We start from the raw sequence: 56502 nt of genomic DNA, 5'->3' as shown, positions 1-56502 counted from the left end.
CGGAGCCGCCGACGACCGCCACCCGCTGCGGGCGGCAGAGCGCGCCGAGGGCCTGCAGCCCGCTCGGAGCCGCGGGGCGCGCCCCTCCTTCAGCCACGACGGCGGGAGTCGAGGAAGGCCCGGACCGCCTCGCGGTGGTCGTCGGTCGTGTAGCAGATCGCCTGCGCCGAGGCGCCGAGCGCGTAGACCTCGTCGAGCTCAAGCTCGAAGGAGCGGTTGAGGATCGACTTGGTGAGGGCGAGCGCCGTGGGCGACGCCGCGGTCATCTCCTCGGCGAGGGTGCGGGCCGCCTCCAGCAGCGCCGCGGGCTCGACGAGGCGGTCGGCGATGCCGATCTCCATTGCCTCCTCGGCCGCCACGGTGCGCCCGCTGAAGAGGAGCTCCTTCGCCTTGGCGAGACCGACGCGACGGGGCAGGTAGTACATGCCGCCGCCGTCGGGGACGAGGCCCCGCTTCGCGTAGCTCATCGCGAACGTGGCCTCGCTCGAGGCGACGACGAAGTCGCAACAGAGCGCGAGGTCACAGCCGAGGCCGACTGCGGGGCCGTTCACCGCGGCCACGGTCACCTTGTCGAGCGAGTGCAGCAGCGTGACCGCCGCGCTCACGGTGTGCATCCGGCGCCAGCCGGCGAAGGCGACCGAGCCCTGCGGCCGTTCGAGGCGCTGCTGCATCGCCTTCAGGTCGCCGCCGGCGCAGAAGGCCCGCCCCGACCCGGTGAGCACCACCGCCGTGACCCCCTCCTCCTCGGCGATGCCGGCGAGCGCGCCGACGAGTGCCTCGCGCAGCCCGTCGCTCAACGCGTTCAGCGCCTCGGGGCGGTCGAGGAGGACGACGGCGACGCCCCCGCCCCGCTCGACGCGGACGAGGGGGCGCGGATCGGTCCCAGCTGGGGTGGTCATCGTCGTCCTCCTCCGGCGCCGGTCAGGTCGCCCGGAGGAGCGTACGCGCCACCCCCTTTCACCTGCTCGGGGAGAAGCCGCCGGGAGGCTGGGGCAGGGGAGCCTCGGGCGAGGGCACCTCTGCTGCTCCTCGTCGGGGCTCGCGCAGTCAACTCCGGCCGGGAGGCGCCGGGGGAGTTACGCCCGGCGCTCGTTCACCACGAGGACCGGGCAGTGGGCGGCCTCGATCACCATCCGCAGGCGTCGCGCGCGCGTCGCGCGTCGCCGACCGAGGACGATGAGATCGGCTCGTTCCTCGAGTGCGACGCGGCACAGGGTCTCGCCGAGCTCTCCGGTGTCGACGCGCACGCGCACCTTGTCGTCGAGGTGGCGGCTGCGGAGCGCCTCGTCGATGTCGCTGCGGGCGTCGGCCTCGACGCGCTCGGCCGAGGCGAGGACGTCCTCGGGGCCGGCGTCGGTGTCGAGGGTGAGGCGGGCGGTGGCGACCGCCTCGCTGTCGCTCGCGGGTGAGGCGACGAGCGCCGGGTTCGTCACGCAGAGGAGGATCACCCGATGGCCCTCGCCGAGGAGGCTGATCGCCGACTCCGCCGCGAAGACGGCGAGGTCGGTGCTCGAGGCGCCGACGACGAGCCGGCTCATCGGTCGTTCCCGGCGTGTCCGGTGGCGCCGGATGCACTCATTGGCAGCCCCCCTCCGCTCTCCTCCATGCCCCCTCGGGCTGGTGGGCAAGCTAATGGCTCGGACCGCTACCTGTCGCTGTAAGACGCGTACCTCGTCGGAGAAACGAGCGCCGGCGTCACGCTCGCTGGTGCGCCGTCGCGGCTCGCGAGGCGCGGGGTCGGCGGATCGAGCGGGGCCCGTCAGTAGTGTGCCGTCGATGGGAGTATCCCGGCTGGCCTCCCGGAGCCGCCGGCTGCTCACCGAGCGCCGCACCGACGTCTGCTGCCTCGCCGTGCTCGTCCTCGTCGCCCTCGCATTCTTCGCGCCGGCGTTGCGCGACGGCACCGTCTTCGGGGGCTTCGATCTCGACAGCGGCCTCACCTCGCTCACCGCCGGCCTCTACGGAGCGCCGCACAGCCTCGCCAACGGCGACGCCGTGAGCCAGATGGTGAGCTGGAACGCCCTCGACTGGCGGCTCGTGCACGCCGGGCACTTCCCGCTGTGGAACGACTACTCGGTGCTCGGGATGCCCGAGTTCCTCAACTTCGAGTCCTCCGTGCTCAGCCTCCCCGACGTGCTCAGCTACCTCGCGCCGCTGCGCGCCGCCTTCCTCGTGGTCGTCGTGAGCAAGGTGCTGATCGCCGGCACCGGCACCTACCTCGCGGCGCGGGTCCTCGGCCTGCGGCCCCTCGCCGCGCTCTTCGGCGGCCTGTCGCTCATGCTCGCCGGCGCCTTCGTGAACTGGGTCACCTGGCCGCTCACCGACGTCTTCTGCTGGGCGGGCTACCTGCTCGCGCTGCTCGTCCTCGCGGCGCGCTCCGAGAAGTGGCGGTACGTGGTGCTGCTGGCGGTCGTCGTCGCCTTCTCGGTCTACGGCGGCTTCCCCGAGGCCAACGTGATGCTCGCGATGGCCTTCGCGGCGCTCGCTGCCGGGGCGCTCGTGGCCGGGCGGCTCGCGGGGCGGCGGCTCTCGTGGAGGAGGCTCGTCCGTCCCCTCTGCGGCGGCGTCGCCGGTGCGGCGCTCTCCGCGCCGCTCTGGCTCCCGGGGCTGCAGGTGCTCGCCCTCTCGCATCGTGCCAACGACGGGAACTACGTCGGCCTGCCGACGAGCGCGATGGCGCTCCTGTTCTCCCAGGGCTACGCGGGCCTGCCGACCGGGCCATCGCTGCTCTCGGCCTACAAGTTCTGGCCATACTACGAGAGCGTCGCCTACGTCGGGGTGGTGGCGGCCGTGCTCGCGCTCGTCGCCGTGCTCGGGGCCTGGCGCCGGCCGCTCGTCGCCGGCCTCGCCCTCGCGCTCCTCCTCAGCTTCGTCGCCACCTACGAGCCCCGCCCGCTGCAGCTCTTCTTCGGCCTCGTCGACCGCATCCCCGAGCTGCGGGCGGTGCGCTTCGAGCGGATGCGGACGATGTCCGCCTTCCTCGTCGCGCTCCTCGGCGCCGTCGGCCTCGACGAGCTGCGGGGCGCCGAGCGCAGCCGCGTGCTGCGCCGCGCCGCCTGGCTCGGGGCGCTCGCGGTGAGCGGGGTGGTCGCCTATCTGCTCGTCGACTCGCTCGGGGTCCGCCTCCTCGAGATCAGCCGGCGGCAGCGCCTCGACAGCCTCGTGTGGCCCGTCGCCCTCGCGCTCGGCGCCCTCGTCGTCGTCCCCTTCCTCGCCTCGGGGAGGGGCGGGTTCCTGCTGCGGCGAGGAGCCGCCGCGCTCCTCGTCGCCGGCGAGGGGACCTTCCTGTTCACCGCCGGGGTCGGGATCCCCACCTACGGCCACACCTTCTACGGCGCGACGGCGGCGACCGCGCGCCTCGAGGCGATCGTCGGCGACAGCCTCGTCGGCCTCGACAACGGCAACACCGCGCTGCAGTCGATCGCGGGGAGGCGCTACGGCGTGCGCAGCTTCGGGGTCCCGAGCGCGAGCGGCCAACCCGAGCCGCGGGCGGGTCTGTACCCGAACGTCAACCTCGGCTACGGCATCCACCTCTTCGGTGTCCACGACCCGCTCACCCCCGCCGCCTACTACCGCACCTGGCCGGTCGCGGCCGCGGCCCCGGTGCAAAAGGGCGTCGGCCTCTTCGTCCCGGCGATCACCTCGGCGGCCCTCGCCCGCCGCTACGGCATCGGCTACGTGTTGAGTCCCACCTGGCTCGCGCCGCCGGTCGGGACGCGCACCGTCGGGATCCTCGCCGGGGACGAGCGCCTCTCCGCGGTGCCCGGGGCGGCGCGCTTCTCGTTCCCTTCGGGCGGCGGGAGGGTCTCGGGCGTCGTCGACGGCGGCGACGGCTCGTTCAGCCTCACGACGACGACGCGGCGTGCTGCCTCGCTCGTGATGGCGGTGACGGCGCTCCCGGGATGGCACCTCACCGTCGACGGCCACCCCGCCGCGCTCGCCCCCGTGCGCGGCCTCGCGGGGGTCGAGCAGTCGGCACGGATCCCGGCGGGGGTGCACCGACTGGTGCTCAGCTACCTCCCCCGCCGCCTCGTCCTCGGCCTCGGCCTCGCCCTCGCGGCCCTGCTCGCCCTCGTCGCGGGAGGGGGAGCGACGCTCGGCGCCGCCCGCCGCCGGCGCGCCCGTGACCGAGCGGCTGGCTGAGGTAAAGCGCAGCGGCGCGCCGCTGCCTACCTTTTCCCCCATGGTCGACCCTCGCCCCGCACGACGCACCCTCGCCGTCGACCTCGTGGCGGTGATCCTCGCCGTCTCCGAGGCGACCCCGCGGATCCTCGTCGTCGGCGCCGACGAGGCGGAGGGGCCGGCAATCGAGGGGCTGCCGGCGGGGCTGCTCGACCCCGATGCTGACCGCACCCTCGACCGCGGGATGCGCCGCTGGGTCCGCGAGCGGACGGGCATCGAGCTCGGCTACCTCGAGCAGCTCTACACCTTCGGTGACCGCGACCGCGTTGCCGGCGAGGGGGAGCGGGCGTTGTCGATCGTCTACCTGGCGCTCGTCTCCGAGCAGCCGGTCTCGGGCCCCGGCGCGCCGCGCTGGCGCTCCTGCTACGAGTACCTCCCCTGGGAGGACTGGCGGGATGGGCGCCCCCCGGTCATCGACGAGGCGATCACCCCCGCGCTCGAGCGCTGGGCGGCGGCGGGTGCTCCGGCCGAGGGCGCCGAGCGCCGCGCCCGCGCCGCGCTGAACTTCGCCCTCGGCGGCGGCGCCTTCGACGCCAACCGTCCGCTCGAGCGCTACGAGCTCCTCTACGAGGCGGGCCTCCTCCCGGAGGGGGACGCCGGGGAGGGCCTCGGGCGCCCAATGCGCCTCGACCACCGCCGCATCGCGGCGACCGCCCTCGAGCGGGTGCGCGGCAAGCTCTCCTACCGCCCGCTCGTCTTCGAGCTCCTCCCCCCGAGCTTCACCCTGCTGCAGCTGCAGCGGGCCGTCGAGGCGCTCGTCGGGGTGCGCCTCCACAAGTCGAACTTCCGCCGCCTCGTCGAGCAGGCGCGCCTCGTCGAGTCGACCGGGCAGCGGGCGCGCGGCCTCGGCGGCCGCCCCGCCGCCCTCTACCGCTTCCGCCGCGAGGTGCTCCAGGAGCGGCCCGCGCCGGGCGTCACCCGCACGACGCGCCGCCGCCCGCCCCCCGAGGGGTGAGCGGCGGGGAGGCGATCGGCGAGGGGCTGATCGCCGAGTGGCTGGCGGCGCGGCTGTGGGTCGACAGCCCCGGCGGCCCCCTCGAGCTCGAGCAGGGGGGCGTCGCCAGCCCCGAGCGCTTCCCCGAAGGGGTCGCGCAGGTCCACTTCGTCACCGCCTGGAACCCCGGTGCGCTCCCGCTCGCGGCCGAGGAGAACGCGCGCCGCCACGCCCTGCTCGTGCGCGAGCTCGACGCCGCGGGCACCGAGCACTGGGCGGCGGCGGGCTACGCCCCCGACCTCAGCTGGGTAGAGCACGGCCTCGCCCTCCCCGACCTCGCGGCCGCCGACGCCTGCGCGCTCGGGCTGCGCCACGGGCAGCTCGCCCTCTACGCCTGGCGTCGCGACCACCTGCAGGTGGTGGGCTGTCGGAGCGGGGCGGTCCTCGCCAGCAGCCGCTGGTCGGCGCGGGGGCGCCCGGCGCCGCCGGGCTGAGCGGTAGGGCGGCCCGAGGCTGTCTATACTCAGGATGAGTACATAAATACTCACCCTGAGTATTGGTTGGGAGCGGCAGTGCACGGCAACGGCGCCACCTCGAGCTACGAGCGCTTTGCCGAGGAGGTGCACCGCCTCGCCGGCGAGCGGCGGGCGGTCGTCCTCGCCCACAACTACGAGCTCCCCTGGATCCAGGACGTCGCCGATCACGTCGGCGACTCCCTCGCCCTCAGCCGCATCGCCGCCCGAAGCGACGCCGAGGTGATCGTCTTCTGCGGCGTCCACTTCATGGCCGAGACCGCGAAGATCCTCTCGCCCGACAAGACCGTGCTCCTCCCCGTCCTCGAGGCCGGCTGCTCGCTCGCCGAGACCGTCACCGCCGAGGACGTGCGCGCCTACCGCGCCGAGCACCCCGGAGCCTTCGTCGTCTCCTACGTGAACACGAGCGCCGCGGTGAAGGCCGAGTCCGACCTGTGCTGCACCTCAGCCAACGCCGTCGAGGTCGTCGCCTCCCTCCCCGAGGACGCGGAGATCCTCTTCCTGCCCGACTTCTTCCTCGGCGAGCACGTCGCCCGCGAGAGCGGCCGCCACCTCGACCTGTGGATGGGGGAGTGCCACGTGCACGCCGCGATCGAGCCCCGCTCCCTCGTCGAGAAGGTGAAGGCCAACCCCAAGGCCACGCTCTTCATCCACCCCGAGTGCGGTTGCACCTCGACCGCGCTGCACCTGCTCGACCGCGGCGAGCTCCCCGCCGAGCGCACGCGGGTGCTCTCCACGGGGGCGATGGTCGAGGCGGCGCGCGAGCTCGGCGGGGGGAGCGCCCTCGTCGCCACGGAGACGGGCATCCTCCACCAGCTCGAGCGGGCGAACCCGGAGGGGCACTTCACGGCGGTGAACCCGGGGGCGGTCTGCCGGTACATGAAGATGACGACCCCCGAGCGGCTGCTGCAGGCGCTCACCGACCTCGTCCACCCGATCGAGGTGGAGGAGGGGATCCGCCGTCGCGCCGAGCGCGCGGTGCAGGCGATGATCGCCATCGGCAGCCCCTCGGCGGCGGGCGAGTGACCACCCTCGAGGGCGCCGGGAGGCTGCCCCGCCTCCTCCTGCCGGCGCTCGCTGCCACCGCCGCGCGACGCGCGGTCGACGTCCTCGTCGTCGGGGCCGGGATCGCCGGCCTCACCGTCGCCCTCTCCCTCCCGCCGGCGCTCGAGGTCGAGGTCGCGCTGAAGGGCCGCGGCCCCGGCGCGGGGTGGGGCGGGGGCGCGGCGGACGGCTCCACGGGCGCCGCGCAGGGGGGCATCGCGGCCGCCCTCGCTACAGACGACGCCCCCGCGCTGCACGCGGCGGACACCCTCGCCGCCGGTGCGGGCCTCTGCGACCCGGCGGCCGTCGCGCTCCTCGTCGCCGAGGCCCCCGCTGCGGTCGCCTTCCTCGAGGCGAACGGCCTGCGCCTCGACGCCGGCGCCGTCGGTCCCGACCTCACCCGCGAGGGTGGCCACTCTCGCCGCAGGGTGGTGCACGCCGGCGGCGACGCCACCGGGCGCGAGGTGATGCGCGCCCTGTGGGGCGCGGCGCGGGCGCGCCGGCTGCGCCTCGTCGAGGAGGCCTTCCTGGTCGACCTGCTCTGCGACGGGGAGGGTCGGGTGCGAGGGGCGCTCCTCCTCGAGCGGGGGCGCCCGGTGGTCGTCGGTGCGGGGGCGGTCGTGCTCGCGACCGGCGGCTTCGGCCAGCTCTACGCCGAGACGACGAGCCCCGCGGTCCTCACCGGCGACGGCCTCGCCGCCGCCCTGCGCGCCGGCGCGGAGGTCGCCGATCTCGAGTTCGTGCAGTTCCACCCGACCGCGATCCAGCTCGCGAGCGACCCCCGCCCGCTCGCGAGCGAGGCGCTCAGGGGCGAGGGTGCGGTGATCCGGGACGGCGCGGGGCGCCCGGTGATGGCCGGGGTGCCGCGTGCCGACCTCGCGCCACGCGACGTCGTCAGCCGGACGATGGCCCTCGAGATGGCGCGCACGGGCGCGGCGAGCCTCTTCCTCGACGCCACCGCGATCGGGGAGCAGCTCACGGCGCGCTTCCCGAGCTTCGTCGCCGCCAGCCACCGCGCCGGCGTCGACCCGCGGCGCGCCTGGGTCCCGGTGGCGCCGGCGCTGCACTACGTGATGGGCGGCGTGGTGAGCGACAACGCCGGGCGGAGCTCGCTCCCCGGCCTCTACGCCGTCGGCGAGGTGGCGATGAGCGGGGTGCACGGGGCGAACCGGCTGGCCTCGAACTCCCTCGTCGAGGGGGTGGTCTTCGGCCGTCGCGCCGCCGCGGCGCTCGCTGATGAGCTCGCGCCCGGCGAGCAGCGGCCCCCGGCCGACCCTCGCCAGGACGACGACGGGCTCGCCGCGGTGCGCGTCGCCCGCCCCCTTCTGCGCCGGGAGGCGAGCCGCGGCGCCGGCGTGCTGCGCTCTGCGGCCGGCCTCACCGCGCTCCTCGAGCGCCTCGCCGAGGCGGCGCGGCCGCTGCCCGCGACCGCCGGCCCCGCCGACCTCGAGGAGGCGAACCTCACCCTCATCGCCCAGCTGCTCGGTGCGGCGGCGCTCCGCCGGGGGGAGTCCCGCGGCGCCCACTTCCGCGTCGAGCACCCCTTCACCGGGGTGCCGGCGCTGCGCCAGGTGCTCCGCCGGCAGCCCGACGGCGCGCTCGCGGTGCTCGATCGCCCGCCCGAGAGGGCCCCCGCCGTCGCCGTGGGGCGGGGGCTCAGCTGAGCGCGGTGCGCGGCGTCGAGGTGAGGCGGCCCCCCTCGGCGAGCTCGGCGACCGCGGGGACGGGGTCCTCGTCGGCGAAGAGCCGCGGGTCGGCGAAGTCGGCCCGCGCCGGCGCCGTGGCGTCGTTCACCCAGTAGGACGCCTCGAGGGCGATGCCGCTCGGGTCGGTGAAGTAGATCGAGCGGATGAAGCCGTGGTCGACGAGCTCGGTCACCTCGCACTCGGCGGCGCGCAGCCGCGCCGCGAGGGCGACGAGCGCCTCCTCGTCGGGGAGGTCGAGCGAGAGGTGGTCGAACTGGATGGCGCGCGCGTCGGGGACGCCCGCCGGCTTCGCGAAGGCGGCCACCGGAGCCGTCGCGTACTCGAAGAAGGCGACCGTCGAGCCCTCGCCGATCTCGAAGAAGTAGTGGCGGAACTGCGGCGTCCCGACCGTCGCGACGAGCGGGCAGCCGAGCACCCCGGCCCAGAAGCGCACCGTGGCGTCCATGTCGGGGGTGACGAGGGCGAGGTGGTTGACGCCGCGAAAGCCGGTGCGGGTGGCGTCGCCGAGGGCGGGCTCGGGGCGGTCGGCGACCTCGGTCACCGTGCCATCGTCGCGCACCGAGCGCCCCGAGCGGCGCGCGAGCGCACCGGAAATCGTTAGCTAGCCTCAACAGATTGTGCAGACCGACGGCGCCCGGGGCGAGCCCGCGGCCCCGCTCGACTCCACCTACCGGAGCCTCTTCTCGGTCGCGGGGCTGCCCACGCTCATCCTCGCGACCCTCGCGAGCCGCATCGCGACGCAGATGTCGTCGGTGCTCATCGTTCTCTACGTGCTCGAGACGCGGCACTCCTCACAGCTCTCGGGGCTCGTCATCCTCTGCAGCCAGTTCCCCGGCATCCTCGTCAGCCCGATCGCCGGCGCGCTCTTGGACCGCGGGCGCAAGATCCCGCTGATGATCGTCGACTACGTGGTCGGCGCCGCCGCCGTCTCGGCGATCGCCGCCCTCGCCCTCGCGCACGCCCTCCCGGACCTCGCGCTGCTGCTCATCGTCTCGGTCGCCTCGCTCACCCAGCCGCTCAGCAGGGTCGGCGGGCGGGCGCTCTTCCCGGTGATGGTGCCGCGCCACCTCTGGGACCGCTCGAACGCCGTCGACTCGGGCTGCTTCGTCGTGGCGACAGTGCTCGGCCCCGCGGTGGCCGGGGTGGCGGTCGCGGTGATCGGGGCGCGCGCCGCGCTCGTGCTCCCCGCCGTGCTGCTCTTCGTCGGGGCGCTCGGCCTCGCCCGCGTCCCCGCGCCGCCCTTCCACCCGCTCCCCCACGAGCAGGGCCTGCTCGCCGATGCCGGGGCGGCGATCCGCTACGTCTTCTCGAACCGCGTGCTGCGGATGCTGGCGGGGACGATGACCGTGTTCAACTTTGCCGGCGGCTCGCTCACCGTCGCCATCCCCGTCGTCGTGCTGCGGGTGCTGCACGGCGGCTCGAAGGCCGTCGGCGTGATGTTCGCGGTGATGGGGGCGGCCGGCTTCCTCGCCGGCCTCGTCACCGGGCGGGTCGGGACCGAGGGGCGGGAGAAGTCGATGCTCGCCGGCAGCTGCATGGCGACCGCCGCCGCCCTCGTCGTGCTCGCGCTCGGCTTCCACCACGTCGCCGTGGTCGTGCTCTGCATCGCCGTCGTCGGCGTTTCGAACGGCCCGCTCACGGTGGCGATGTTCTCGCTCCGCCAGCGGGCGACCGAGCCGCAGTGGTTCGGCCGTGCCTTCGCGGTGTCGATGAACCTCAACTTCGCGGGCAACCCGATCGGCTCGGCGATCGCCGGGCTGCTCCTCGCGCACTCGATCCTCGTCGCCTTCCTCGCCGCCGCGGCCTGCGCCCTCGTCGGCGGGATCTGGCCGGCGGTGCTGCCGGTCGGCCACTACACGCCGCTCGTCGTGACCGACGGGCGCTCAGCCGGGGTCGGCCTCCTCGGCGAGTAGGCCGTAGACGCGGCGGCGCGCCTCGGAGAGGATCTCGGCGACGCGCTGCTGCTGCTCGGCGCTGCCGGCGTGCAGCACCTGGCCGACCGCGGCGGCGAGCTGCACGGCCGCCTCGCGGAGCTGGTGGGCGCCCGGCTCGACCCGCTCGAGGACCTCGTCCCAGGGGGCGGTCGCGGGGCGGTGCTCCTCCAGGTGGGCGCGCCCGGCGTCGGTGAGGGAGAAGGCGCGCTTGCCCTCGCGCTCGACGCCGGCGATCAGCCCCTCGTCCTCGAGGAGCTGCAACGTCGGGTAGACCGAGCCGGCGCTCGGCCGCCAGATGCCCTGGGTGCGGCCGTCGAGCTCCTGGATGATCTCGTAGCCGTGCATCGGCCGCTCGGCGAGCAGGGCGAGGATCGCGGCGCGCACGTTGCCGCGCCGCGCCCGTCCGCCGCCGCCGGGGCCACGCTTCGCGAAGGGGCCGCCGAAGGGGGGCCCGAAGGGGGGGCCGAAGCCCGCGAAGCCCCCGTGACGGTGGCCGTGGTGTCGTTTCATCGTCTCGACCTCCTGGTCGCAGACGACTATAGCGATATATCGAGAGGTGTCGGGAGCACCCTCAGCCGACCGCCGCGGCGGCGAGCGCGCGCTCGGCCCCCACCGCGCGTGGCAGGCCGTCGACGAGGGTGAGGCTCCGCCCCCTGAGCGCCGGCACCCGCTCGCCGGGAAGGAGGAGGCCGGTGAGGTTGAGGGGGTCGGCGGCGGAGAGCTCGATCACGCTCCCCTCGAGAGGCCGGCGGGCGGTGGCGCGTAGCGCGGCGAGCGCCTCGGGGAGCGCGAACTGCTCGCCGACCGGGCCGGCGACGAAGCGGCCGCCGCGGCACAGCCCGCGCGCCTCGAGGCGGCGGAGCGCGAAGAGCACCTCGCGCCAGGGCAGGGCGAAGCTCTCGCGGCGGACGAGGTCGCGGAAGACCACCCCCCAGCGCTCGAGGAGCTGGCAGGCGACCGCCTCGGCGAGGCTCTCGGTGTCGGGGGCCTCGCCGTCGCGCTCCCCCTCGAGGAGCGACCAGCGGCCGCCGGCGAGCGCCGGAGGGAGGGCGCTGCGGCCGGGGCGGCGCAGCGCCCGGCGGGGGGCGTGCTCGCTGCGCGTCGCCGTCCGGTAGCGGCCGGCGAGGAGGTGGCGGACCGCGGAGAAGCCATCCGCCGTGACGAGGCCGCGCGCGACGGCGTCCCACAGCGCGTCGGCGACCTCGAGGGGGAGGCGGCCGGTCGCCTCGCAGAGGTCGGAGAAGAAGAGCGCGCCGCGGCGCCCGAGCGCCTCGGTGACCTCGGCCGAGGCGCCCGCGACGGGGGGCTGCGGAGCGCCGCCGGCGCGCGCCGCGGCGAGCAGCCAGTGCAGGTCATCGCGGCGGACGAGGGCGACGGGGGTGGCGCGCGAGGGGGTCGCGCTGGCGCGCCGCGGCGCGTCGTCCTCGTTGCGCAGAGAGAGGCGCCCCCACGCCACCGCGCCGCTCGCGCAGAGCTCGTCGAGGAGCTGTGGGCGGTAGTGCTCGACGCGCGCCGCGAGCACCGGCTCCTCCCAGGCGCCGACCGCGACCTCCATCCCCTGCAGCTGGTCGATGACGAGGGCGAGGCCCTCGATGCCGCGGCGGTGCGAGCCGGGGGCGACGTGCTGCCAGGTGAGGAGGAAGCGCATCAGGTCCTGCACGCTCACCGCCGGGTGGCGGGTGCGCTCGCGGTCGCGCTGGCGGGAGTGGATCCGCTGGATGACGCGGCGCGCGCCGTAGCGCCCGCCGAGGACCCGCAGCACCCCGCCGCTCGCTTCCAGGGTCGCGAGGGGCACGGCGAGGGCGGCCTCCGCGAGGCCGGTCGCCGCCGCCAGCTCGTCGACGCGCCGCGGCGGCGCGAGCTCGAGCGCGCCGGCCACGAGCGCCACGAGCGCCTCCTCCCGCCCGACAGGGGCGGCTCCTTCGAGGCGCAGGTCGGGGGTGAACGCGGCCTCAGGGAAGGCCGCCTCGAGGAGCTCGCGGCGTTCGGTCGCGCACCAGCGGGGAGACGCCCCCTCCCCGGTGGTCACCGTCATCGCCCTTCCGGCCGTGGCGAGCGCCCCGTGCAGCTCGAGCCAGCCGTCCTCGGGGAGGACGAGGGCACAGGCCATCAACAGGTCGTGCAGCTCGTCGGGGTCGCGGGGGTCGGGCGCGATCTCGGCGGCCACCTCGTCCACGATCGCCGGGTCGAGCGAGGAGAGGTCGTGCGCCTCGAGGGGGATCCCCCGCCGCAGCGCGACGGCGCGGGTGCGCCGCTCCTCGAGCGGCGCGTCGTCGAGGAAGGTGTAGGGGCGGCCATTCACGATCTCGTGCGAGAGAACCGAGGCCTCGGTCGTGTCGACGCAGTGGAGGGCGACCTCGCCGCTGCGCAGGCGGGTGACGAGGGTGGTGAGCGCGGCGAGGTCCATGGCCTCGGTGCAGCAGTCGTCGAGGGTCTGGCGGACGAGCGGGTGGTCGGGGATCTCGATCGGGCCGGTGGCGTTCTCCTGGCAGGCGGCGAGGGCGGGGAAGACCGCCGCCATGAGGTCGTCGGCCTCCATCCGCTGGATCGCCGGGGGGAGGTGGCGGGCTCCCCGGAAGCGCGGCGAGACGAGCGAGCGGGAGAGGTTCCAACGCCAGCGCGAGGTGAAGATCGGCGTCGGCAGCACCGCCTGGATGAGCACCTCCCGCACGGTCTCGGGGGAGAGGTAGCGGCCGACCTCCTCGAGGGGGAAGGAGTGCTGGGGGCCGAGCGAGAGCACGACGGCGTCGTCGTTCGCCGCCGCCTGCAGTTCGAAGTCGAAGCTGCGGCAGAAGCGCTTGCGCAAGGCGAGGCCGAGGCCGCGGTTGACCCGCCCGCCGTAGGGGCTGTGCAGGACGAGCTGCATGCCGCCGGTGTCGTCGAAGAAGCGCTCGAGGACGAGCTCGCCCTTGGTGGGGAGGGTGCCGAGCTCGGTGAGGCCGCAGGCGAGGTAGGCGACGACCTCCTCGGCGGGGCGCCGCCCGCACTGCGCCCAGCCCTCGAGGGCGGCGACCGCCGCCGGCGGGCCGCCGAGGGCGATCTCGGCCATCACGAGCGAGCGCAGCCGGGAGATCGCGTCGGCCAGTTCCTCGGTGCGCGAGGGGGCCTCGCCGAGCCAGAAGGGGAGCGTCGGCGCGGCGCCGTCGGCGTCCATCACCCGCACCGTCCCCTGCTCGACGCGCAGCACCCTCCACGAGGTGCTCCCGAGGAGGAAGACGTCCCCCGCCATCGCCTCGATGGCGAAGTCCTCGTGCACCGTCCCGACGAGGGAGCTCTCGGGCTCGAGGACGACGCGGTAGTCGGCGAGCTCGGGGATCGCCCCTCCCGAGGTGGCGGCCACGAGGCGGGCGCCGCGCCGCCCGCGCAGCACCTTGTTCACCCGGTCGTGCTGGACGTGGGCCCCCCGCCGCCCCCGCCCCGTCACCACGCCCTCGGTGACGAGCTCGACGACCGCGGCGAGGTCCCCGTCGGAGAGCGCGGCGTAGGGGGCGGCCGAGCGCACGAGCGTCGCGACCTCCGCCTCGGTGATCCCCTCGCTCCCCGCGGCGGCGCACTCGGCGACGATCTGCTGGGCGAGGATGTCGAGCGGCGCGACCGGCGGGTGTACCGCGTCGAGGTCGCCGCTGTGCACGGCGCCGAAGAGGGCGACGCACTCGACCAGCTCGTCGCGGGTGAAGGGGAAGATCCGTCCCTTCGGCGTGCCGTCCCGGCGGTGGTCGGCGCGCCCGACGCGCTGCAGGAAGGTGGCGATCGCGCGCGGCGATCCGAGCTGGCAGACGAGGTCGACCGGGCCGACGTCGATGCCGAGCTCGAGCGAGGCGGTGGCGACCACGGCGCGCAGCTCGCCGTCGCGCAGGCGGCGCTCGACCGAGAGGCGGCGCTCCATCGAGAGGCTCCCGTGGTGGGCGCTCACGGCCTCCTCGCCTAGGCGCTCGGCCAGCAGGTGGGCGACGCGCTCGGCCATCCGGCGGGTGTTCACGAAGACGAGGGTCGTGCGGTGCGCCTCGATCAGCTCGCCGAGCAGGGCCACGGTCTCGTCGAGCTGGTCCGTGCTCATCACCGCCGCGAGCTCGTCGGGGGGGAGGCGGATCTCGATGTCGAGGGCGCGACGGTGGCCGACGTCGACGATCGCGCAGCGGGGCGTCCCGTCCGCCTCGCTGCGGCCCTCGCCCGCGCCGACGAGCAGGCGGGCGACGGTCGCGATCGGCCGCTGCGTCGCGGAGAGGCCGATGCGCGTCGGCCGCCTCCCCCCCGCGGCGGCGACGATGCGGTCGACCCGTTCGAGGGTGAGCGCGAGGTGGGCGCCCCGCTTGTCGCGGGCGATGGCGTGGATCTCGTCGACGATCACCGTGTCGACGGTGCCGAGCAGCTCGCGCCCGCGCGCCGCGGTGGCGAGCAGGTAGAGCGACTCGGGGGTCGTGACGACGATGTCCGGCCGGTCGCGCAACATCGCCTGGCGCTGCGCGCTCGGGGTGTCGCCGTTGCGCACGGCGACGCGCACGTCGGGGGCGGCGAGCCCGAGCTCGGCGGCGATCTCCGCGATCTCGGCGAGGGGGGCGACGAGGTTCTGCTGGACATCGACGGTGAGCGCCCGCAGCGGCGAGACGTAGAGGACCGAGGTGCGCCGCTCGCCCCCCTCGAGGGAGTGGCGGAGGCAGGCGTCGATCGCCACCAGGAAGGCGGCGAGGGTCTTCCCCGAGCCGGTGGGGGCGGCGATCAGGGTGTCCGAGCCGGCGGCGATCGACGGCCAGCCGAGCGCCTGGGCCTCGGTGGGGCCCGCCGGGAAGCGGCGCGCGAACCACTCGCCGAGTGCGGGGTGGAAGCCGTCGAGGGGGCCGTCGCTCACCGCGCGCAGTCTAGGCATCGGCGCGCTCGCTGCGAACAGGTGTTCGGCCAGGTCGACTCAGCGCGAGGGTCGGCTGCGGCGCAGCGGGAGCGGGCTCGTCCACCATCGTCCCGAGAAGCGCCAGCTCGCGGCCGCGCTCGCCGGAGCTGCGGTCGGCAGCAGCGCCGCGAGCGCCGCCTCGATGGCGGCGAGCGCCTCGGCGTCGGCGGCGAGCGGCTCGGGGGGGCGCTCGCTCACAGCGGGATGTTGCCGTGCTTGCGGCGGGGGAGCTCCTCGCGCTTGCTGGAGAGGAGGGCGAGGCTCCTCGCGAGGACGGCGCGCGTCGACGCGGGGTCGATGACGTCGTCGACGTAGCCCCGCTCGGCGGCGACGTAGGGGTTCATGTTGCGCGCCGCGTACTCGGCGATCAGCTCGCCCTCGCGGGCGGTGCGGTCGGTCGCCTCGGCGAGCTCGCGGCGGTTGACGATCCGCACCGCGGCCTCGGGGCCCATCACGGCGAGCTCTGCCGAGGGCCACGCGTAGGAGAGGTCGGTGCCGATCGACTTCGAGTCCATGACGAGGTAGGCGCCGCCGTAGGCCTTGCGCACGATCACCTGGATGCGTGGCACGGTCGCCTCGCAGTAGGCGTAGAGGAGCTGCGCGCCGTGGCGGATGATCCCCCCGAACTCCTGGTCGGTCCCGGGCATGAAGCCGGGTACGTCGACGAAGGTGACGAGCGGGATGTTGAAGGCGTCACAGGTGCGGACGAAACGGCCGCCCTTCTCCGAGGAGTCGATGTCGAGCACCCCGGCGAGGACCTGCGGCTGGTTGGCGACGATCCCCACCGCCCGTCCCCCGATGCGGGCGAAGCCGCAGGTGAGGTTGGTCGCGAAGTAGGGGAGGTACTCGAGGTACTCGCCGTCGTCGACGACCGCGGTGACGAGGCGCTTCATGTCGTAGGGCTGGTTCGGCTGGCTCGGGACGAGGTCGCGCAGCTCGGGGAGCTCGCGCTCGACGTCGTCCTCGCTCGCGACCGCGGGCGGCTCCTCGAGGTTGTTCTGGGGGAGGAAGGAGAGCAGGAAGCGGACCTCGTCGAGACAGGAGTGCTCGTCGGTGGCGACGAAGGCGGCGACCCCCGAGCGCGTCGCGTGGGTCATCGCCCCTCCGAGCTGCTCGGCGTCGACCTCCTCGCCGGTGACGGTGCGCACCACCTCCGGTCCGGTGATGAACATATGGCTCGTGCCGCGCACCATGAAGACGAAGTCCGTGAGCGCCGGCGAGTAGACGGCACCCCCCGCGGAGGGGCCGAGGACCACGCTGATCTGGGGGATCACCCCCGAGGCGGCCACGTTGCGGAGGAAGATCCCGCCGAAGCCGTTCAGCGCGGCGACGCCCTCCTGGATGCGGGCGCCGCCACCGTCGGAGAGGCCGATGATGGGCACGCCCGTGCGCAGCGCGAGGTCCTGCACCTTGTGGATCTTCTCGGCGTGCGCCTCGCCGAGGGAGCCGCCGATGACGGTGAAGTCCTGGCTGTAGATCGCGACGCGCCGGCCGTCGATCGTGCCGAAGCCGGTCACGACGCCGTCGGTGTAGGGGCGGTTGTCGTCGAGGCCCACGCCGTGCGCGCGGTGGCGGACGAGCGCGTCGAGCTCCTGGAAGGAGCCCTCGTCGAGGAGGTAGTCGATCCGCTCGCGCGCCGTGAGCTTGTTCTTCTCGCGCTGCGCCGCGACGGCGCGCTCGGTGCCGGCGTGGCGTGCCTCGTCCTTCCGCCGCTCGAGGTCGGCGAGGCGCGCCGTCACGAGGGGATCAGGCTCTGACATCGGGGCGAAGGCTACAAGCGGCTGGCGTCGCGGGAGGAACCTCAGGCGTCGACGCTGCGGCGCCCCTCGAGGGCGCGGCCGAGGGTGAGCTCGTCGGCGTACTCGAGGTCGCCGCCGACGGGCAGGCCGCTCGCGAGCCGCGTGACGGTGAGTCCGAGCGGCTTCAGCAGGCGCGCGAGGTACATCGCGGTCGTGTCGCCCTCGAGGTTCGGGTTGGTGCAGAGGATCACCTCGGTGATCCCCTCGCCCTCGATCCTCCCGAGCAGCTCCCGGACGCGCAGCTGCTCGGGGCCGATGCCCTCGATCGGGCTGAGGGCGCCGCCGAGTACGTGGTACCGGCCCTTGAACTCACGGGTCCGCTCGACCGCAACGATGTCACGGGGGTCCTCGACCACACAGACGACACTCCCGTCCCGGCGATCGTCCGAGCAGATCGCACAGCGCGGCGACATCGCGACGTTGAAGCAGGTCTCGCACAACATCGTGCGCTCCTTCACCTCGACGATCGCCTTCGCGAGGCGCAGCGCGTCCTCGCGGCCGATCTTCAGGAGGTGGAAGGCGATCCGCTGCGCGGACTTCGGGCCGATGCCCGGGAGGCGTCCGAGCTCGTCGACAAGGTCCTGGATGGGTCCTTCGAACAGCGCCGTCGTCCGACCGCCTACTCGTCGCTCTCGTCGGGCGGGGCGGGCACCTCGAGGCCGGGGAGCGCTCCGGGGAGGTTCCCCCCGAACAGGCCGCCGAGCGCGTGGCCGACAGCGTCGCCCATCAGCTGCTTGCGGAGCTCGAGGAGCTGGGCGGCGCCGTCGCGCAGCGCCGCGAGGATCAGGTCCTCGAGGAGGGCGACGTCCCCCCCGGCGACGACGGCGGGGTCGATCTTCACCGAGTCGACGGAGAACTCGCCCGAGAGCTCGATCCGCACGGCCCTGCCGCCGGCGCTGCCGGTCACCGACCGGTTGGCGGTGTCGGCCTCGGCCTGCGCAAGCTCGGACTGCAGCTGCTGCATCTGGGCGAGGAGCTCGTCGAGCCCGTCGGCGTCGCCGGTCACCCTCGCTCGACCTCCTCGGCACCGGGGAAGGCCTGCAGGATCCGGTCCGTGGCCAACGCTACCCCGAGGTTCCCCGCGGCCCCGTCCCCCTCCTCGACGACGTCTCCGACCTCGTCGAGGCGCTCGGAGTCCTCGCGATCGATCGCCGGCCGGGGCGCCTCGGGGGGAGGGGTGTGCTCGCGAGCCGGGGGTCGGGCGGGGGTCGCAGGCGCCGCCGAAGGTGGCTTGTCGGGGAAGGGGTCGCCATCGTCGTCGGCCAGCGCGCTCGGGGTCTCGCGGAAGCCCTCGGTGACGAGGCGGACGGCGACGGGGGTGCCGAAGTGCGAGGAGAGCGCGACGGCGACCTCGCCGACGAGGGGCTCGGCGTGCGCGAGGTGTGCCGCGTTCGGGACCGCGAGCAGCGCCGTCGTGCCCTCGGTGCCGACGAAGTGGGCGATCCCGAAGACCGCCCGCACCTTGGCGCGCAGCCCCTGGAGGACGTGGTCGCCCCAGGCGAGGACGAGCTCGTCGCGTGACGGCATCGGGCGGGCCGCCGCGGGCGCGACGACCGGCTCGGCGGCCGGTGGCGGTGGAGGGGCGCTCGGTGCCGCGGCGGCTGGCGGTGCCGCGGCGGCCTGCTCGCTGCGGAAGGCGCCGAGGGCGGGGCGAGGACGCGGCGCAGCCGGCGCGTCCGCTGCCGCTGCCGGGCCCGCCGCCGGCGCGGACGCCGCCGGGTGCTCGGGCGGGGCGGGAGGAGAGGGGAAGGTGGCGGCCGGCACACCCGAGGACGGCGGTGCCACGGCCGGCGGGGGGGCGGGGGGGGCCGCGGCTGGCGCGCTGCTCGGCGTGGGCGGCGGCGCAGGCGGCGGCGCAAGGGCCGAGCCCACGATCGCCTCGAGGCGTCGTTCGAGACGCTCGAGACGCTCCACGATCGCCTCGGGGCTGCTGTCGGCCTCGGGGTGCGCGAGGCGGATGATCGCCACCTCGAGGGTGATGCGCGGCTCGGGCGACTCGCGCATCGCCACGATCGCGGTGCCGATCACCTCGAGCGCCCGCACCGACCGCACGAGACCTAGCTGGTGCACGGCCTCGAGCTCGTCGGCCGGCAGCGTCGTCGCGCCGTCGGGGAGGGAGCCACCGCTCGCCAGGCTGAGGAAGCCCGCCCGCAGCTGCTCGATGAGCTCGGAGGCAAGCTGCTGCGGGTCGTGCCCGGCGCGCACGGCGCGGTCGAGCGCGACGAGGGCACCCTCGCTGTCGAACTCGCCGATCGCGGTGATCACCTGGGTGAGCGCGCCGGTCTCGTTGTCGACCACCCCCGCCGCGGCGACCTGGTCGAGCACGGAGAGCGCGTCGCGCGCCGAGCCCCGTCCGCGACGGACCGCGGTCGCGAGCGCGCCGCTCGGCAGCTCGAGGGCGGCCTCGCGGGCGACGTCCTCGAGCAGCCCGGCGAGGATCTCCTCGCCCAGCAGATGGAACTCGAAGTGCTGGGTACGGCTGCGGATCGTCGGCAGCACCTTGTGGGGGTCGGTCGTCGCGAGCACGAAGACGACGTGGCCCGGCGGCTCCTCGAGGGTCTTCAGCAGCGCGTTCGAAGCCGCCACCGAGAGCATGTGCACCTCGTCGACGATGTACACCTTCCAGCGCCCCGGAGTGGCGAGGGCGGCGCGGGCGACGAGGTCGCGCATCGCGTCGACACCGTTGTTCGAGGCAGCGTCGAGCTCGTGGACGTCAAAGGAGCTCCCCTCGGTGATCGAGCGGCAGGAGTCGCAGGTGCCGCAGGGCTCACCGTCGCTGGCGACGGTGCAGTTGAGGGCCTTGGCGAGAATGCGCGCCGTCGAGGTCTTGCCGGTGCCGCGCGGGCCGGAGAAGAGATAGGCGTGGCTGACCCGCTCGTCGCGCACCGCGTTGCGGAGCGCCAGCGCCACGTGCTCCTGGCCGCGCAACTCGCTGAAGCGCTGCGGGCGGAAGCGGCGGTAGAGAGACTGGTAGGGGCCTTGTGCTGCGCCGTTTGCCTCGTCGTCCGCCACGGCGCCGAGCCTACCGGCGGGTACTTCGCCAAGGTCGGGCCCCTCGCTCCCGTGCGCAGCGGCCAGGTCTACCTGCGGCACAGGGCGTGCACCGCTGAGAGCTGCTGCCTTCCGACCCTGACTCGGTTCACGGGACGCCCTTGCGCAGAACCCGGCCACTGCGCACGGGAGCGAGGGCAAGGAACACGGTAGCGTCAACGGGCCTTGGAGGAGTGCGAGAGCGGCCGAATCGGCACGATTGGAAATCGTGTGTCTTGCAAGGGACCGTGGGTTCGAATCCCACCTCCTCCGCCAACTGCGTACCTGGTCAGGCCGAAATGCCACCGGCCCGTGCGGTCCGACCGGGAATCGACGACCTGAGAGCGGGTCCTCCCGCCGAGCGGCGCTCGCGGCGGGCGATCCCCCGGTCGCCGCGGCCCGGCTCGGCCGCCACTCCGCTCCGGGCTGCAGCGGCGCGCGGCGGGCCGACGGTCCCCGCTACCCGAGGCGATTGGCGCCTACGTTTCCGGTGGTGAACCCCACGAGCAAGAGCGCCACGTCCGCATGTCGGCACACTTGGAACGCGATCCGCGTCGAGCGCGACGTGGAGCCGGTCTTCTGGCGCTGCTTCCGATGCGGCGCCCAGAAGGAGCGCGACGGCACGATCACGGCGCGTGCGTAGCGGCCGGCCCCGTCGCGCCGACGGCCGGCGGGGTAGCCGATCTGACACCGGCTGATCGGCGCCCGGTCCGCGGGTAGGCAGGGCCCGCCAGCGGGGGCCGGCGGGTGGGCGGGCTCCGAGCAGCTGCCAGGATGACCCCCGTGACCAGCCCTTCCGGCACACGCGGGCATGACGGCTAACGGGGGCGACGGGAGCTCGTGGGCCCGCGTCCCCCGGCACCTCGTCGTGCTGCTCGGGGCGCTCTCGGCCTTCGCGCCGCTCTCGATCGACATGTACCTCCCGGCGCTGCCCCGCCTGCAGCGCGGCTTCTCCGCCCCGCCCTCGCTCGCGCAGGCGACGCTCACCGCCTGCCTCGTCGGCCTCGCCGGCGCCCAGCTCTTCGTCGGCCCGCTCTCGGACCGCCTCGGTCGCCGCCGACCATTGCTCGTCGGCGTCGGCCTCTATGCGCTCGCCTCCCTCGCCTGCGCGCTCGCGCCCAACCTGCCGCTGCTCATCCTGCTCCGACTGGTGCAGGGAGCCGCGGGGGCGGCGGGGATCGTGATCGCCCGCGCCGTGGTGCGCGACCTCCGCTCGGGGGACGAGGCGGCGCGGCTGTTCTCGCTGTTGCTGGTGGTGAACGGCTTCGCCCCGGCGCTCGCGCCGGTGATCGGCGCGCAGCTGCTGCACCTCGGCAGCTGGCGGGTGACCTTCGTCGCGCTCGCGCTGCTCGGCGGGCTGCTGTTCGTCGCGTCGCTGGCGCTGTTCCCCGAGACGCTCGGCCAGCGCGCGCCGGCCCCCCCGCCCCGTCGCCAGCGCACGATCTACCGGGAGCTGCTCGGCGACCGCCGCTTCGACGCCTACGCGCTGCTGTCGGGCCTCGTCACCGGGGCGATGTTCGCCTACATTGCCGGCGCCCCCTTCGTCCTCGAGAACCAGTTCGGCGTCTCGCCGGTCGGCTTCTCCGGGGTGTTCGCGATGAACGCCACCGGGATCGTCGCCGCGAGCCAGCTCGGCGCCCGTCTCGTCGGCTGCTTCGGGAGCCGGGCGCTGCTCCTCGCGGGCGTGGCGCTCGGAGCCCTCGGTGCGGCGCTGCTCGCCGTCGCCGAGATCGGCGGCCTCGGGGTCGGCGGCGTGATCCCCGGACTCTTCCTCGTCGTCTCCGCCGTCGGCCTCGTGTCGCCGAACGCGACGGCGCTCGCGATGGCGGACTACCCGAGCGTCGCGGGCAGCGCGTCGGGCCTCCTCGGCGTCGGGCAGTTCGCGATCGGCTCGGCGTTCGCGCCCCTCGTCGGCGCCTTCGGGAACCGCACCGCCGTGCCGATGGTCGCGGTGATCGGCGCCTTCTCGCTCGCCGCGGTGCTCCTCGCTGGCATGCTCATCGTCCGCGACCGGGCGGAGCACCGTCCGGCGGCAGCACCCGGAGGGACGGTGACCCGATGACGAGCGAGAGCGAGGCGATGGCGATCGCCCTCGAGGAGGCACGTGCCGCACTCGCGCACGGCGACGTCCCGATCGGTGCCGTCGTGCTCGTCGGCGGCGAAGTCGTCGCTCGCCGCCACAACGAGCGGGAGCGCCTCGGCGACCCGACGGCGCACGCCGAGGTGCTCGCGCTGCGCGACGCGGCGGGGGTGGGCGGGGGGTGGCGGCTCGCCGACGCGACCCTCGTCGTCACGCTTGAACCCTGCCCGATGTGCGCCGGAGCGCTGCTGGCGGCGCGGGTCGGCAGGCTCGTCTTCGGCGCCCCCGACCCGAAGGCGGGCGCCGCCGGCTCGCTGTACAACCTCTGCGCCGACCCGCGGCTGAACCACGAGGTCGCGGTCGCCGACGGGCTGATGGCCGAGGAGTGCGCGGCGCTGCTCACTGCCTTCTTCCAGGCCAGGCGGGGCGGCGCGGCGGCGAGCGGCGGCTGAGTCGCCGGTCGCCACCCGCACGCCGCGGCACTAGCCTGCTCCGCCGGAGGGATGCGAGAGCGGCCGAATCGGGCGGTCTCGAAAACCGTTGTGCGTCCTGCGTACCGTGGGTTCGAATCCCACTCCCTCCGCCAGTGCCGACCGCAGCACGTCGGCATCGTCGAGGTGGCGCGGCCCGCTCGGGGGACGGGCCGCAGCCCCTCGGCGGCAGCCCCGGGGGTCTCGGCAGATTCCTTTTGCTCGCTAAGGAATTTCTCAGCCTCGTTGTCTAGCTTCACCTGTGCGGTGCCGCCCGGGACCGCGGCGAGCGAGGAGCAGGCGATGATCGGATCGATTGCAGCCGAGCCGGGCAGTGAGCTCTTCCGGGATCCCGACGGCGAGGGCGCCGGCCTCGACCTCTCGTTCGGCCCGATCGCCGGCGGCCAGCCCCGCTGGTCGCTCGTCCGCCGCGACGGCCGCCGCCTCGAGCGCGCGGTGCTCGACGAGTCACGCCCGAGCCGTCGCCGCTGCCGTCTGTGGCTCACCGACCTCATCGGCGAGGCGCGGGCGATGGCCCTCATCGGGCGCGTCGGCCGCTTCGACCTCTTCTACGCCGACTACTACGCGGCCCGTCCCGACCTTCTGCGCGGCCACCTCGTGGCGGTCGCCTGAGGAAGTGGCCTCAGTCCTCGCCCATGTCGTGGTCGGGGTGGCCGGCCTCGCCGTAGCGCCAGTAACCGCTGGTGGTGAGCAGCTCGCGCGTGACGCCGCGCTCGAGGAGGAGCTTGCGGGCGCCGCGGATCGCCACCGCCTCGCCGGCGACCCAGGCCTGCACCGGCGCCGGGCCGAGCGCGAGCTCGCCGAGCGCGGCGACCATCGCCGCGCCGGCGCCGTCCGAGCCGCGGGGCACGCTCTCGAGCGTCACCCCCCGAGGGAGGGGGAGCTCGGGGAGGTCGGCCGGGTCCGCCGCCTCGAGCAGGACGACCCCCACGGCCGCGGTGGGGAGGGCCTCGGCGATCATCGCGATCGCCGGGAAGGCGGTCTCGTCGCCGGCGACGAGCTGCCAGGCGGCCTCGACGACGCGGTAGGGGCGGCTCGGCCCGGCGACGGCGACGACCTCGCCCGGCTGGGCGCTCGTCGCGAAGCGCGCCGCGGGGCCGTCGCCGTGCACGTAGAAGTCGATGTCGAGCTCGTTGCGCGCCGCGTCGAAGCGGCGCGGCGTGAAGGTCCGCGAGACGGGCGCCGAGGGCGGCCGTTCGCCCCGCGGCGCGGCGAGCGCCTCGAAGTCGATCTCGTCCTGTCCCTCCTGGCGGAGGTAGAGCTTCAGGTGGCCGGTGGGGCCGGCGATCTCGAAGCCCTCGAGGCTGTCACCCCCGAGGGTGACGCGGACCATCTGCGGGCTGAGGTTGGTCACCCGTCGCACGGCGACGGCGCGCACCTGGGGGGCGCCCCGCGTCGGTCGGGCATCGGTGGTGGAGGTCAGAGGAGCGCCTTTCTCGATATATCGCAAACATATCGCGACTCCGCCGGGCAGTCGACCCGGAGAGGTCAGCGGCGGGCCTCGAGGGCGGCGATCAGCTTGGGGAGGAGGTCGGTGATGTCCCCGACGACGCCGAGCTCGGCGACGGAGAAGATCGGCGCCGTGGCGTCGCGGTTCACCGCGAGGATGTGCCGGGCGCCCTTCATCCCGACGAGGTGCTGGGTGGCGCCGGAGATCCCGAAGGCCAGGTAGACCTCGGGCTTCACGGTCTTGCCGGTCTGGCCGACCTGGCGGGCGTAGGGGGCCCAGCCGGCGTCGACGACGGCCCGCGAGGCACCCGCTGCGCCGCCGAGGAGCGCGGCGAGCTGCTCGATGAGCGCGTAGCGCTCCGCGGCGCCGAGGCCGCGACCACCCGAGACGACGACCGCCGCGTCCTCCAGGGCGGGGCCGCTCCGCTCCTCGAGCTGGCGGCTGACGATCCGCACCGTGGCGCTCGCGGGCCGTGCCGGGGTGGCCCGCTCGACGGCGGCGGCTCGGCCCCCCGCCGGCGCGGCGTCGACCGACTTCGCGCGCACGAGGTAGAGGCCGGGGCCCTCGCCCGTGAGGCGGGCGCGGGCGATCTCGTTGCCGCCGAAGACGGCGTGCTCGGCGACGATCCCCTCGCCCTCGCGGCTGAGCCCCACCGCGTTCGCCAGCACGGGGAGGTCGAGCGCGGCGGAGAGCCGCGCCGCGACGTCGCGCCCGTCGTAGGTAGCGGGGAGGAGCAGGGTCTCGTAGGCGCCAGCGCGCGCCGCCTCGCCGATCGCCGCCGCGAGGAAGGGGGCGGGCGGCTCGTCCTCGGGGAGCTCGACGACGACGAGGCGGCTGACGCCGTGCTCGCCGAGGAGCGCCGCGCAGTCCGCGGCGCCGGCGCCGGCGGCGTAGGCGACGACCTCGTCACCGAGGGTGCGGGCGAGGGTCGCGAGCTCGAGCGCGACCGAGGCGGGCAGGCCCGCACGCTGCGGCGAGAGGAGGGCGACCGTCGCCATCTAGAGCACCTTCCAGCGGCCGAGGGAGCCGAGGATGGCGTCGAGCGCCTGCGCTTGCTCGGTGACGAGCTCACCGGCCACCGCCGGTGGCGCGGGCTCCACCGAGAGGACCTCCTGGCGGGCGCCGGCGCCCCCGACGGTCGAGCCGTCGAGGCCGAGCGCGGCGAGGTCGAGCGTCTCGACGGGGCGTTGACGGGCGGCCATGATGCCGCGCAGCGACGGGTAGCGGGGCTCGATGGCGGCGGCGGTGACGGAGAGCACCGCCGGCAGCGCGCAGGTCACGTCGTCGCTCCCGAGCTCGCTCTGGCAGCGCGCCGAGAGGGCGCCACCCCCCAGCCGCGCGTCGGTGGCGTAGGTGACGGCAGGCCAGCCGAGCAGCTCGGCGACCTGCACCGGGACGGTGCCGGTGTAGCCGTCGCTCGACTCGGTCGCCGCCACCAGGAGGTCCACGCCGAGGCGGCGGGCGAGCGCGGCGAGCACCTTCGCGGTGGAGAGGGCATCGGCGCCGGAGAGGGCGGGGTCCGAGACGACGACGGCCCGAGCGGCGCCCATCGCGAGGGCTGTGCGCAGCCCCGAGGTCTGGCCGTCCGGCGCCATCGAGAGGAGGACGACCTCGTCGCCCCCCGCCTCCGCGAGGCGCAGCGCGAGCTCGACGCCGTGCGCGTCGGCGTCGTCGAGGACCGGGTCGCCCTCGCGGCGCAGGCGGAAGTCGGCGGTGAAGCCGACCGGCGCCTCTGCGGCGGGGATCTGCTTCACGCAGACGGCGATGTTCATCGTGTGTCGGTGCTCGCGATCGCTCGGGGCCGGCTCAGGCCGGGACCGAGAAGAGTGCAGCGTCGCCCTGCCCGCTGCCACCGCAGAGAGCGGCCGCGCCGAGGCCCCCGCCGCGGCGGCGGAGCTCCATGCACAAGGTGAGCGCGACGCGCGCCCCGGACATCCCGATCGGGTGGCCGAGCGCGATCGCGCCGCCGTTCGGGTTGACGAGCTCGGGGTCGACCCCGAGCTCGTCGGTCGAGGCGATCGCCACCGCGGCGAAGGCCTCGTTCATCTCGAACAGCGAGAGCTCGCCGAGGCTCCGCCCGGAGCGCTCGAGGGCGTCGCGGATGGCGTTCGCCGGCTGCAGGAGGAGGGAGGGGTCGGGCCCCGCGACCTGGCCGTAGCCGACGATCTCGGCGAGCGGCTGCACCCCGAGGCGCTCGGCGACCGCCGGCGAGCAGACGACGACCGCCGCGGCCCCGTCGGAGATCTGGCTCGCGTTGCCGGCGGTGATCGTGCCCTGCGCGCTGAAGGCCGGGCGCAGGCCCGCCAGCGAGGCGAGGTCGGTGTCGGGGCGGATCCCCTCGTCGTGCTCGAACAAGAGCGCCTCGCCGCGGCGCTGGGGGACGCTCACCGGCACGATCTCCGCGCCGAGGCGCCCCTCCTTCTCGGCGCGCGCCGCCCGCTCGTGGCTCGCGGCGGCGAGCTCGTCCATGCGCTCGCGCGAGATGCCCGCGTTCTCGGCGTAGGACTCGGTCGCCGCGCCCATCGCGACGTGCTCGAAGGCACAGGTGAGGCCGTCGGCCTGGATCACGTCGAGGACAGCGTGCTCGCCGTAGCGGTAGCCGGCGCGCGCCTCGGGGAGGAGGAAGGGGGCATTCGTCATCGACTCCATCCCCCCGGCGACGACGATCTCGGCCTCGCCGGCGCGGATCATGAGGTCCGCGAGGTGGATCGCGTTCAGCCCCGAGAGGCAGACCTTGTTGAGGGTCATCGCCGGCACCCGCATCGGGATCCCGGCGGCGACCGCCGCCTGGCGGGCGGTGGCCTGGCCCTGGCCGGCCTGCAGCACCTGGCCGAGGATCACGTAGTCGACGGCCTCCGCGCTCACCCCCGCGCGGCGCAGCGCCTCGACGATCGCTACCGTGCCGAGCTCGCTCGCACGGAACGAGGAGAGTGCGCCCGAGAGGCGGCCGATCGGGGTCCGTGCCCCGTTCAAGATCACGGAGGGGGTCATCGTGCTCCTTCCTAGGCCGCGTCGATGACGCGCGGCGCCGCGGGGACCTGCAGGGTGGCCCCCGTCCGTTCCTGCACCTCGTCGGCGGTGAGGCCGGCGGCGAGCTCCTCGAGCACGAGGCCGTCGGGGCCGACGGAGATCACCGCGAGGTCGGTGATGATGAGGTTCACGACACCCGAGCCGGTGAGCGGCAGGCTGCACTTGGGGAGGATCTTCGGACCGCCGTCGCGCGTCGTGTGCTCCATGGTCACGATGACCCGCTTCGCCCCGTGGACGAGGTCCATCGCACCCCCCATCCCCTTCACCATCTTGCCGGGCACTACCCAGTTCGCGAGGTCCCCTCTCTCGGAGACCTCCATCGCGCCGAGCACCGCGCAGTCGATGTGGCCGCCGCGGATCATGCCGAAGCTGAGCGAGGAGTCGAAGAAGGCGGCGCCCTGGAGGAGGGTCACGGTCTCCTTCCCGGCGTTGATGAGGTCCGGGTCGACGTGCTCCTCGTCGGGGTAGGGGCCGACGCCGAGGACGCCGTTCTCGGACTGGAGCATGACGTGCACCCCCTCCGGGACGTAGTTGGGGATCAGCGTCGGCAGGCCGATCCCGAGGTTCACGTACTCGCCGTCGCGCAGCTCCTTCGCGGCGCGCGCCGCGACCTGTTCCCGGGTGAGGGGCATCAGCTGACCGCCTCCAGTCTCGGTGCGACCGTCCGCTTCTCGATGCGCTTCTCCGTCCCGACGGGGACGGGGGCGATCCGCTGCACGAAGATGCCGGGCAGGTGGACCTCGTCGGGGGCGATCTCGCCGGCGCCCACGATCTCCTCGGCCTCGACGATGGTGATGCGCCCCGCCATCGCGCAGAGTGGGTTGAAGTTGCGCGCCGACTCGTGGAAGACGAGGTTCCCGGCGGTGTCGGCGACCGCGGCGCGCACGAGCGCGTAGTCGGTCGTGATCGACTCCTCGAGGATGTAGTCGCGGCCGTTGAAGGTGCGGGTCTCCTTCTTCGGCGAGGGGAGCGCGACCGAGCCGTCGGCCGCGTACCGCCACGGGAGGCCGCCGTCGCCGACGAGCGTCCCCACCCCGGCGAGGGTGTAGAAGGCGGGGATCCCGCAGCCGCCGGCACGCATCCGCTCGGCGAGGCTGCCCTGGGGGGTGAGCTCCACCTCCACCTCGCCCGCCAGGTACTGCCGGGCGAACTCTGCGTTCTCGCCGACGTAGGAGGCGGTGACGCGCGCGATGCGGTGCTCGGAGAGCAGGACGCCGAGGCCGAAGCCGTCGGTCCCGCAGTTGTTCGAGACGACGTGCAGCGAGTCGATGTCGAGCGCCGCGACCGCGTCGATGAGCACGATCGGCACGCCGCACAGGCCGAAGCCGCCGACGCAGAACGACGAGCCGCTCGAGATGTCGGCGACCGCCTCGGCGGCCGAGCTGAAGACCTTGTCCATCGCGCTCCCTCCTACGCCGTCAAATCAAAGCGCATCCACCGAGGGCGGCCAAACCGGTGGCCGCTTCTCGACAAAGGCGCGGATCCCCTCGCGGCGGTCCTCGGAGAGCGCGACCCGCCGCCAGGCGGCCTCCTCGACCTCGAGGCCCCGTTCGAGGGCGAGGTCGGCGCCGAGCAGCAGCGCCCGCTTCGCGCTGCGCACCGCGAGCGGGGAGTTGCCGGCGATCTCGCCCGCCAGCGCCAGCGCCTCGCCCTGCTCCGAGCCGCCGGCGACGAGGCGGTCGACGAGGCCCCGCTGCAGCGCCTCTGGCGCGGCGACGAGGCGGCCGGAGTAGATCAGCTCGGCCGCCACCCCGCTCCCGGCGCGGCGCTGCAGGAGCTGGGTGCCGCCACCGCCGGGGATGAGGCCGCGGGAGACCTCCGGGAGGCCGACGACCGCGCCTTCGCCGGCGACGATCACGTCGCAGCTGAGGGCGAGCTCGTAGCCGCCGCCGACCGCGTAGCCGCCGACGGCGGCGACGACCGGGACAGGGATGGCGCGCAGCGCGGCGAAGGCGGCGCTGAGGAGCGGGCGCTGGGCGACGAGCTCGTCGTCGGAGAAGCCGGCCCGCTCCTTCAGGTCCGCCCCCACGCAGAAGGCCACCGGGTCGGTGGAGGAGAGCACGACCGCGGCGAGGGCCGGGTCGCCGGCGAGCTTCACGCAGGCGGCGCGCAGCTCGCCGAGCATCGCCGAGCTGAGGGCGTTGTGGGCCGCGGGCCGGTCGAGGCGGAGCTCGGCGACGGCGCCGGAGCGCCGCAGCCGCACGCTCTTTCGGCTCGGGCGCTGCTCGTCGCGCGGCGCGGCGCTCATTGCTTCCTCCTCACGAGCTCGCTCCCGGCCAGGCTACTGCCGCCTCCCCAGCCCCCCTCCCTGCCGGAAGCCGCTTCAGGGTGGCGGGCCGGTGTAGACACTGCCCGTGCTGAGCCGCTGGCCGATCGGGGTCGCCGCGAGCCTCCTCGCCGCGGCGCTCGCGCTGGCGCGCGGGCGCGCCCTCGGCCGCCTCATCGCGAGCGGTCGCCCCGACCCGACGAGAAGGAGCTCCGGCTGGGCGCGACTGCGCCGCGAGCTCGTCGAGGTCCTCGGCCAGCGCCGGCTGCTGCGCTTCACCGTGGCCGGCGCCGCCCACGCGCTCGTCTTCTGGGGCTTCATCGTCTTGTTGGCGACGGTCATCGAGGCCTACGGGGCGCTCTTCAGCCCCACCTTCGCGATCCCGCTCATCGGCCACGCCCCCGCCCTCGGCCTCGTGGAGGACCTCTTCAGCGCCCTCGTCCTCGTCGGCCTCGTGACCTTCCTCGCGATCCGCCTCGCGCGCCGCCCGGCGCGCGAGGGGAGGCGCTCGCGCTTCTTCGGCTCGCACGCCGCCGTCGCCTACGCGCTCTTGACGATGATCTTCCTCGTCATCGGGACGCTCCTCGTGTTCCGCGGCGCGGCGAGCCTCGACGGCCACCTCCCCGACGGCGGCCTCGCCTACCTCTCGCGGGCGGTCGGCAGCCTCCTCGCGCACGGCGGGCACGGTTTCGCGGCGAGGACCGAGACCGTCGCCCTCGACGCCAACGTGGTCGTCATCGCCGCCTTCCTCGCACTCGTCCCCTACACCAAGCACCTGCACATCGCGCTCGCGCCGTTGAACATCGCCTTCGGGCGCGACCGCCGCCTCGGCCCGTTGCACTCGACGCCGGACCTCGACCCCGAGCACTTCGACGAGGAGACCCTCCTCGGGGTGGGCCAGATCGCCGAGTTCTCCTGGAAGCAGCTGCTCGACTTCGCCACCTGCACCGAGTGCGGTCGCTGCCAGAGCGTCTGCCCGGCCTGGGCGAGCGGCAAGGAGCTGTCACCGAAGCTGCTCGTCATGGAGCTGCGCGACGAGCTCTTCGCGGCGCCAGTGGTGGCGCCCGCCGCGGGGCGGCCGATCGTCCCGGGGGTGATCTCGCCGGAGGTGATCTGGGCCTGCACCACCTGCGGCGCCTGCGTCGAGGAGTGCCCCGTCGACATCGAGCACGTCGACGCGATCATCGACCTCCGCCGCCACCAGGTGATGAGCGAGTCGGCCCTCCCCGACGCCTCGGCGGCGACGATGCTGCGCAACGTCGAGAGCCGCGGCGATCCCTTCGGCGTCGGGGCGGCTGCCCGTCTCGAGTGGGCCGCCGACCTCGGCTTCGAGGTCGAGGTCGTCGGCGAGGTGATCGACCCCGCCGTCGAATACCTGCTGTGGGTGGGCTGCGCCGGGGCGCACGACGCCCGCGCCCGCCGCACGGTGCGCTCGCTCGCCCGCCTCCTGCAGCGTGCCGGCGTGCGCTTCGCGGTGCTCGGGCGACAGGAGCGCTGCACCGGTGACCCGGCGCGGCGGATGGGCAACGAGTTCCTCTTCCAGGAGCAGGCGCGGGCGAACATCGAGACGCTCGAGCGCGTCGGCGTCCGCAAGGTGGTCACCACCTGCCCGCACTGCCTGAACACGATCGGCAGCGAGTACCCCGCCCTCGGCGGCAACTTCACCGTCGTGCACCACAGCGAGCTGCTCGCCGACCTCGTCGCCGCCGGGCGGCTGCCCGTCGGTGAGCTCGCCGGCCGCGTCACCTACCACGACCCCTGCTACCTCGGCCGCCACCAGCGCATCTTCGACGAGCCGCGCGCCGTCCTCGCGGGCACCGGGGCCGAGCTCGTCGAGCTCGAGCGCAACCGTGAGCGCAGCTTCTGCTGCGGCGCGGGGGGTGCCCGTATGTGGCTCGAGGAGCCTGTCGAGCAGCGGGTGAACCTGCTGCGCACCGACGAGGCGCTGGCGACGGGGAGCAGCGTCGTCGCGACCGCCTGCCCCTACTGCAGGATCATGCTCGACGACGGGGTGCACGCCCGCAGCGCCGAGGACGAGGTCGAGGTCCTCGACCTCGCCGAGCTCCTCGAGCGCTCCCTCGGGGGTCGCTGAGCTCCGCCATCGCGCCGCCGGGCGGGTGTCGTCGTTAGCGTCGCGGGGAGCCGATCCGTCCGGGAGGTCCCCCATGCCAGCACCCGCGAGCGGCACGCGCCGCACCGCACGTCCTCCAGCGAGCCAGCAGCGCTGGGTCGACCCCGAGCGCAACCTCGACTGGATCGCCGCCCGCATCGGACTCGCCTAGTCGTGGTCGCCACCGCCCCCACGTCCACCGCGACCGGCGCCCGCTACAGGGCCGTCCGGAGCGCGACGGAGGCCCTCGCCGAGCCCTTGTCGGCCGAGGACCAGACCGTGCAGTCGATGGCCGACGTGAGCCCGACGAAATGGCACCGGGCGCACGTCACGTGGTTCTTCGAGACCTTCCTGCTCGCCGAGCACGTCCCGGGCTACCGCCCCTTCCACCCGATGTTCGGCTACCTCTTCAACTCCTACTACGAGGCCCTCGGCGCCCGTCACCCCCGCCCCGACCGTGGCCTGCTCTCCCGCCCGAGCGTCGAGGAGGTGGCCGCCTACCGGCGCCACGTCGACGAGGCGATGGGCGAGCTGTTCGGCGGCGACCTCGAGGGCGAGATCGGCGAGCGGGTCGAGCTCGGCCTCAACCACGAGCAGCAGCACCAGGAGCTGTTGCTCATGGACATCAAGCACGTGCTCTCCCAGAACCCGCTCCGCCCCGCCTACGCCCCCGCCGTCCCCGCCCCGACCCCCACCGCGCCGCCCCCCGGCTGGCTCGCCCACCCCGGCGGCCTCGTCGAGGTCGGCGAGGAGGCGGCGTGCTTCACCTTCGACAACGAACGGCCGCGCCACCTCGTCCAGCTCGCACCGTTCGCGCTCTGCTCCCGCCCCGTGCTCTGCGGGGAGTGGCTCGAGTTCATCGCCGACGGCGGTTACGAGCGTCCCGAGCTGTGGCTCTCCGACGGCTGGGCGGCGGTCACCGCCGAGGGGCGGCGCGGGCCGCTGTACTGGTCGGCCGCCGACGGGGGGGCGGTCGTCTTCACCCTCACCGGCGAGCGCCCCGTCGACCCCGCCGAGCCGGTCTGCCACGTGAGCTACTACGAGGCGGACGCCTTCGCCCGCTGGTCCGGGGCGCGGCTGCCCACCGAGGTGGAGTGGGAGGCCGTGGCGCGAGCCGAGGGCTTCGCCTCGGCGCCGCGCGCCGCCGCCGCGCTGCACCCCGCGGCCCCTTCCTCACCGGGCGGCGCCGGCGAGGTCTGGGAGTGGACCTCGTCGGCCTACCTGCCCTACCCGGGCTTTCGGGTCGCGCCGGGTGCGGTCGGTGAGTACAACGGGAAGTTCATGGTCAACCAGCACGTGCTGCGCGGCGGTTGCTGTGCCACCCCGCCCGGCCACGAGCGCCTCACCTACCGGAACTTCTTCCCGCCCGGGGCGCGTTGGGCCTTCTGCGGGCTGCGCCTCGCGAGGGACTGCTGAGGTGGCGGCCGGGCGCCGGACAGGCGGCGAGGGGGCGGCGGCCGATGGGGAGGGCGCCGAGGGGGTGCGCCTCGAGGTGCGCATCTCAGCCGCGGCGCGACGCCGCGAGCTCGAGGAGGACGTGCGCCGCGGCCTCGGCGGCGTCGAGAAGTCGCTCCCCCCGAACTGGTTCTACGACGACGAGGGGAGCCGTCTCTTCGAGGCGATCACCCGCCTCGAGGAGTACTACCCGACCCGCACCGAGGCGGCGATCCTCACCGCGCACGCCGGAGAGATCGCCGGCCGCAGCCGGGCGCGCGCCCTTGCCGAGCTCGGCTCCGGCCTCTCGGAGAAGACCCTCCTGCTCCTCGACGCGCTCGCCGGCGACGGTCGCCTTGAGCGCATCTCGACCCTCGACGTCTGCGAGGAGGTGCTGCGCGACGCCGCCGCGGCGCTGCACGCCCGCTACGGCGTCGCCGTGCACGCGGTCGTCGGCGACTTCCGCCGCGACCTCGGGGCGCTGCCGCGCGAAGGGCGGCGCCTCGTCTGCTTCCTCGGCGGGACGATCGGCAACTTCGCCCCCGCCGCCCGGCAGCGCTTCCTCGTCGACCTCGAGGCGACGATGGCCCACGACGACTACCTCCTCCTCGGCACCGACCTCGTGAAGGAGCCGGCGCGCCTCGTCGCCGCCTACGACGACGAGGCGGGGGTGACCGCGGCCTTCAACCGCAATCTCCTCGTCGTGCTCAACCGTGAGCTCGGCGGCGACTTCGACCCCGCCGCCTTCGACCACGTCGCGCTGTGGAACGAGAAGGAGCACTGGATCGAGATGCACCTGCGCGCCCGCCGCGCGCAGCGCGTGCGCCTCGCAGCCCTCGACCTCACGGTCTCGTTCGCCGAAGGGGAGTCGCTCCTCACCGAGATCTCGGCGAAGTTCACCCCCGACGGCATCGGTCAGGAGCTCGCCGCCGCGAACTTCGTCGTCGAGGAGCGCTTCACCGACCCCCGCGGCGACTTCCTCCTCACCCTCGCCCGCCCCTACTGCTGACCGCCCGACTGCCCGTAGGCTCGCCGCAGCCCGAGAAGGAGACCACCGATGCCCTCGCCCCACCGCCAGCCGATCGCCGTCCTGCGCCACAGCCACGAGCACCTCTGCGCGCTCGTCTCGCCGCTCGACGACGCCGCGCTCGAGGCCCCCTCCTACTGTGACGACTGGAACGTCGCGCAGGTCCTCTCCCATCTCGGGAGCGGCGCGGAGATCGCCCTCCTCAACTTCACCGCAGCGCGCGCCGGCGCTCCCGCGCCCGACCGCAGCGAGTACCAGGCGATCTGGGACACCTGGAACGCGAGGAGCCCGCGCGAGATGGCCGACGGCTTCGCCGCCGCCGACGAGGCGCACATCGCCGCCTACGAGGCGCTCTCCGACGAGGAGCTCGACGCGCTCTCCATCCCCTGGTTCGACGGCAGCATGCTCGACGCGAGCGGCGCGGTGCTGATGCGCCTCGGCGAGCACGCCGTGCACACCTGGGACGTCGAGGTGGCGAGCGCGCCCGAGGCCACGGTGCAGGCCGAGGCGGTGGAGCACCTCGTCGACCTGCTCCCCCGGCGCGCGGCGCGCCTCGCGCGCGGCGACAAGCCCGACGGCGCGGTCGCGGTGCACGCCGAGGAGCCGGCGCGGGACTTCCTCCTCAGCCTCGGCGAGCAGCCGGCGCTCACCCCGGGCGCCGGCGAGGCGGAGAGCTCGCTCTCGCTCCCCGCCGAGGCGCTGCTGCGCCTTCTCTACGGCCGTCTCGACGCCGAGCACACGCCGTCCTCGGCAACGACGAGCGGCCCCGTCGACCTCGCCGCGCTGCGGGCGGCCTTTCCCGGCTTCTAGAGCGCTAGGGCTGCGGCTCGCCTTCGGCGGGGGCGGCCGTCGTCTCCAGCCAGCGGCGGAAGCCGTCGGCGTTGGAGTGGATGCCGTTCAGTGTCTCGGCGCGGTGGCGCGCCGCGTCGTCGAGGTGGGAGAAGTCGCCGCCGAAGGCGCCCTCGAGGGCGGTCGCGATGTCGTTGCCGGCGAGAAAGGCGCCGCGCGCGACGCCCGCCCAGGAGCGCAGCGTCTCCGCGGCGTCGGCGAGCACGGCGGCCGCCTCGCCCGGCACCACGCCGTAGTGCGCGAGGACGATCGCGGCGGGCGAATGGGCGGCGAAGCGGGCGAGCGAGGCGAGGGCGAGCTCGAGGTCGAAGTCCGGCGGTGGGGTCGCGGGGCGCAGCACGCCGATGTCGGGGAGGCGCACGCCGACCGCGTCGCCGGCGAAGAGCAGGCCGCTCTCCTCGTCGAAGAAGCCGAGGTGGTGCTTGGCGTGGCCGGGGGAGTCGACGGCGAGGACGCGCCGGCCGTCGACGGGGAGGGCCTCGCCGTCGCCGAGGACGACGATCCGCCCGGCCTCGGTCGGCTCCAGCCGGCCGTAGAGGCCGTCGAGCTTGTCGCCGTAGACGCGCGCCGCCGAGGCGACGAGGCGGCTCGGGTCGACGAGGTGGCGGGCGCCCAGCTCGTGGACGTAGACGGTGGCGCGCGGGAAGTGCGCGGCGAGGTCGCCGACGCCCCCCGCGTGGTCGAGATGGATGTGGGTGACCGCGATCCCCGAGAGGTCGTCGGGGCCGAGGCCGAGGCCGGCGAGCGCCTCGAGGACGGTCGGCACCGAGCTCTGGCTGCCGGTCTCGATGAGCACCGGCTGTTCGTCGCCGACGAGGTAGCCGGCGGTGGTCTGCCGCCAGCCGCCGAGCAGGGTGTCGATCTCGACGATGCCCGGGGCGACCGCCGCCGGCGTCGGTGCGCTCACGCAGCCCCGATCTCGATGACCACCTTCACGTCGTCAGGGGAGCGCTGCAGCGCCTGGTCGAAGTGCTCGATCGGGACGCGCCGCGTGATCAGCCGGCCGAGCCACTCGGGGTCCGCGGCATGCAGCGCCTGCGCGCCCGCCTCGTAGTGGTCGCGGTTGGCGTTCACCGAGCCGACGACGGTGGTGTTGCCGAGCACCATCTGGCGGGCGATGTCGCCGAAGTCGGCACTCTCGCTGGTGCCGACGGGGGAGATCCCCGTGAGGCAGACGACGCCGCCGATCGCCGCCGCGGCGATCGACTGGAGGACGAGGTCCGGGACGCCGGTGCACTCGATGACCACGTCGGCCGAGCCCTTCAGCGAGTCGAGGGAGCCCTGGTGGTAGGTGCCGCCGAGGGCGGCGACGAGGTCGGGCTTCAGCCCCTTGTCGACCTGGTCGACGACGGTCACGGCGAGGCCGCGCTGGCGGGCGAGGAGCGCGGCGAGCAGGCCGATGGGCCCCGCGCCGACGACGAGGCAGCTCTCGGGCTTCCAGGCGGCGCGGTTGCCGATCGCCTCGAGCTGCGCCCAGGCCTTGGCGACGACCGTCGTCGGCTCGAGGAGGACGCCGAGGCTCGACAGCGAGGGCTCGAGCTTCACGAGGGCGTCGGGGTTCGAGCGGTAGCGCTCGCGCATGAAGCCGTCGATCTCCTTGATGCCGTGCTCGGTGTACTGGCCGTTGCGACAGGCGTCCCACTGCCCGACGGCGCAGGCGTAGCACGGGACAGGGTCCGGCCGGCGCACGATGCAGACGACGAGGTCGCCCGCGTGCAGCTCGCCGCCGGCGGGGGCCTCCGCGACGCGGCCAAGCGACTCGTGGCCGAGGACGAGGGCGGAGCGCCCCGGGGGGCTCCAGCCGTAGTCGCCGTGCACGATCTCGGCGTCGGTGCCGCAGACGCCGACGGCGAGGGTCTCGACGAGGACGCTGCCCTCGGACTCGTCCGGCTCGGGGATCTCGGCGAGGGTGGCCGAGGAGGGGGTCTTCGGGATCACGGTGACAGCGCGCATCGCTCAGTTGTATCGGGTGGGGGGTCACTTTGCCGGGCACCGGAACCCTCCGGCGCGGTCGCCCAGCGGTTAGATGCTCCGCCGCTTGGCGCTCGAGGGGTGGTGGTGCATCGTCGGGTGGCGGAGGCGGTGCGGGATCGAGACCCGGCGCCCCTGCAGACGCGTGTGGAGCGAGTGGTCGTCGGCCCCCTGCCAGCCGCTCGCGCGCTGCAGGTTGACCGCCGAGTTGACGAGCGAGACGTGACTGAAGGCCTGGGGGAAGTTGCCGACCAGGCGGTCGGCGACGGGGTCGTACTCCTCAGCGAGCAGGCCGACGTCGTTCGCCAGGCCGAGGAGGCGCTCGAAGAGGGTCACCGCCTCGTCGTGGCGGCCGATCATCTCGAGGTTGTCGACCAGCCAGAACGAGCAGGCGAGGAAGGCCCCCTCCCGCCCCGAGAGGCCGTCCACCTCTGCGGCGTTCTGCGCGTCGTAGCGGAGGACGAAGCCGTCACGGGCGAGATCGGCCTGGATCGCGTCGACGGTGCCGACGACGCGGGCGTCGGAGGGGGGGAGGAAGCCGACGAGGGGGATCATGAGCGTGCTCGCGTCGAGCTCCTTGGAGCCGTAGTACTGGGTGAAGGTGTTGCGCCCAGCGTCGAAGCCCTTCTCGAGGACCTCCGCCTTGATCGCGTCGCGGGCCCGTCGCCAGACATCGACGGGCCCCTCGAAGCCGAACTCCTCGACGTCGCGCACCGCGCGGTCCATCCCCACCCAGGCCATCACCTTGGAGTGGGTGAAGTGGCGGCGCGGCCCCCGCACCTCCCAGATCCCGTCGTCGGGCTGGCGCCAGCCGTCCTCTAAGAAGTCGAGGAGCACCTTCTCGAGCTCCCACGCCGGGCCGGGGTCGATGCCGCTGCGGCGAGACTCGTGCAGCGCCGAGATCGTCTCGCCGTAGACGTCGAGCTGGAACTGGTCGGCGGCGAGGTTGCCGATGCGCACCGGCTTGGAGCCCTCATAGCCGGGCAGCCAGGCGAGCTCGCGCTCGGTGAGGGTCCGCTCGCCGCGCACCCCGTACATGATCTGCAGCTGGCTCGGGTCGCCGGCGACGGCGCGCAGCAGCCAGTCCCGCCAGGCGAGCGCCTCCTCGTGGTAGCCGGCGGCGTTCAGCGCCGAGAGGGTGAGGGTCGCGTCGCGCAGCCAGCAGAAGCGGTAGTCCCAGTTGCGCTCGCCGCCGAGGGTCTCGGGCAGCGAGGTCGTCGCCGCGGCGACGATCCCCCCGGTCGGCGCGTAGGTGAGCGCCTTCAGGGTGATCGCGGAGCGCAGCACCGGGTCGCGCCAGCGCGCCTCGCCGGGGCAGGAGGACTGGCTCGCCCACTCGGTCCACCAGCGCGTCGCCTCGTCGACCGCGTACTGCGCGTCGATCGGGTGCACCGGCTGCTCGTGCGAGGGGTACCAGGACAAGATGAAGGGGACCTGCTGGCTGGCGCGGATCGTGAAGTGGGCGACGGTCGTCATCCCCTCGCCGTGGGAGTGCACCGGCGTCCAGAGGTTGATCGCGTCCGGCCCGGCGATCGCCCGGAACATGCCGTCGAGCTGGCGGACCCAGGGCACGACGGCGCCGTAGCCGAAGCGCACAACGAGGTCCATGCGCATCTCGACGGCGCCGGAGAGCCCCTCCACGATGCGCACGACCTGTGGGTTCTGGACGCGCACCGGCATGCAGTCGGTGACCCGCACCCGGCCCTCGGGGAGCTCCCACTCGGTCTCGAGGACGAGCGTGTCGGCGCGGTAGTGGCGCGAACTCGAGAGCAGCGGGGCCCCCTCGCCGGGGGCGCCGCTCGCCGCCGGACAGATCCGCCAGAAGCCGTTCTTCTCGTCGCCGACGAGGGCAGCGAAGCAGGCTTCGCTGTCGAAGCGGGGGAGGCAGAGCCAGTCGATCGAGCCGTCGCGGCCGACGACCGCGGCGGTCTGGGTGTCGCCGATGATTGCGTAGTCTTCGAGCCGGAGCGCCATCTGGCCATCATTGTCGCGAAGGGCGCGAGCAGCCGGTCAAGGCCTCCTCAGCCGGCGCAGCCCTCCGTGCTGACGCGCGCCCCGTCGTTGCGCTCGGCGACGGTGATCGCCTGCAGCACCGGCGGGGAGGCGAGCGCGTAGCCGAGGTCCGGCTGCACCGCCGAGCGGGAGAAGACGACGCCGAGGACGGCGCCGTCAGGGGCGACGAGCGGGCCCCCGGAGTTCCCCGGCTGCACGTCGGCGTGCAGGCCGTAGACGACGCGGCTCGTCGAGGACTGGTCGTAGATGTCGCGTCCCTGGGCGACGGTGCGGGTCAGCACGCCGGCCGGCTGCGCGTCGAACGGCCCGTTGTTCGGGTAGCCGAGGACCGCCGCGTCCTGCCCGCGCTCGACGTAGTTCGGGTCGAGGGCGAGGGGGGTGAGGGAGGCGCCCGGGAGCCTCAGGAGCGCGAGGTCGAGGCTCGGGTTGAAGTACACGGGGGTCGCCGAGAGCACCGCCCCGGACCGCAGGTGCACGGTGACCGAGCCGGTCCCGGCGATCACGTGGGCGTTCGTCGCGACGAGGTCGGGGGTGACGGCGAAGCTCGACCCTTCCTGCTCCTGGCCGCAGCCGATCGCCACCACCTTCAGCACCGAGCCGCCGGCGTGCGCGACCGCGGCGTTCACGGCGGCGGGGCTCGGGAGGGAGACCGCCCCCGTCGACTCGGGGACGATGTTCGCGAACACGACGGGGAAGCCGCTCGTCGAGAGGTAGCGGTCGACCGCCGCGAAGGAGTCGGGCACCGGCGGGAGAGCGGACTGCACGTCGCGGATGATCTTCGAGCGGCTGATCGCGGACGAGAGCCCGCTGAGCTCGCTGTTCACGAGGATCGAGCCGAGCAACCAGCACACGACGAGGGTGCCGGCGACCGCGACCACCGAGCCGATCAGCGCGTCGAGGGGGCGGGCGAGCGGCACATGGCGCAGGGCGCGCCAGGCGAGGAAGCCGAGGTGGCGCCCGGCGCTCGACAGCAGGCTCGCCGGCGCGATCAAAAGGACGAGCGCGACGAGGGTCTTCCCGACCGTGCTGTGCACGTGCGGCACGACGGCGACGACGAGCACGACGCCGATCGCGAGGCCGGCCGCCACCCCGGCGAGCGAGATCAGCTGGGCGACGGCGCCGACCCGCCTCCCGTGCAGCGCGGCGAAGATGAGCAGGACGACGATGATCCCGTCGACGAGGTCCAACTAGGGGCTCGTCGCTGCGCCCGTGCCCTCGCCGAGCGGCTCGATCCCGAGGTCGCGGTAGGTGAGGAGGGGCAGGTAGCTGACCCCGCGCTCCGCGAAGCGACGGCTCGCGACCTCGCCCCGGTCGAGCACGGTGAGGCAGGCCGCGATCGGCGCCCCCGTCTCCTTGACCACGTCGAGGGCGTCGAGGAGCGACTGCCCGGTCGAGACGGTGTCCTCGAAGACGACGACGGGCGTCGCCGGGCCGAGCTCGCTGCCCTCGATCCGCCGACCGGCGCCGTGGTCCTTCTCGGCCTTGCGCACCGAGTACCAGCGCTTGCCCGACAGGAGCGCCACCGCGTGCGAGAGGGGGTCGGCGCCCATCGTCATCCCGCCGATCGCGACGTAGTCGACGCCCTCGAGGGCGGCGATCACCGCCTCGGCGCAGCGGCGGAGGTCCTCGCCGGCGCCGACGGCGCGGCGCATGTCCACGTAGTCGTGGCTGTAGCCACCGGCGGCGAGGCGGAAGGGCTCCTCGCGGCGGGTGTAGCCGCGCTCCTTCACGACCTCGAGGAGCTGCGCGTGGAGCTCGGGCCCGAGGGTGGCGACCATCGGGGCGAGTGTAGGCGGGGCGTCAGCTTCGGTCGTTGAAGCGGTAGCCGACGCCGCGGATCGTGGTGATGTGGGTCGGGAACTCCGCGTCGGGCTCGATGCGCGCCCGCAGGCGGCCGATCAGGGTGGCGACGATGCGCGAGTGGCCGTCGTAGTCGAGGCCCCACACCCGCTCGAGGAGCTCCTCGCGACTCACCACCCGCCCCGCGTGCTCGAGGAGCTCGCGCAGCACCTGGAACTCGCGCAGCGGCAGCTCGACCGGCACGTCGCGCACCGCCACCTCGTGGCGCTCGGGGTCGAGGGTGACGTCGCCGACGCGCAGCACGTCGGCGCTCGGGGCGCCGAAGGGCAGCTCGCGGGCGGGGCCCTCCCCCCCGGTGCGCCGCCGGCGCAGCAGCGCCGAGATGCGGGCGACGAGCTCGCGCATGCGGTAGGGCTTGGCGACGTAGTCGTCGGCGCCGACCTCGATCCCGACGACGACGTCGACCTCCTCCGAACGGGAGCTCACGATGATGATCGGCGTGTCGAAGCCGCGCGCCCGCATCTCGCGGCAGACGTCGATGCCCGAGAGGCCACGCAGCATGAGGTCGAGGAGGATGACGTCGGGGCGCAGACGCTCGGTCTCGACGAGGGCGGCGTTGCCGTCTCGCACCGCGGTCACCGCGAGGCCCTCGCGCTCGAGGCCGACCGTCAGCGCGAGGACGTGCGACTCATCGTCCTCGACGAGCAGCACCTTCGGCCAGTGGGACCGCTCCCCGGCCAGGGCTACCGCCATGTCCCGAGTTCCCGACTCCGGCGCGAGCATCTCGTCCGATCGTCACGGGCCCCGATGACGCAACGTGGGGAGGCGGGTGAACTGCGCATGACCGCGCGGCGAATTCCTCGGGAACAGCTCGACGGCGCGGGGAAGACCAGCGCTTTTCAGTGCTTCTCAGTGCTCGACGGCGTCGAAGGGGGCGGTGCGCCAGTCCTTCTCGGGGTGCGCGTCGCGTGTCCCGAGCACCGCGCCGAGGGCGCGGTGGACGAGGTCCCAGACGCCCAACTGGCGGCGGGGGAAGGCCCTCACCTCGCCGTGCAGCGTGTCGCCGCGCAACGCGTAGTAGGGGGCGGGGTCGAACACCGTGACCTCGTAGTTCCCCGACTCGCGGTCGCCGGAGCCGTCGTTCTTGATCTCGGCGTGGGCGAGGACGGTGGAGCGCTTCGCGTTGGCCGGGTCGGTGTGGTCCACACCGTCGGGCCAACGCTCCACCTTCACCACGATCACCGATGCCATGTCCTCCATGCTACGGAGGACTGCGCCCCGCGCCCGCGATGCGGAGAGCGCCTCGGCGACCACCGCTAGTGTCGGGCGCGTGGCCCGCTCAGCGCGACATGCCCTGGTCGAGCGCCTGCTCGGTGGCCGCCCCGAGCAGCACGGCGCCGGGGGCCACCACGCCGATCACCGCGAGCTCCGCGGCGGGGGGCTGCGCGCCGCGATCTTCGGCGTGAGCGACGGCCTCGTCTCCAACGTTTCGCTCGTCCTCGGCACCTCGGGCGCGCACCCGGGGGGCTCGTTCATCCGGCTCGCCGGCATCGCCGGCCTGCTCGGCGGCTCCTTCTCGATGGCCGCCGGCGAGTACGTCTCGATGCGCGCCCAGCGGGAGGCCTTCGAGCGCGAGATCGAGGTGGAGCGCCGCGAGCTCGAGATCCACCCCGCGGCCGAGGAGCACGAACTGCAGCAGATCTACCAGGGACGGGGGATGAGCGCCGAGACGGCGCAGCAGGCGGCGGGCGACGTGATGGCTGACCCGGAGAACGCGCTGTCGACCCACACCCGTGAGGAGCTCGGCATCGATCCGCAGAACCTCGGCTCGCCGGTGCAGGCCGCGACCGCCTCCTTCGCGAGCTTCGCCTTCGGCGCGCTGCTGCCGCTCCTGCCCTTCCTCACCGGCAACGGCGGCAGCGGGGCGCTGCTCGTCGCCATCGCCCTCACCGCCGTCGGTGCCCTCGCCACCGGCTCGGTCCTCTCGCTCGTCACCGAGCGGCCGCTCGTGCTCTCCGCGCTGCGCTCGCTCGCGATCTGCGCGGTGGCGGGCGGGGCGACCTACGCGATCGGCACCGCGATCGGCGTCTCGACCGCATGACGACGGCGGACGCCTGCGCCGCGCTCTACCTCGTCCGCCACGCAGACGCCGGCGACCGCACCCGCTTCAGCGGTGACGACGACCTCGAGCGGCCGCTCTCGCCGAGGGGTCGTGAGCAGTCGGCGCGCATCGCCGAACGCCTCGGCGGGGTCGCTTTCGTCCGTCTGCTGAGCTCGCCGGCGGTGCGCTGCGTCGGCACCTTCGAGCCGCTCGCCACGGCCCGGCATCTCGCGCTCGAGGAGGTGGAGGCGCTCGTCGAGGGGGCCGATCCGCACAAGGCCCTCGAGGTGCTGCTCGCGAGCGGAGCGAGCGCGTCGGCGCCCGTCGCCGCCTGCTCGCACGGGGATGTCCTCGGCGCGATCCTCGAGGACATCCTCCGGCGCGGCCTCCCCGTCGAGGGCAAGGTGCGCCTTCCCAAGGCGATGACCGTGGAGGTGGCGCTGTCGGCCGCGGGCGAGCCCTCCCACCTCCGCTTCGTCGGCCCGAAGGGCGGCTCGCGCTGAGAGGAGGGCCCGCGCCGCGGTTGTTAACCTCCCGCCCGTGACCGACAGCCAGCGCCGCGGCACGCTCGCCCTCGTCGGCGGCGACGAGTTCCAGGGCTCTCCCGAGCTCGACAGCGAGCTCCTCGCGGCGGCCGACGGCGAGGTCCTCGTGCTCCCGACCGCCGCCGCCTACGAGCGCCCGGGCCTCGCCGTCGAGCGAGCCGAAGGCTGGTTCGCCGCTCTCGGCGGGCGGGTCCGGCCCTGCATGGTCCTCTCCCGCCCCGACGCCGAGGACCGCGCGCTCGCCGAGATGGTCGCGGGCGCCCGCTTCCTCTACCTCGCGGGCGGCTCTCCGCTCCATCTCCGCTCGGTGCTGAAGGACTCGCTTGTCCTCGACGCCCTCGTCGGCGCGTGGCGCAACGGCGCCGTCGTCGCCGGCTCCTCGGCGGGCGCGATGGCGCTCACCGATCCGATGGTCGACCCCCGCGGCGGGGCCTTCACCGTCGGCCTCGGGCTGGTGCGCAACGTCGCGGTCGTGCCGCACGCGAGCGGCGAGCTCACCCCCCAGCTCCGCCGCACGCTGTCCTTGGCCCCCGCGGGCTGCGCGCTCGCCGCCCTCGGCGGCGGGAGCGCCGTCGTGCGCGAGCCGGACGGCTCCTGGCGGAGCAGCGGGGCGAGCATCGAGATCTACGTCGACGGCGTCCCGAGCGGCCTCGAGAGCCTGGCGGGCAAGCCCGTCGAGTAGCTGCCGGCGCCGCGTCGCCCGGGGTGCCGCGGATCGTGGGTGCCGCGGGGTTGTGGCTGCCGGGGGTGCTCGGGGTTCGGGGTGCGGCGGTCTCAGTCGTCCTCGGAGATCGTCACCGACTCGATGAGCACCTGCTCGCTCGGCTTGCCCGAGGCGGTGCCCGCGGCCTCGAGGGCGGCGATCACGTCGAGGCCGTTCACCGCCTTGCCGAAGAGCGCGTAGGCGGGCGGCAGCTGGGCCCCCGAGGGCCCGCAGATGATGAAGAACTGGCTGCCGTTGGTGTTCGGCCCGGCGTTGGCCATCGCGAGCGAGCCGATCTCGTAGCGGCCCGCCTTGGGGAGCTCGTCGTCGAAGCGGTAGCCGGGGCCGCCGGTGCCGCGCCCCGTCGGGTCGCCGCCCTGCACGACGAAGCCCGGGATGATGCGGTGGAAGACGACGCCGTCGTAGTAGTGGTACCGGGAGAGGAAGACGAAGCTGTTCACCGTCTGCGGCGCCGTCGCCGCGTCGAGGGCGAAGGTGATCGAGCCCTTGGAGGTCTGCATCACCGCGGTGTAGCGCTTCGCCGGGTCGATGCACATCGGCGGCGGGCCGTCGAACTGCTGGGTCTTCGGGGCGGAGCCGTCAGCCGGGGGGCATTCGGGGGCCATCGCTGCACCTTGCCTTTCGGGTCGCGCCGGGCGCCCGGCGGGGTCGTTCCTAGGAGAGCTGGCGGACCGTCACCGAGACGATCCGGTGGGTCACCGTCGGCGTGCCGCCCGAGGTGCCGTCCTTCGCGATCTTGTCCACGACCGCCATGCCGCTCGTCACCTGGCCGAGCAGCGTGTACTCCGGCGGCAGCTGCACCCCCGAGGCGCCGACGGTGACGAAGAACTGGCTGCCGTCGGTCTTCGGGCTGGAGGAGCTGTTGGCGAGCGCCACCGAGCCGAGCGGGTAGCAGTTCGGCTGGCACTTTGCGGGCGGCGTGTTGCCCGTGAACTGGTAGCCGGGGCCGCCGGTACCGGTGCCGGTCGGGTCGCCACCTTGCACGACGAAGCCGGGGATCACCCGGTGGAAGATCGTCGAGTCGTAGAAGCGGTAGCGGGAGAGGAAGACGAAGTTGTTCACCGCGAGCAGCGACTTCGCGGCCTGCATCGTGATCACGAAGCTGCCGAGGTCGGTCTTCACGGTGGCGTCGAAGACCGCCGTCGGCGAGATGCAGAGCGCGGGCGCCTTGGTGAAGGCGGTGACCCGCTTGCTGCTCCCCGCCGCCGGGGGGCAGGTGGGCGCGACCGCCGCGACGGCGGTCGTCGTCGAGGTCGGGGCGATCGTCGTCGCCGTGGTGGTGGTGGTCGTCGTGCTCGTCGCCGCCTTCTTCGGCGGCGAGTGCTGTGAGAGGAGGAAGACGAGGGCGATGACGACGCCGGCGACGACGGCGAAGGTCCCGCCGCGGCGCAGCACGCGTCGTTGGCGACGTCGCCGTTCCACGACCGCGTTCTTCTGATTCCGAAGCGCCCGTTGGCGCGCCCGCTTCTCGCTCGGCACGGGACGCGAAGGTAGCCGGTCCTGCCAGGTACGTTGGCGCCGTGGCGCTCGCTGTCCAGAAGTTCGGTGGCACCTCGGTCGCGGACGCGGAGCGGATCCGCGCCGTCGCCGACCACGTCGCGCGCACGCTGCGCACTGGCGACCAGGTGGTGGTCGTCGTCTCCGCGATGGGCAAGACCACCGACGACCTCCTCCGTCTCGCCGACGACGTCAGCCAGGTGCAGCCCGGGCGGGAGCTCGACATGCTGCTCACCGCCGGCGAGCGGATCTCGATGTCCCTCGTCTGCATGGCGCTCGCCGAGCTCGGCGTGGCCTCGGCCTCCTACACCGGCAGCCAGGCGGGGATCATCACCGACACCACCCACACCAAGGCGCGCATCTTGGAGATCCGCCCGACGCGCCTTCGCGAGGCGCTCGCCAAGGGGGTCGTGCCGGTGGTCGCCGGCTTCCAGGGGGTCTCCGAGGCGCTCGACGTGACCACGCTCGGCCGCGGTGGCTCGGACACCACGGCCGTGGCCCTCGCCGCCGCCCTCGGCGCCGACCGCTGCGAGATCTACACCGACGTCTCGGGGGTCTTCAGCTCGGACCCCCGCATCGTCCCCGACGCCCGCCGCCTCGCCCGTATCTCCTTCGAGGAGATGCTGGAGATCGCCGGCACGGGGGGGCGCGTGCTCGCGCTGCGCTCCGTCGAGTTCGCCCGCAACCATCACGTGCCGCTCCACGTCCGTTCCAGCTTCACCTGGGAGCCGGGTACGTGGGTGACCGAGGAGGACCCCGACATGGAACAGCCGATCGTCTCCGCTGTGACGAGCGACACCTCGGAGGTGAAGCTCACCGTCACCGGCGTCACGGACCGGCCGGGGGTGGCCGCCGCGCTCTTTCGCGGTCTCGCCGAAGAGATGGTGAACGTCGACATGATCGTGCAGAACACCTCGCACGACGGGACGACCGACATCTCCTTCACCATCCCCCGCAACGAGCTCGCCGCGGCGACCGGGGTGACGAGGAAGCTCGCTCCCGAGCTCGGCGCTGGCGAGGTGCTCGTCGACGAGAACGTCGCCCAGGTGAGCGTGGTCGGCGCGGGGATGAAGACCCATCCCGGGGTGACCGCGCAGATGTTCGAGTCCCTCGCCGCCGCGGAGATCAACATCTTGATGATCTCCACCTCGCCGATCCGCATCTCCTGCATCGTCGAGGCGTCCGCCGCGGACCGCGCCGTGCAGGTGCTGCACGACGCCTTCCAGCTCGGAGCGGCCTGAGCGGGGGAGCGCCCCGCCGCGCCTCCGCTACCCTCGGAAGATGCACGTCGGCATCTTCGGAGCCACCGGCCAGGTCGGTGGTGTCATGCGCAGCATCCTCGAGGAGCGCGACTTCCCGGTCGACTCACTCCGCCTCTTCGCCTCGGCCCGTTCGGTCGGCAGGCGCCTCGAGTTCAAGGGCGAGGAGCTCGCCGTCGAGGACGCGAGCGCGGCGCAGTACTCGGGGCTCGACGTGGCCCTCTTCTCCTGCGGGAAGGCCGCCTCGCTCGAGCTCGCGCCGAGGGTCGCGGCCGCTGGCGCCGTCGTCATCGACAACTCCTCGGCGTGGCGCATGGACCCCGAGGTTCCGCTCGTCGTCCCCGAGGTGAACGGTGCGCTGCTCGCGGCGATCCCGAAGGGGATCGTCGCCAACCCGAACTGCACGACGATGGTCGCGATGCCGGTGCTGAAGCCGCTGCACGACGAGGCGACGCTCGCCGGCGTGCACGTCGCCACCTACCAGGCCGTCTCGGGCGCCGGCCTCGCCGGCGTCGCCGAGCTCGACACCCAGCTGCAGGCGACGGCGGCGGGCGCCTCCCGCCTCACCTTCGACGGGGAGGCCCTCGAGTTCCCGGCGCCGAAGGCCTTTCCCGCGCCGATCGCCTTCAACGTCCTGCCCCTCGCTGGCAGCCTCGTCGGCGACGGCACGGGGGAGACCGACGAGGAACAGAAGTGGCGGAACGAGAGCCGCAAGATCCTCGGCCTCCCCGCGCTCCCCGTCGACTGCATCTGCGTGCGGGTCCCCGTCTTCACCGGCCACTCGCTCGCGCTGCACGTCCGCTTCGCCGGGCCGCTCAGCCCGGAGCGGGCGACGGCCCTCCTCGAGCGCGCCCCCGGTGTCGAGCTCTCCGAGATGCCGACCCCCTTGCAGGCGGCCGGCCGCGACGCCTCGATCGTCGGCCGCATCCGCGCCGACGAGACGGTCGCGCACGGCCTCGCGCTGTTCGTCTGCGGGGACAACCTCCGAAAGGGCGCCGCGCTGAACGCGATCCAGATCGCCGAGGCGCTCTGAGGCGCTGAGCGGCGGCGGGCCCGCTCGGTCGGGCCCCCCGGAGGCGACGGGCGCGCCCGTCAGTAGGCGCGAGCGAAGACGACCCGCCGGCCGTAGGCGGCGGCGCGGTCACAGGCGACGCAGTCGCCCTCGTCGTCGGGACCGTCGAGGGGGATGCAGCGCGGGGTCGCCGACGTCGCCTCCTTGATGCGCGCCTCGCAGTCCGGCTGGCCGCAGTGGCGGGCGAGGGCGAAGCCCTCCGCCACCTGCGCGACGAGCTCCTCGAAGGTGTCGGCGTCGGCGGTGTGCTCGGCGCGGAAGGCGAGCGCGCGGGCGAACAGCTCGCGCTGGAAGTCCTCGAGGCGCTCGAGGAGGGCGCCCGCCGCCGAGCCGATCGCGAGCGCGTCCTTCTCGCCGGTGAGGCGGTCGGCCACAGTGACCTGGCCGGCGGCGAGGTCGCGGGGGCCGAGCTCGACGCGCAGCGGCGCCCCGCGCAGCTCCCACTCGTTGAACTTGAAGCCCGGGGAGAGCTGCGGGCGGTCGTCGATGTGGGCCCGCACCCCCACCTGGCGCAGCTCCCAGGCGAGGGCGCGCGCTGCGTCGAGCACCGCGGCGAGGTCGTCGTCGCGGCCGATCGGCACGATGACCACCTGGTGGGGGGCGAGGCGCGGCGGGAGGATGAGGCCGCGGTCGTCGCCGTGCGCCATCACGATGCCGCCGATCATGCGGGTGCTCATCCCCCACGAGGTCGTGAAGCAGTGCGCGAGGCCGCCCTCGGCGGTGGCGAAGGTGATGTCGAAGGCGCGCGAGAAGTTCGTCCCGAGGTAGTGCGAGGTCCCAGCCTGCAGCGCCCGCCCGTCGCGCATCATCGCCTCGAGCGAGACCGTCCGGTCGGCGCCGGCGAAGCGCTCGCTCTCGGGCTTGTCACCGACGATCACCGGCATCGCCGCGAGCTCCTCGGCGACCTCGCGGTAGAAGCCCGCGGCGGTCATCATCTCGGCGACCGCCTCCTCCGCGGTGGCGTGCGCGGTGTGCCCCTCCTGCCAGAGGAACTCGGTGGTCCGGAGGAACAACCGCGGCCGGAGCTCCCAGCGGACGACGTTCGCCCACTGGTTCATGAGCACCGGGAGGTCGCGGTAGGAGCTGATCCAGCGGGCGAACATCTCGCCGATCACCGTCTCAGAGGTCGGCCGCACGACGAGCGGCTCCTCGAGCTTGTGGCCGCCGGCGTGGGTCACGACGGCGAGCTCGGGGGCGAAGCCCTCGACGTGCTGGGCCTCGCGCTTCAGGTGCCCCTCGGGGATGAAGATCGGGAAGTAGGCGTTCTCGTGGCCGGTCGCCTTGATGCGCTGGTCCAGCTCGCCCTGGAGGAGCTCCCAGATGCGGTAGCCGTAGGGTCGGATGACCATCGTCCCCCGCACCGGCCCGCGGTCGGCGAGCTCCGCGCGGAGCACGAGCTCGTTGTACCAGGCGGAGAAATCCTCGCTCTGGGGGGTGATGCCCTTGTCGTTCGTTCGCGCCATCCGCTGTGCCTAGCACGCGCGCGGGCACCCGCTCGCCCTCGTGAAAGCGGCGATTTCCGGCCTCTGAGGAGATTTTTTTCGCGGCGCCGGCGGCGCTCGGGGGAGGGCGCGCAACCGCGCGTTGCGGATGGCGCGCGCCTTGTTGCAGAAGTTGCTGATGTGGCGCACGCGCGGGGTTCCACCCGCCTGCGTAGCGGGATCCACCACGGAGAGTGGTGCGCGGACGGCGGAGGTGCGACCGGTGGAGCTGTGGGCCGCGCCGCCGCCGGCAGGCCCGCGGGCGAGCTCCGCCGGTGCTCCCCCTTGCCTTGGCAAGGGGTGCCTCCGTACCATCTCCCCGGTCATCCGCCATTCCTGCTGGAGCAACGGCGCTCGCGGGATGCCAAACAGAAATTGGGGGCCATGTCGCGCGTACCCGCTCGCCATTGGAGTCGACTCGCCGTTGCGGTGGCCGTCCCTGCGGCCGCTTCCTTCCTCTTCCCGATGTGGTCGGCGGGCGCCGCGTCGGCGTCGGTCGTGCTGCCCACCTCGCCGCGCTACTGCACCGCCAACGGCGGCACCTTCGCCGGCTGGTTGGACTCGAGCCCGGCGATCCCGATCTGCGGCCCCGGGCCCGCCTACGGCGGCGTCGGCGGCTACGTGAACATCCCCGGGCCCTTCGGGGAACGCGGCACTTACTACAACGCGACGCCGGGCTTCCAGTGCGTCGAGCTCGCCGACCGCTACCTCGCCGTCGTCGACGGCCTCGGGGCGGTGAAGGCCAACGGCGCGCAGGTCGCCGAGAACTACCACGCCGCCTACCCCGCGACCCGGCTCGTCCGTGACGGCTCGCGCGCCGCGGTCGGGAACGCGCCGAGGACCGGCGACGTCCTCAGCTTCTCCTACTCCTCCTCGTTCTCCGGGGACGGTCACGTGGCGGTGGTGATCGGCGCCTCGGTCGACCGCCGCACCGGGGACGGGACGGTCCGCATCGCCCAGGAGAACGTCGGCTCCACCGACTACGTCCGCACCCTCGAGCTCAGCTCGTGGCGCCTCGTCGACCCGAGCGAGGGGGGCGGCACCGAGTACAGCTACCCCTACGCCGAGTGGCTGGTCGTGCCCGCGCCGGTCTCGGCGGCGGTGCGCCTCGCGGAGCGGCACGGCTGGCACCCGAGCGGCGCCGTCGCCAACCCCTTCGTGGCGCGGCCGAGCATCGTCCTCGCGAGCTTCGCCCGCCGCGGCTGAGGGTCGCTCAGGCGCCGAGCGCCTGCTCGAGGCGCCCGACCTGCCACTCGCGCTCGGCGGAGGACGCCTCGCCGGCGGCCTCGCGGGCGCGGAAGGCGGCGTCGCGGGCGAGCGCTCCGGCCGAGAGGTAGGGCGACTGGTGTTCGGCGCCGAGCATCACCGGCCCGAAGGGCGTCTGCAGGAGGGTCGGCTCGATCCCCGGCTCCGCCGCCTCCGCGTGCTCGGCGTTCTCCTCGCGTGCCGCGATGTAGCCGGGGGAGGCGAGGTAGCGGAGGGTCTCCACCGCCGCGAGCACGGCATCGCCAGTCGCGGTGAGAAGGGTCCAGGCCCGGTCGCTCGTCGCGTCCAGCTCCTCCGCGAGGTCCGCCTGCAGCGCGGCGAGGGCGAGGTCACCGATGCGCTCGCCCTCCTTGCGCAGCCGCCGCGCCGCGGCGAGCCTCGCCAGCCGCCCGATCCGTCCGGTGTCGCCCGAGGAGCGAGAGAGGTAGTTGCGCGCGTCCTCGATCGCGGCCGCGAGCGTGAAGCCCGTCGGGAGCTCGAGGTCCCCGGCCTCACCGAGGACGTGCCCGGCACAGTCGAGGGCGAACTCGGCGGCGCTGCGCGGCGCCCAACCGGTCTGCTGGAGGAGGCGGGCCGAGGTGACGACGAGGCTGCCGGGGAGCTCCTCGACCGCCTCTCCGAGCGGCTCGGCGACGTAGACGGCCTCCTCGAGGACGTCGAGCAGGGCGTCGGCGGAACGCAGCACGAGGCGCTCACCGAAGGTCGTCTCCGCGGCGAGCGGTGCGCCGGCGTCGGGAAGCGCCCACTCGACGTCGCCTTCGGACGTGCGCTCGACGCCGAGCGCGGAGGTCGTGACGTAGTACCTGGCGGCCATGGCTACTCCTGGTCGTGGTCGTCGGGGAGCGTGGGCGCCCCGAGGGAAACGCCGGTGGGACCGGGCGAGGGGGGATCGGGCGTGATGGCCTCGGGCGAGGCGGCGGGGAGGCCGGGACGGTCGCTCAGAGGGTCGAACCCCCGTCGATGTGGATCGTCTGGCCGGTGAGGTAGTCCGCGGCCTCGCTCGCCAGGTAGACGACGAGGTGGCCGACCTCGCGCACCTCGCCGGCGCGGCCGGCCGGGACCTCCCCGGCGATGCGGGCGCGGTTCTGCTCGTAGCGGTCGCCGGAGGTGATCGGGTCCGGGAACGAGCCCGGCGCGACGGCGTTCACCTGCACGTTGTAAGGGGCCCACTCGAGGGCGAGGGAGCGCGTGAAGCCCGTGAGCGCGGCCTTGCCGGTGGAGTAGATGACGCGGTTGGCACCGCCGCGCAGCGCAGCGAAGGAGGAGATGTTCACGACCTTGCCGGAGCGTCGGCCGAGCAGGTGGGGGCCCGCGGCGCGCGTGCAGTAGATCGAGGCGGAGAGGTTGAGGTCGATGACGCGCTGCACCTCCTCGTCGGTCATCCCCTCGGTGCCGTCGGGGAGGGTGACGAGGGGCTTGCCGATCGCGTCGCCGAGGTTGTTGACGAGGACGTCGAGCCTGCCGAACTGCTCGAGGACGGCGCTGACCGCGGCACCGGCGCCGCCGGTGGTGGTGACGTCGCCGATGATCGGGAGCACCTTGCGCCCCGTCTCTTTGCCGAGGTGGCGGGCGAGTTCCTCGACGTAGCGCGGGGTGAGGGCGTTGATCGCGACGTCCATCCCCGATTCGGCGGCGACCTCGGCGATGCCGCGGCCGATGCCGCGACCGGCGCCGGTGACGAACATCACCTTGCCCTCAAGATCCCGTGCGGCCACGTGGGCCTCCTCTCCTCGGAGTGAATCTAAACGGTGCGGCAGCAGCCGGCTTCTGCGACGACGAGGCGCCCGGATTCCCGCGGACCCAGCCACTACCGTCGCCGACCGTGCTGGCGACGAGGTGCAAGGCCTGCGCGGGCCCGCGGGCCGGGCGAGGGATCTCGGGCGCGTGAGCGACATCGGGGGCCCCGGCCCGCAGGCGGGCGAGCCCGCCACGACGACCGGCCCGCCCGTCACCGAGGGTGCTGCTCCGCAGTCCCGCCTCGGCGCCTTCCGCGCGCGGCGCCGGGTGACGAAGGCCCAGCGCAGCAAGCGGCGCCGCCGCCTCGTGCGCGGCGGGATCGGCCTCGTGCTCCTCGTCGTCGCCGTCGTCGCCGGCAGCGGGATCTACCTCGACCTGCAGCTCCACCGCGTCGGGCACCTGAGCAACATCCACGTCCAGGCCTCGAAGGGCAACGTCGAGAACATCCTGCTCGTCGGCTCGACCGACCGCTGCCTCGTGAAGCCGGCGAAGAACTTCGAGGCCTGGGTGAAGGAGTGCGCGGCCGGGGTGAACGGCAACAACAGCGACGTGGTGATGATCCTCCGCCTCGTGCCCGGACGGGCGCCGACGCTGCTGTCGATCCCGCGCGACACCTTCGTCCCCGACGCCCGCGCCGGTGACCTCTCCAACCGCATCGACGCCGCCTTGTACAACGGCCCCAACCAGCTCATCCAGGCGATCGAGGAGGACTTCGGGATCCCGATCAACCACTTCGTGGTGCTGAACTTCCAGACCTTCACGAACATCGTGGACGTCCTGCACGGGATCACGATGTACTTCCCGACCTCGCTCAAGGACAACGACTCGGGCCTCTACATCAGCCGCAGCGGCTGCCTGCACATCAGCGGGGCGGAGGCGCTCGCCCTCGTGCGCGCCCGCCACGTCTACTACCACTACGACCCGAAGACCCGCACCTGGCGCGGCTACGACCCGTCGGGGGACATCGGCCGCATCGAGCGCGACCACATCTTCTTGAAGGTCCTCGGCCAGGAGCTGGCCGCGCGCGGGGTCGGCAACCCGGTCACCGACAGCCAGCTGCTCGGTGCGATCGCCCCCAACCTCACGGTCGACTCCGGCTTCAGCACCGGCGAGATGCTGCACCTCGCCCTCACCTACCACTCGAGCGCGAGCAGGGCCGCACAGTTCACCCTGCCGGTGGTCGAGGACACCCAGAGCTACATCTACAAGGGCTTCAACTACGGGGACGTCGTCTTCCCGACCGAGCCGCAGGACCAGCAGGCGATCGACCAGTTCATGGGCGGCACCCCCGCCAGCGCCTCGCTCATTTCCTCGAGGATCACCGTCTCGGTGGTCGACGCGGACAACTCGCCTGCCGCCGCCACGACCGTCGCCGCCGGCCTCACCTCGCTCGGCTACAAGGTGAGCGCCGGGAGCGCGGTCCCCTCCGTCGGCCCCATCGCCGAGACGACCGTCCGCTATCGTCCCGGACACCTCGCCGAGGCGCAGCGGGTGCTGCGCAGTCTCACCGGCGCGGTCGTGCTCGCGAGCGACCCGAAGATCACGGGGAGCGACGTGGCCGTCGCCGTCGGCTCGGACGTCTCGGTCGACACCCCGGTGCACACCGCCTCGGCCAGCACGGTGCTGCAGGCGACGGCGGCCGCGGCGACCCTCTCGCCGCTCGCGGCCCCGACTAAGGCGACCACCTCGATCCCGCCCTTCGACCCGCGCGCCTGCGCGAAGCCGTGAGCCGGCGCCGCGTCGGGAGCGCCCCCGCGGTCGCTCCCGGGTAGTGTCCCTGCGCACTCCGCGGGAGGCCGCCGGTCGGGCGGGGCGCAGAGGACGATGAGCCCACCACTTCCCCACGTCGGCCGGCTGGTCCGCCGCGCGCAGCAGGTCCACAACCGCCTCTGGGGCAAGCTCGTCTCCGAGGAGGTGACCTCGCCGCAGTTCGCGGTGCTCTTCGCGCTCGCCGAGACCGACGAGGCGGACCAGCGGACGATCGGCCGCTCGGCCTCGCTCGACCGCTCGACGGTCGCCGACGTGGTCGACCGCATGGTGCGCCGCGGCTATCTCGAGCGCCGGCGGGACCCCGAGGACCAGCGACGGAACCTGTTGCGGCTGAGCCCGGAGGGGCGCTCCCTGCTGGTCGCGCTGATGGCGCGGGGCCGCGAGATGAACGAGGCCCTGCTCGGCACGCTCGACGAGACCGAGCGCGTCGAGTTCCTGCGGCTGCTCACCAAGTTCGTCGCCCTCATCGAGGCGATGGACGGCGCAGAAGGCGAGGCCGGCGGCGCGGAGGAGTGATCGCGCCGTTGACAGTTGGTGCCCGGCGGGAGTACATTGATCCGTACACGGAGTAAATCTGTGGGGCTCGAGGAATACCCGCTCGGGCCCGGGGGGTGACGGCGGTCACGCCGCTGCCTTGGAGATGAGGCGGCCTGCGTCGCCGGAGGAGGCCCCAGTGGCACAGCTCGTCGGAGTCATCAACACCGCGCACTCGCCCTTCTGCTACATGCCGGTGGAGCGCTGGGACGTCGTGAAGTCGAACCGACCTCCCTACCGTGACGACGTCCCCGTCGACTCGGACGAGGTGAACCACGCGAAGGCGGCGCGCGTGCAGGAGGGCTTCTCGGTACTGCGCGACAAGCTCGCCGAGCTGCGCCCCGACGTGATCATTCTGTTCGGCGACGACCAGGAGGAGATCTTCGACTTCAACAACCACCCGGCGATCGCCGTCTACGTCGGCGCCGAGTTCTCCGGGCGGGTCTCCTCGGGCGACGCGATGTTCATGGGCGGCGGCGGCACGCCGCCCGAGCAGAAGCGCGTCCCCGGCCACGTCGCCCTCGGCACCTCGCTGCTCACCGGCCTCCTCGACCGCGGCTTTGACCCGGCGTTCATGATGGAGGTCCCCAAGCCCGAGAAGGGGATGTGCCACGCGATCATGCGCCCCCTCGAGTCGCTCACGAACTACGACATCCCGACGGTCCCGGTGCTGCTGAACGCGTACTACGCGCCGCAGCTGACGGCGATGCGCTGCTACGAGATCGGCAAGGCCGTCCGCGAGGTGATCGACGCCTACCCCGAGGACCTGCGCGTCGTGATCGTCGGCTCGGGCGGCCTCTGGCACACGCCGGGGCAGAAGGGCTCCCACCTCGACGAGGAGTTCGACCGCGTCGGCCTCGGCTACCTCGAGTCCGGCGACATCAAGGCCTGGGCGGCGCACTTCGACGCCTACCAGGTCGCGGACGACGACCCGAGCCAGGACTCGACCACCGTGCGGCGGGGCGTCACCGGCCTGCCGACACCGGGCGGCCCCCAGGGAGGGACGCGCGAGAGCTGCAACTGGATCGCGGCCGCGGCGGCCGTCGAGGGGCGGCCCTCGGTGATCGTCGACTACATCCCGATCTACGCCTCACCGGTCGGCGCGGCATTCGCCTGGGCCGAAGCCTGAGGCACCCGAACGAGACCTCGCTCACGGGGGAGCGGGACCAAGGGAACGGGGGGCGCCAGCGGCGCCCCCCGTTCCACGTTCTCGGCCCGCGCGAGCGGGCGGCGTGCTCAGACCCAGTTCGAGAGGACGAGGTCCTTGGTGAGGTCCCGCCACGGCGCGCCGCGGGGGATGATCGCCTCCGCCGCGTGCTGCACGTTGTGGCTCGCGGGGTCGCTGCCGCGCGGCGAGCGTCCGGCCTCGACGTCGTCGATCGCCTCGAGGAGGAGCCGCCGCGCCGCCTGGATGGCGTTGTCGGAGGAGCCGAGGGCCTCCTGGGAGCGGTCGACGATGTAGCCGCCGCCGAGGGCGGACTGCAGAGCGAAGTCCTGGGTGTTCACGCCCTCGATGCCGCTGAAGTTCTTCACCCGCTGCATCTGCCGGTCGATCATGTAGTCGTTCGACTTGTTGCGGATCAGCCAGTACGTGCCGGGAATCCGCTTGTAACCCTCGCCGGGACGCTCGCCGGTGTCCGGCCACTCCACCGGGTCGTAGGGGTCGCCCTCGTTCAGGTGGTAGCTCCGGTTGTAGACCCAGGTGTTCTCGTCGTCGATCGGGACCCAGACGTGGCCACCGATCTGCGGGTGGCTGGAGGGGGCACCCGTCCCGCCGTTGATCATCCCGCCGAGGTGGCTCTGTGCGGGCATGAAGAACTGATAGACGCGCACGAAGGTCTGGTCGTCGGAGATGTTGCGCAGGCTCCCGTAGGTGAAGCCCCACGGCTGGTCGTCGACCTCGAGCGTCGGGTGCGGGTCGCGCTGGCGCAGCCCCGGCGCGGTGAGG

The 56502-nt window shown here is 73.9% G+C and carries 53 protein-coding genes, 2 tRNA genes and 1 other RNA gene (1 of these 56 only partly in view); 24 read left to right on the top strand and 32 right to left on the bottom strand.

Going from position 1 to position 56502, the window contains the following annotated elements; translation table 11 throughout:
- From VNF07_07825 to VNF07_07815, 3 genes are all read right to left on the bottom strand, one after another.
- Positions 1 to 97 carry the beginning of an acetate--CoA ligase family protein gene (locus tag VNF07_07825; GenBank protein HVB06131.1) on the bottom strand. 2036 nt of this gene lie to the left of the window's left edge, so the window shows 97 of its 2133 coding nt (coding positions 1-97); it begins with the start codon at positions 95 to 97; its stop codon lies off the left edge, out of view.
- Positions 90 to 899 (bottom strand): enoyl-CoA hydratase/isomerase family protein, encoded by an 810-nt coding sequence (locus VNF07_07820; protein HVB06130.1) that lies wholly within the window; start codon positions 897 to 899, stop codon positions 90 to 92. Before VNF07_07820 ends, VNF07_07825 begins: the two co-directional genes overlap by 8 nt.
- A gap of 177 nt (positions 900 to 1076) precedes the next feature.
- Complete coding sequence (locus VNF07_07815; protein ID HVB06129.1) at positions 1077 to 1538, bottom strand: universal stress protein; 462 nt, start codon at positions 1536 to 1538, stop codon at positions 1077 to 1079.
- A gap of 238 nt (positions 1539 to 1776) precedes the next feature.
- Here VNF07_07815 and VNF07_07810 point away from each other — a divergent pair, with 238 nt between their 5' ends.
- From VNF07_07810 to nadB, 5 genes are all read left to right on the top strand, one after another.
- Entirely contained in the window at positions 1777 to 4143 is a 2367-nt protein-coding gene (locus VNF07_07810) for a hypothetical protein (protein ID HVB06128.1), read from the top strand.
- A gap of 40 nt (positions 4144 to 4183) precedes the next feature.
- The gene (locus VNF07_07805) at positions 4184 to 5137 is read left to right on the top strand and encodes a hypothetical protein (protein ID HVB06127.1); all 954 of its coding nucleotides are present in this window, start codon (positions 4184 to 4186) and stop codon (positions 5135 to 5137) included.
- Positions 5134 to 5610, top strand: coding sequence for a DUF3293 domain-containing protein (locus tag VNF07_07800; protein ID HVB06126.1), 477 nt, complete (start codon positions 5134 to 5136; stop codon positions 5608 to 5610). The genes VNF07_07805 and VNF07_07800 overlap by 4 nt, the downstream gene beginning before the upstream one ends.
- Before the next feature lie 78 nt (positions 5611 to 5688).
- A complete protein-coding gene (gene nadA, locus VNF07_07795; GenBank protein HVB06125.1) occupies positions 5689 to 6675 on the top strand; it encodes a quinolinate synthase NadA in 987 nt (328 codons plus the stop codon).
- Complete coding sequence (gene nadB / locus VNF07_07790) at positions 6672 to 8357, top strand: L-aspartate oxidase (GenBank protein HVB06124.1); 1686 nt, start codon at positions 6672 to 6674, stop codon at positions 8355 to 8357. The genes nadA and nadB overlap by 4 nt, the downstream gene beginning before the upstream one ends.
- On the opposite strand, the gene VNF07_07785 is transcribed toward nadB, so the two are convergent.
- Entirely contained in the window at positions 8350 to 8940 is a 591-nt protein-coding gene (locus tag VNF07_07785; GenBank protein HVB06123.1) for a VOC family protein, read from the bottom strand. The genes nadB and VNF07_07785 overlap by 8 nt on opposite strands.
- Before the next feature lie 76 nt (positions 8941 to 9016).
- Between VNF07_07785 and VNF07_07780 the strand changes: the two genes are divergently transcribed.
- The gene (locus VNF07_07780; GenBank protein ID HVB06122.1) at positions 9017 to 10312 is read left to right on the top strand and encodes an MFS transporter; all 1296 of its coding nucleotides are present in this window, start codon (positions 9017 to 9019) and stop codon (positions 10310 to 10312) included.
- Here the strand turns inward: VNF07_07780 and VNF07_07775 are convergent.
- The 8 genes from VNF07_07775 to ffs all read right to left on the bottom strand — a co-directional run bounded on the left by VNF07_07775 (position 10283) and on the right by ffs (position 20186).
- On the bottom strand, positions 10283 to 10843 hold the full coding sequence (locus tag VNF07_07775; GenBank protein HVB06121.1) for a PadR family transcriptional regulator: 561 nt from the start codon (positions 10841 to 10843) through the stop codon (positions 10283 to 10285). The two genes, VNF07_07780 and VNF07_07775, sit on opposite strands and share 30 nt — an antisense overlap.
- A gap of 61 nt (positions 10844 to 10904) precedes the next feature.
- Complete coding sequence (locus VNF07_07770; protein HVB06120.1) at positions 10905 to 15179, bottom strand: DEAD/DEAH box helicase; 4275 nt, start codon at positions 15177 to 15179, stop codon at positions 10905 to 10907.
- A gap of 57 nt (positions 15180 to 15236) precedes the next feature.
- Positions 15237 to 15416, bottom strand: coding sequence for a hypothetical protein (locus VNF07_07765; protein ID HVB06119.1), 180 nt, complete (start codon positions 15414 to 15416; stop codon positions 15237 to 15239).
- Entirely contained in the window at positions 15413 to 16978 is a 1566-nt protein-coding gene (locus VNF07_07760) for an acyl-CoA carboxylase subunit beta (protein ID HVB06118.1), read from the bottom strand. The genes VNF07_07765 and VNF07_07760 overlap by 4 nt, the downstream gene beginning before the upstream one ends.
- Before the next feature lie 41 nt (positions 16979 to 17019).
- The gene (gene recR, locus VNF07_07755) at positions 17020 to 17565 is read right to left on the bottom strand and encodes a recombination mediator RecR (GenBank protein ID HVB06117.1); all 546 of its coding nucleotides are present in this window, start codon (positions 17563 to 17565) and stop codon (positions 17020 to 17022) included.
- Positions 17566 to 17636: 71 nt separating this feature from the next.
- Complete coding sequence (locus tag VNF07_07750) at positions 17637 to 18023, bottom strand: YbaB/EbfC family nucleoid-associated protein (protein HVB06116.1); 387 nt, start codon at positions 18021 to 18023, stop codon at positions 17637 to 17639.
- Positions 18020 to 20029 (bottom strand): DNA polymerase III subunit gamma/tau, encoded by a 2010-nt coding sequence (dnaX, locus tag VNF07_07745; protein ID HVB06115.1) that lies wholly within the window; start codon positions 20027 to 20029, stop codon positions 18020 to 18022. Before dnaX ends, VNF07_07750 begins: the two co-directional genes overlap by 4 nt.
- A gap of 57 nt (positions 20030 to 20086) precedes the next feature.
- Positions 20087 to 20186, bottom strand: an RNA gene (gene ffs / locus VNF07_07740) — signal recognition particle sRNA small type.
- Positions 20187 to 20235: 49 nt separating this feature from the next.
- On the opposite strand from ffs, the gene VNF07_07735 reads away from it, so the two are divergent.
- The 5 genes from VNF07_07735 to VNF07_07715 all read left to right on the top strand — a co-directional run bounded on the left by VNF07_07735 (position 20236) and on the right by VNF07_07715 (position 23230).
- Positions 20236 to 20323: transfer RNA gene (locus VNF07_07735), tRNA-Ser, on the top strand.
- Positions 20324 to 20858: 535 nt separating this feature from the next.
- Positions 20859 to 22109 (top strand): multidrug effflux MFS transporter, encoded by a 1251-nt coding sequence (locus VNF07_07730; GenBank protein HVB06114.1) that lies wholly within the window; start codon positions 20859 to 20861, stop codon positions 22107 to 22109.
- The gene (tadA, locus tag VNF07_07725; protein HVB06113.1) at positions 22106 to 22579 is read left to right on the top strand and encodes a tRNA adenosine(34) deaminase TadA; all 474 of its coding nucleotides are present in this window, start codon (positions 22106 to 22108) and stop codon (positions 22577 to 22579) included. The genes VNF07_07730 and tadA overlap by 4 nt, the downstream gene beginning before the upstream one ends.
- A gap of 45 nt (positions 22580 to 22624) precedes the next feature.
- A tRNA-Ser gene (locus VNF07_07720) sits at positions 22625 to 22713 on the top strand.
- Positions 22714 to 22900: 187 nt separating this feature from the next.
- Complete coding sequence (locus tag VNF07_07715) at positions 22901 to 23230, top strand: hypothetical protein (GenBank protein HVB06112.1); 330 nt, start codon at positions 22901 to 22903, stop codon at positions 23228 to 23230.
- Positions 23231 to 23240: 10 nt separating this feature from the next.
- Here VNF07_07715 and VNF07_07710 read toward each other — a convergent pair whose 3' ends face one another.
- The 7 genes from VNF07_07710 to VNF07_07680 all read right to left on the bottom strand — a co-directional run bounded on the left by VNF07_07710 (position 23241) and on the right by VNF07_07680 (position 29346).
- Complete coding sequence (locus VNF07_07710; protein ID HVB06111.1) at positions 23241 to 23996, bottom strand: siderophore-interacting protein; 756 nt, start codon at positions 23994 to 23996, stop codon at positions 23241 to 23243.
- A 110-nt stretch (positions 23997 to 24106) separates the two neighbouring features.
- On the bottom strand, positions 24107 to 25066 hold the full coding sequence (locus VNF07_07705) for an electron transfer flavoprotein subunit alpha/FixB family protein (protein ID HVB06110.1): 960 nt from the start codon (positions 25064 to 25066) through the stop codon (positions 24107 to 24109).
- Positions 25067 to 25840 carry an electron transfer flavoprotein subunit beta/FixA family protein gene (locus VNF07_07700; protein ID HVB06109.1) on the bottom strand — a complete coding sequence of 258 codons (774 nt, stop codon included), beginning with the start codon at positions 25838 to 25840 and terminating at the stop codon, positions 25067 to 25069. It lies immediately after the preceding gene.
- A gap of 34 nt (positions 25841 to 25874) precedes the next feature.
- A complete protein-coding gene (locus tag VNF07_07695) occupies positions 25875 to 27059 on the bottom strand; it encodes an acetyl-CoA C-acetyltransferase (GenBank protein ID HVB06108.1) in 1185 nt (394 codons plus the stop codon).
- An 11-nt stretch (positions 27060 to 27070) separates the two neighbouring features.
- On the bottom strand, positions 27071 to 27730 hold the full coding sequence (locus VNF07_07690) for a CoA transferase subunit B (GenBank protein HVB06107.1): 660 nt from the start codon (positions 27728 to 27730) through the stop codon (positions 27071 to 27073).
- Positions 27730 to 28497 carry a CoA transferase subunit A gene (locus tag VNF07_07685; protein HVB06106.1) on the bottom strand — a complete coding sequence of 256 codons (768 nt, stop codon included), beginning with the start codon at positions 28495 to 28497 and terminating at the stop codon, positions 27730 to 27732. Before VNF07_07685 ends, VNF07_07690 begins: the two co-directional genes overlap by 1 nt.
- Before the next feature lie 24 nt (positions 28498 to 28521).
- Entirely contained in the window at positions 28522 to 29346 is an 825-nt protein-coding gene (locus tag VNF07_07680; protein ID HVB06105.1) for an enoyl-CoA hydratase-related protein, read from the bottom strand.
- Between the two features lie 106 nt (positions 29347 to 29452).
- Here VNF07_07680 and VNF07_07675 point away from each other — a divergent pair, with 106 nt between their 5' ends.
- The 4 genes from VNF07_07675 (at position 29453) to VNF07_07660 (ending at position 34745) form a co-directional block, all read left to right on the top strand.
- Positions 29453 to 31456, top strand: coding sequence for a (Fe-S)-binding protein (locus VNF07_07675; GenBank protein HVB06104.1), 2004 nt, complete (start codon positions 29453 to 29455; stop codon positions 31454 to 31456).
- A 192-nt stretch (positions 31457 to 31648) separates the two neighbouring features.
- On the top strand, positions 31649 to 32890 hold the full coding sequence (gene egtB, locus VNF07_07670) for an ergothioneine biosynthesis protein EgtB (GenBank protein ID HVB06103.1): 1242 nt from the start codon (positions 31649 to 31651) through the stop codon (positions 32888 to 32890).
- 1 nt (position 32891) lies between these two features.
- Positions 32892 to 33917, top strand: a complete 1026-nt coding sequence (egtD, locus tag VNF07_07665) for an L-histidine N(alpha)-methyltransferase (GenBank protein HVB06102.1) — start codon at positions 32892 to 32894, stop codon at positions 33915 to 33917.
- A gap of 48 nt (positions 33918 to 33965) precedes the next feature.
- Positions 33966 to 34745 (top strand): maleylpyruvate isomerase family mycothiol-dependent enzyme, encoded by a 780-nt coding sequence (locus tag VNF07_07660; protein ID HVB06101.1) that lies wholly within the window; start codon positions 33966 to 33968, stop codon positions 34743 to 34745.
- Between the two features lie 4 nt (positions 34746 to 34749).
- Here the strand turns inward: VNF07_07660 and VNF07_07655 are convergent, their stop codons facing one another.
- The 7 genes from VNF07_07655 to VNF07_07625 all read right to left on the bottom strand — a co-directional run bounded on the left by VNF07_07655 (position 34750) and on the right by VNF07_07625 (position 41819).
- Complete coding sequence (locus tag VNF07_07655; protein HVB06100.1) at positions 34750 to 35691, bottom strand: MBL fold metallo-hydrolase; 942 nt, start codon at positions 35689 to 35691, stop codon at positions 34750 to 34752.
- The gene (locus VNF07_07650; GenBank protein ID HVB06099.1) at positions 35688 to 36737 is read right to left on the bottom strand and encodes a glucose 1-dehydrogenase; all 1050 of its coding nucleotides are present in this window, start codon (positions 36735 to 36737) and stop codon (positions 35688 to 35690) included. Before VNF07_07650 ends, VNF07_07655 begins: the two co-directional genes overlap by 4 nt.
- Before the next feature lie 69 nt (positions 36738 to 36806).
- Positions 36807 to 38729 (bottom strand): glycoside hydrolase family 15 protein, encoded by a 1923-nt coding sequence (locus VNF07_07645; protein ID HVB06098.1) that lies wholly within the window; start codon positions 38727 to 38729, stop codon positions 36807 to 36809.
- A 47-nt stretch (positions 38730 to 38776) separates the two neighbouring features.
- The gene (locus VNF07_07640) at positions 38777 to 39955 is read right to left on the bottom strand and encodes a MarP family serine protease (GenBank protein HVB06097.1); all 1179 of its coding nucleotides are present in this window, start codon (positions 39953 to 39955) and stop codon (positions 38777 to 38779) included.
- Positions 39956 to 40546, bottom strand: coding sequence for a hypothetical protein (locus VNF07_07635; protein HVB06096.1), 591 nt, complete (start codon positions 40544 to 40546; stop codon positions 39956 to 39958).
- A 22-nt stretch (positions 40547 to 40568) separates the two neighbouring features.
- Entirely contained in the window at positions 40569 to 41321 is a 753-nt protein-coding gene (locus tag VNF07_07630; GenBank protein ID HVB06095.1) for a response regulator transcription factor, read from the bottom strand.
- 156 nt (positions 41322 to 41477) lie between these two features.
- Positions 41478 to 41819 (bottom strand): hypothetical protein, encoded by a 342-nt coding sequence (locus tag VNF07_07625; GenBank protein ID HVB06094.1) that lies wholly within the window; start codon positions 41817 to 41819, stop codon positions 41478 to 41480.
- Between the two features lie 79 nt (positions 41820 to 41898).
- Here VNF07_07625 and VNF07_07620 point away from each other — a divergent pair, with 79 nt between their 5' ends.
- From VNF07_07620 to VNF07_07610, 3 genes are read left to right on the top strand one after another with little or no spacing between them, the layout of a single operon-like run.
- Positions 41899 to 42669, top strand: coding sequence for a VIT1/CCC1 transporter family protein (locus VNF07_07620; GenBank protein HVB06093.1), 771 nt, complete (start codon positions 41899 to 41901; stop codon positions 42667 to 42669).
- The gene (locus VNF07_07615) at positions 42666 to 43172 is read left to right on the top strand and encodes a phosphoglycerate mutase family protein (GenBank protein ID HVB06092.1); all 507 of its coding nucleotides are present in this window, start codon (positions 42666 to 42668) and stop codon (positions 43170 to 43172) included. Before VNF07_07620 ends, VNF07_07615 begins: the two co-directional genes overlap by 4 nt.
- Positions 43173 to 43209: 37 nt before the next feature.
- Positions 43210 to 43896 (top strand): Type 1 glutamine amidotransferase-like domain-containing protein, encoded by a 687-nt coding sequence (locus VNF07_07610; protein HVB06091.1) that lies wholly within the window; start codon positions 43210 to 43212, stop codon positions 43894 to 43896.
- A gap of 92 nt (positions 43897 to 43988) precedes the next feature.
- Here VNF07_07610 and VNF07_07605 read toward each other — a convergent pair whose 3' ends face one another.
- Entirely contained in the window at positions 43989 to 44543 is a 555-nt protein-coding gene (locus VNF07_07605) for a peptidylprolyl isomerase (GenBank protein HVB06090.1), read from the bottom strand.
- Between the two features lie 49 nt (positions 44544 to 44592).
- Positions 44593 to 45417, bottom strand: coding sequence for a peptidylprolyl isomerase (locus VNF07_07600; GenBank protein HVB06089.1), 825 nt, complete (start codon positions 45415 to 45417; stop codon positions 44593 to 44595).
- Positions 45418 to 45458: 41 nt separating this feature from the next.
- Here VNF07_07600 and VNF07_07595 point away from each other — a divergent pair, with 41 nt between their 5' ends.
- On the top strand, positions 45459 to 46676 hold the full coding sequence (locus tag VNF07_07595) for an aspartate kinase (protein ID HVB06088.1): 1218 nt from the start codon (positions 45459 to 45461) through the stop codon (positions 46674 to 46676).
- A gap of 40 nt (positions 46677 to 46716) precedes the next feature.
- Complete coding sequence (locus tag VNF07_07590; protein ID HVB06087.1) at positions 46717 to 47727, top strand: aspartate-semialdehyde dehydrogenase; 1011 nt, start codon at positions 46717 to 46719, stop codon at positions 47725 to 47727.
- Positions 47728 to 47786: 59 nt separating this feature from the next.
- Here the strand turns inward: VNF07_07590 and proS are convergent, their stop codons facing one another.
- A complete protein-coding gene (proS, locus tag VNF07_07585; protein ID HVB06086.1) occupies positions 47787 to 49229 on the bottom strand; it encodes a proline--tRNA ligase in 1443 nt (480 codons plus the stop codon).
- Between the two features lie 447 nt (positions 49230 to 49676).
- Between proS and VNF07_07580 the strand changes: the two genes are divergently transcribed.
- Positions 49677 to 50453 carry a CHAP domain-containing protein gene (locus tag VNF07_07580; GenBank protein HVB06085.1) on the top strand — a complete coding sequence of 259 codons (777 nt, stop codon included), beginning with the start codon at positions 49677 to 49679 and terminating at the stop codon, positions 50451 to 50453.
- A gap of 7 nt (positions 50454 to 50460) precedes the next feature.
- Here VNF07_07580 and VNF07_07575 read toward each other — a convergent pair whose 3' ends face one another.
- Entirely contained in the window at positions 50461 to 51327 is an 867-nt protein-coding gene (locus VNF07_07575; protein HVB06084.1) for a hypothetical protein, read from the bottom strand.
- A gap of 124 nt (positions 51328 to 51451) precedes the next feature.
- Positions 51452 to 52228, bottom strand: a complete 777-nt coding sequence (locus tag VNF07_07570) for an SDR family oxidoreductase (GenBank protein HVB06083.1) — start codon at positions 52226 to 52228, stop codon at positions 51452 to 51454.
- 169 nt (positions 52229 to 52397) lie between these two features.
- Between VNF07_07570 and VNF07_07565 the strand changes: the two genes are divergently transcribed.
- From VNF07_07565 to VNF07_07555, 3 genes are all read left to right on the top strand, one after another.
- On the top strand, positions 52398 to 53978 hold the full coding sequence (locus tag VNF07_07565; protein HVB06082.1) for an LCP family protein: 1581 nt from the start codon (positions 52398 to 52400) through the stop codon (positions 53976 to 53978).
- A gap of 96 nt (positions 53979 to 54074) precedes the next feature.
- Complete coding sequence (locus tag VNF07_07560; protein HVB06081.1) at positions 54075 to 54536, top strand: MarR family winged helix-turn-helix transcriptional regulator; 462 nt, start codon at positions 54075 to 54077, stop codon at positions 54534 to 54536.
- A 157-nt stretch (positions 54537 to 54693) separates the two neighbouring features.
- Positions 54694 to 55683: a hypothetical protein gene (locus VNF07_07555; GenBank protein ID HVB06080.1), complete on the top strand. Its 990-nt coding sequence runs from the start codon at positions 54694 to 54696 to the stop codon at positions 55681 to 55683.
- A 107-nt stretch (positions 55684 to 55790) separates the two neighbouring features.
- Here the strand turns inward: VNF07_07555 and VNF07_07550 are convergent.
- Positions 55791 to 56502: hypothetical protein (locus VNF07_07550; protein ID HVB06079.1), on the bottom strand; the 712-nt coding region annotated here is incomplete at its 5' end.

The sequence above is a fragment of the Acidimicrobiales bacterium genome, assembly GCA_035533595.1.
Lineage (GTDB): Bacteria > Actinomycetota > Acidimicrobiia > Acidimicrobiales > Bog-793 > DATLTN01.
This window is presented reverse-complemented; position numbering and strand designations above follow the sequence as displayed.

Coding starts and splice junctions, on each gene's coding strand:
- VNF07_07590 (HVB06087.1), top strand. CDS start 46,717: ATGCACGTCGGCATCTTCGGAGCCACCGGCCAGGTCGGTGGTGTCATG.
- VNF07_07815 (HVB06129.1), bottom strand. CDS start 1,538: ATGAGCCGGCTCGTCGTCGGCGCCTCGAGCACCGACCTCGCCGTCTTC.
- VNF07_07680 (HVB06105.1), bottom strand. CDS start 29,346: ATGAGCGCCGCGCCGCGCGACGAGCAGCGCCCGAGCCGAAAGAGCGTG.
- VNF07_07575 (HVB06084.1), bottom strand. CDS start 51,327: ATGGCCGCCAGGTACTACGTCACGACCTCCGCGCTCGGCGTCGAGCGC.
- VNF07_07695 (HVB06108.1), bottom strand. CDS start 27,059: ATGACCCCCTCCGTGATCTTGAACGGGGCACGGACCCCGATCGGCCGC.
- VNF07_07700 (HVB06109.1), bottom strand. CDS start 25,840: ATGAACATCGCCGTCTGCGTGAAGCAGATCCCCGCCGCAGAGGCGCCG.
- VNF07_07650 (HVB06099.1), bottom strand. CDS start 36,737: ATGCGCGCTGTCACCGTGATCCCGAAGACCCCCTCCTCGGCCACCCTC.
- VNF07_07625 (HVB06094.1), bottom strand. CDS start 41,819: ATGGCATCGGTGATCGTGGTGAAGGTGGAGCGTTGGCCCGACGGTGTG.
- VNF07_07660 (HVB06101.1), top strand. CDS start 33,966: ATGCCCTCGCCCCACCGCCAGCCGATCGCCGTCCTGCGCCACAGCCAC.
- VNF07_07775 (HVB06121.1), bottom strand. CDS start 10,843: ATGAAACGACACCACGGCCACCGTCACGGGGGCTTCGCGGGCTTCGGC.
- VNF07_07645 (HVB06098.1), bottom strand. CDS start 38,729: ATGGCGCTCCGGCTCGAAGACTACGCAATCATCGGCGACACCCAGACC.
- VNF07_07615 (HVB06092.1), top strand. CDS start 42,666: ATGACGACGGCGGACGCCTGCGCCGCGCTCTACCTCGTCCGCCACGCA.
- VNF07_07715 (HVB06112.1), top strand. CDS start 22,901: ATGATCGGATCGATTGCAGCCGAGCCGGGCAGTGAGCTCTTCCGGGAT.
- VNF07_07705 (HVB06110.1), bottom strand. CDS start 25,066: ATGGCGACGGTCGCCCTCCTCTCGCCGCAGCGTGCGGGCCTGCCCGCC.
- VNF07_07690 (HVB06107.1), bottom strand. CDS start 27,730: ATGCCCCTCACCCGGGAACAGGTCGCGGCGCGCGCCGCGAAGGAGCTG.
- VNF07_07730 (HVB06114.1), top strand. CDS start 20,859: ATGACGGCTAACGGGGGCGACGGGAGCTCGTGGGCCCGCGTCCCCCGG.
- proS (HVB06086.1), bottom strand. CDS start 49,229: ATGGCGCGAACGAACGACAAGGGCATCACCCCCCAGAGCGAGGATTTC.
- VNF07_07805 (HVB06127.1), top strand. CDS start 4,184: ATGGTCGACCCTCGCCCCGCACGACGCACCCTCGCCGTCGACCTCGTG.
- VNF07_07760 (HVB06118.1), bottom strand. CDS start 16,978: ATGTCAGAGCCTGATCCCCTCGTGACGGCGCGCCTCGCCGACCTCGAG.
- VNF07_07630 (HVB06095.1), bottom strand. CDS start 41,321: ATGGCGGTAGCCCTGGCCGGGGAGCGGTCCCACTGGCCGAAGGTGCTG.
- VNF07_07635 (HVB06096.1), bottom strand. CDS start 40,546: ATGGTCGCCACCCTCGGGCCCGAGCTCCACGCGCAGCTCCTCGAGGTC.
- VNF07_07605 (HVB06090.1), bottom strand. CDS start 44,543: ATGGCCCCCGAATGCCCCCCGGCTGACGGCTCCGCCCCGAAGACCCAG.
- VNF07_07560 (HVB06081.1), top strand. CDS start 54,075: ATGAGCCCACCACTTCCCCACGTCGGCCGGCTGGTCCGCCGCGCGCAG.
- VNF07_07820 (HVB06130.1), bottom strand. CDS start 899: ATGACCACCCCAGCTGGGACCGATCCGCGCCCCCTCGTCCGCGTCGAG.
- VNF07_07810 (HVB06128.1), top strand. CDS start 1,777: ATGGGAGTATCCCGGCTGGCCTCCCGGAGCCGCCGGCTGCTCACCGAG.
- tadA (HVB06113.1), top strand. CDS start 22,106: ATGACGAGCGAGAGCGAGGCGATGGCGATCGCCCTCGAGGAGGCACGT.
- VNF07_07685 (HVB06106.1), bottom strand. CDS start 28,497: ATGGACAAGGTCTTCAGCTCGGCCGCCGAGGCGGTCGCCGACATCTCG.